The 57,671-nt window shown below is 46.9% G+C and carries 54 protein-coding genes (1 of these 54 running past the window's edge); 9 read left to right on the forward strand and 45 right to left on the reverse strand.

Going from position 1 to position 57,671, the window contains the following annotated elements:
* Window positions 1-394: 394 nt before the first annotated feature.
* Complete coding sequence (htpG, locus tag ACTO17_RS08005) at window positions 395-2,467, forward strand: molecular chaperone HtpG (protein ID WP_482557559.1); 2,073 nt, start codon at window positions 395-397, stop codon at window positions 2,465-2,467.
* Window positions 2,468-2,638: 171 nt separating this feature from the next.
* On the forward strand, window positions 2,639-4,303 hold the full coding sequence (locus ACTO17_RS08010; RefSeq protein ID WP_482557560.1) for a bifunctional diguanylate cyclase/phosphodiesterase: 1,665 nt from the start codon (window positions 2,639-2,641) through the stop codon (window positions 4,301-4,303).
* A gap of 110 nt (window positions 4,304-4,413) precedes the next feature.
* On the opposite strand, the gene ACTO17_RS08015 is transcribed toward ACTO17_RS08010, so the two are convergent.
* The 11 genes from ACTO17_RS08015 to ACTO17_RS08065 all read right to left on the reverse strand — a co-directional run bounded on the left by ACTO17_RS08015 (window position 4,414) and on the right by ACTO17_RS08065 (window position 18,603).
* The gene (locus ACTO17_RS08015; protein WP_172536150.1) at window positions 4,414-5,406 is read right to left on the reverse strand and encodes a peptidylprolyl isomerase; all 993 of its coding nucleotides are present in this window, start codon (window positions 5,404-5,406) and stop codon (window positions 4,414-4,416) included.
* Window positions 5,407-5,421: 15 nt separating this feature from the next.
* Window positions 5,422-6,819 carry an NAD(P)/FAD-dependent oxidoreductase gene (locus ACTO17_RS08020; RefSeq protein ID WP_172536151.1) on the reverse strand — a complete coding sequence of 466 codons (1,398 nt, stop codon included), beginning with the start codon at window positions 6,817-6,819 and terminating at the stop codon, window positions 5,422-5,424.
* Between the two features lie 14 nt (window positions 6,820-6,833).
* Window positions 6,834-7,097 carry a glyoxalase gene (locus ACTO17_RS08025; protein WP_482557561.1) on the reverse strand — a complete coding sequence of 88 codons (264 nt, stop codon included), beginning with the start codon at window positions 7,095-7,097 and terminating at the stop codon, window positions 6,834-6,836.
* A gap of 37 nt (window positions 7,098-7,134) precedes the next feature.
* Entirely contained in the window at window positions 7,135-7,728 is a 594-nt protein-coding gene (locus tag ACTO17_RS08030; RefSeq protein ID WP_172536153.1) for a Maf family protein, read from the reverse strand.
* A gap of 28 nt (window positions 7,729-7,756) precedes the next feature.
* Window positions 7,757-8,407, reverse strand: a complete 651-nt coding sequence (locus ACTO17_RS08035; protein ID WP_172536154.1) for an HAD family hydrolase — start codon at window positions 8,405-8,407, stop codon at window positions 7,757-7,759.
* A gap of 38 nt (window positions 8,408-8,445) precedes the next feature.
* Window positions 8,446-8,991, reverse strand: coding sequence for a GNAT family N-acetyltransferase (locus ACTO17_RS08040; protein ID WP_172536155.1), 546 nt, complete (start codon window positions 8,989-8,991; stop codon window positions 8,446-8,448).
* A complete protein-coding gene (locus tag ACTO17_RS08045; protein WP_482557562.1) occupies window positions 8,975-10,024 on the reverse strand; it encodes a PDDEXK nuclease domain-containing protein in 1,050 nt (349 codons plus the stop codon). The genes ACTO17_RS08040 and ACTO17_RS08045 overlap by 17 nt, the downstream gene beginning before the upstream one ends.
* 25 nt (window positions 10,025-10,049) lie before the next feature.
* Window positions 10,050-13,736, reverse strand: a complete 3,687-nt coding sequence (gene addA, locus ACTO17_RS08050) for a helicase-exonuclease AddAB subunit AddA (protein ID WP_482557563.1) — start codon at window positions 13,734-13,736, stop codon at window positions 10,050-10,052.
* 5 nt (window positions 13,737-13,741) lie between these two features.
* Window positions 13,742-17,206, reverse strand: a complete 3,465-nt coding sequence (locus ACTO17_RS08055; protein WP_482557564.1) for a PD-(D/E)XK nuclease family protein — start codon at window positions 17,204-17,206, stop codon at window positions 13,742-13,744.
* 261 nt (window positions 17,207-17,467) lie between these two features.
* Window positions 17,468-17,764 carry a hypothetical protein gene (locus ACTO17_RS08060; RefSeq protein ID WP_172538647.1) on the reverse strand — a complete coding sequence of 99 codons (297 nt, stop codon included), beginning with the start codon at window positions 17,762-17,764 and terminating at the stop codon, window positions 17,468-17,470.
* Between the two features lie 131 nt (window positions 17,765-17,895).
* Complete coding sequence (locus ACTO17_RS08065; RefSeq protein WP_172538641.1) at window positions 17,896-18,603, reverse strand: ClpP family protease; 708 nt, start codon at window positions 18,601-18,603, stop codon at window positions 17,896-17,898.
* 232 nt (window positions 18,604-18,835) lie between these two features.
* Here ACTO17_RS08065 and ACTO17_RS08070 point away from each other — a divergent pair, with 232 nt between their 5' ends.
* Window positions 18,836-19,249, forward strand: a complete 414-nt coding sequence (locus tag ACTO17_RS08070; protein ID WP_482557565.1) for a GtrA family protein — start codon at window positions 18,836-18,838, stop codon at window positions 19,247-19,249.
* Window positions 19,250-19,596: 347 nt separating this feature from the next.
* Here the strand turns inward: ACTO17_RS08070 and ACTO17_RS08075 are convergent, their stop codons facing one another.
* A complete protein-coding gene (locus ACTO17_RS08075; RefSeq protein WP_482557566.1) occupies window positions 19,597-19,827 on the reverse strand; it encodes a helix-turn-helix domain-containing protein in 231 nt (76 codons plus the stop codon).
* 106 nt (window positions 19,828-19,933) lie between these two features.
* On the opposite strand from ACTO17_RS08075, the gene ACTO17_RS08080 reads away from it, so the two are divergent.
* From ACTO17_RS08080 to ACTO17_RS08090, 3 genes are all read left to right on the forward strand, one after another.
* Entirely contained in the window at window positions 19,934-20,185 is a 252-nt protein-coding gene (locus tag ACTO17_RS08080; protein ID WP_482557567.1) for a hypothetical protein, read from the forward strand.
* The gene (locus ACTO17_RS08085; RefSeq protein ID WP_482557568.1) at window positions 20,167-20,526 is read left to right on the forward strand and encodes a hypothetical protein; all 360 of its coding nucleotides are present in this window, start codon (window positions 20,167-20,169) and stop codon (window positions 20,524-20,526) included. The genes ACTO17_RS08080 and ACTO17_RS08085 overlap by 19 nt, the downstream gene beginning before the upstream one ends.
* 237 nt (window positions 20,527-20,763) lie before the next feature.
* Window positions 20,764-20,940, forward strand: coding sequence for a hypothetical protein (locus ACTO17_RS08090; protein WP_482557569.1), 177 nt, complete (start codon window positions 20,764-20,766; stop codon window positions 20,938-20,940).
* 90 nt (window positions 20,941-21,030) lie between these two features.
* Here the strand turns inward: ACTO17_RS08090 and glgA are convergent, their stop codons facing one another.
* The 28 genes from glgA to ACTO17_RS08230 form a co-directional block, all read right to left on the reverse strand.
* Window positions 21,031-22,485, reverse strand: coding sequence for a glycogen synthase GlgA (gene glgA / locus ACTO17_RS08095; RefSeq protein ID WP_482557570.1), 1,455 nt, complete (start codon window positions 22,483-22,485; stop codon window positions 21,031-21,033).
* A gap of 15 nt (window positions 22,486-22,500) precedes the next feature.
* The gene (locus ACTO17_RS08100) at window positions 22,501-23,790 is read right to left on the reverse strand and encodes an O-acetylhomoserine aminocarboxypropyltransferase/cysteine synthase family protein (protein ID WP_482557571.1); all 1,290 of its coding nucleotides are present in this window, start codon (window positions 23,788-23,790) and stop codon (window positions 22,501-22,503) included.
* A gap of 75 nt (window positions 23,791-23,865) precedes the next feature.
* Window positions 23,866-25,614: a methyl-accepting chemotaxis protein gene (locus ACTO17_RS08105; RefSeq protein WP_482557572.1), complete on the reverse strand. Its 1,749-nt coding sequence runs from the start codon at window positions 25,612-25,614 to the stop codon at window positions 23,866-23,868.
* A 59-nt stretch (window positions 25,615-25,673) separates the two neighbouring features.
* The gene (locus ACTO17_RS08110) at window positions 25,674-26,402 is read right to left on the reverse strand and encodes a YebC/PmpR family DNA-binding transcriptional regulator (protein ID WP_135987816.1); all 729 of its coding nucleotides are present in this window, start codon (window positions 26,400-26,402) and stop codon (window positions 25,674-25,676) included.
* A gap of 80 nt (window positions 26,403-26,482) precedes the next feature.
* Entirely contained in the window at window positions 26,483-27,856 is a 1,374-nt protein-coding gene (locus ACTO17_RS08115; RefSeq protein ID WP_482557573.1) for a hemolysin family protein, read from the reverse strand.
* 72 nt (window positions 27,857-27,928) lie between these two features.
* Window positions 27,929-28,276, reverse strand: coding sequence for a type II toxin-antitoxin system PemK/MazF family toxin (locus ACTO17_RS08120; protein WP_135987814.1), 348 nt, complete (start codon window positions 28,274-28,276; stop codon window positions 27,929-27,931).
* Window positions 28,277-28,343: 67 nt separating this feature from the next.
* A complete protein-coding gene (gene alr / locus ACTO17_RS08125) occupies window positions 28,344-29,513 on the reverse strand; it encodes an alanine racemase (protein ID WP_482557574.1) in 1,170 nt (389 codons plus the stop codon).
* A complete protein-coding gene (locus ACTO17_RS08130) occupies window positions 29,510-31,063 on the reverse strand; it encodes an NAD(P)H-hydrate dehydratase (RefSeq protein ID WP_482557575.1) in 1,554 nt (517 codons plus the stop codon). The genes alr and ACTO17_RS08130 overlap by 4 nt, the downstream gene beginning before the upstream one ends.
* 119 nt (window positions 31,064-31,182) lie before the next feature.
* Window positions 31,183-31,809 carry a hypothetical protein gene (locus ACTO17_RS08135; protein ID WP_172535666.1) on the reverse strand — a complete coding sequence of 209 codons (627 nt, stop codon included), beginning with the start codon at window positions 31,807-31,809 and terminating at the stop codon, window positions 31,183-31,185.
* A 4-nt stretch (window positions 31,810-31,813) separates the two neighbouring features.
* Window positions 31,814-32,458 carry a redox-sensing transcriptional repressor Rex gene (locus ACTO17_RS08140; protein WP_172535667.1) on the reverse strand — a complete coding sequence of 215 codons (645 nt, stop codon included), beginning with the start codon at window positions 32,456-32,458 and terminating at the stop codon, window positions 31,814-31,816.
* Between the two features lie 93 nt (window positions 32,459-32,551).
* Window positions 32,552-34,459 carry a ribosomal protection-like ABC-F family protein gene (gene abc-f / locus ACTO17_RS08145; protein ID WP_172535668.1) on the reverse strand — a complete coding sequence of 636 codons (1,908 nt, stop codon included), beginning with the start codon at window positions 34,457-34,459 and terminating at the stop codon, window positions 32,552-32,554.
* Between the two features lie 12 nt (window positions 34,460-34,471).
* The gene (locus tag ACTO17_RS08150; protein WP_482557576.1) at window positions 34,472-35,692 is read right to left on the reverse strand and encodes an NADP-dependent isocitrate dehydrogenase; all 1,221 of its coding nucleotides are present in this window, start codon (window positions 35,690-35,692) and stop codon (window positions 34,472-34,474) included.
* Window positions 35,679-36,341: a GntR family transcriptional regulator gene (locus ACTO17_RS08155; RefSeq protein ID WP_172535670.1), complete on the reverse strand. Its 663-nt coding sequence runs from the start codon at window positions 36,339-36,341 to the stop codon at window positions 35,679-35,681. Before ACTO17_RS08155 ends, ACTO17_RS08150 begins: the two co-directional genes overlap by 14 nt.
* A 64-nt stretch (window positions 36,342-36,405) precedes the next feature.
* Window positions 36,406-38,022 carry a methyl-accepting chemotaxis protein gene (locus tag ACTO17_RS08160; protein ID WP_482557577.1) on the reverse strand — a complete coding sequence of 539 codons (1,617 nt, stop codon included), beginning with the start codon at window positions 38,020-38,022 and terminating at the stop codon, window positions 36,406-36,408.
* Window positions 38,019-38,456: a hypothetical protein gene (locus ACTO17_RS08165; RefSeq protein ID WP_482557578.1), complete on the reverse strand. Its 438-nt coding sequence runs from the start codon at window positions 38,454-38,456 to the stop codon at window positions 38,019-38,021. The genes ACTO17_RS08160 and ACTO17_RS08165 overlap by 4 nt, the downstream gene beginning before the upstream one ends.
* Before the next feature lie 140 nt (window positions 38,457-38,596).
* Entirely contained in the window at window positions 38,597-41,089 is a 2,493-nt protein-coding gene (locus ACTO17_RS08170; protein WP_482557579.1) for a DUF4129 domain-containing transglutaminase family protein, read from the reverse strand.
* A 48-nt stretch (window positions 41,090-41,137) separates the two neighbouring features.
* A complete protein-coding gene (locus ACTO17_RS08175; RefSeq protein ID WP_482557580.1) occupies window positions 41,138-42,298 on the reverse strand; it encodes a DUF58 domain-containing protein in 1,161 nt (386 codons plus the stop codon).
* Window positions 42,295-43,263: an AAA family ATPase gene (locus ACTO17_RS08180; protein ID WP_482557581.1), complete on the reverse strand. Its 969-nt coding sequence runs from the start codon at window positions 43,261-43,263 to the stop codon at window positions 42,295-42,297. The genes ACTO17_RS08175 and ACTO17_RS08180 overlap by 4 nt, the downstream gene beginning before the upstream one ends.
* Before the next feature lie 6 nt (window positions 43,264-43,269).
* The gene (locus tag ACTO17_RS08185) at window positions 43,270-43,887 is read right to left on the reverse strand and encodes a V-type ATP synthase subunit D (protein WP_172538340.1); all 618 of its coding nucleotides are present in this window, start codon (window positions 43,885-43,887) and stop codon (window positions 43,270-43,272) included.
* A gap of 9 nt (window positions 43,888-43,896) precedes the next feature.
* Entirely contained in the window at window positions 43,897-45,264 is a 1,368-nt protein-coding gene (locus ACTO17_RS08190; RefSeq protein ID WP_482557582.1) for a V-type ATP synthase subunit B, read from the reverse strand.
* 10 nt (window positions 45,265-45,274) lie between these two features.
* The gene (locus ACTO17_RS08195; protein WP_482557583.1) at window positions 45,275-47,041 is read right to left on the reverse strand and encodes a V-type ATP synthase subunit A; all 1,767 of its coding nucleotides are present in this window, start codon (window positions 47,039-47,041) and stop codon (window positions 45,275-45,277) included.
* Window positions 47,038-47,598, reverse strand: a complete 561-nt coding sequence (locus ACTO17_RS08200) for a V-type ATP synthase subunit E (protein WP_172538337.1) — start codon at window positions 47,596-47,598, stop codon at window positions 47,038-47,040. Before ACTO17_RS08200 ends, ACTO17_RS08195 begins: the two co-directional genes overlap by 4 nt.
* Window positions 47,599-47,624: 26 nt before the next feature.
* The gene (locus ACTO17_RS08205; RefSeq protein WP_172538336.1) at window positions 47,625-47,933 is read right to left on the reverse strand and encodes a V-type ATP synthase subunit F; all 309 of its coding nucleotides are present in this window, start codon (window positions 47,931-47,933) and stop codon (window positions 47,625-47,627) included.
* Window positions 47,934-47,945: 12 nt separating this feature from the next.
* Window positions 47,946-48,359 (reverse strand): ATP synthase subunit C, encoded by a 414-nt coding sequence (locus tag ACTO17_RS08210; RefSeq protein ID WP_482557584.1) that lies wholly within the window; start codon window positions 48,357-48,359, stop codon window positions 47,946-47,948.
* Window positions 48,360-48,391: 32 nt separating this feature from the next.
* Window positions 48,392-50,302 (reverse strand): V-type ATP synthase subunit I, encoded by a 1,911-nt coding sequence (locus ACTO17_RS08215; protein ID WP_482557585.1) that lies wholly within the window; start codon window positions 50,300-50,302, stop codon window positions 48,392-48,394.
* A gap of 37 nt (window positions 50,303-50,339) precedes the next feature.
* Window positions 50,340-51,164 (reverse strand): V-type ATPase subunit, encoded by an 825-nt coding sequence (locus ACTO17_RS08220; protein ID WP_482557586.1) that lies wholly within the window; start codon window positions 51,162-51,164, stop codon window positions 50,340-50,342.
* A gap of 3 nt (window positions 51,165-51,167) precedes the next feature.
* On the reverse strand, window positions 51,168-51,479 hold the full coding sequence (locus ACTO17_RS08225) for a hypothetical protein (protein ID WP_482557587.1): 312 nt from the start codon (window positions 51,477-51,479) through the stop codon (window positions 51,168-51,170).
* Window positions 51,472-52,515 (reverse strand): response regulator, encoded by a 1,044-nt coding sequence (locus ACTO17_RS08230; protein WP_482557588.1) that lies wholly within the window; start codon window positions 52,513-52,515, stop codon window positions 51,472-51,474. Before ACTO17_RS08230 ends, ACTO17_RS08225 begins: the two co-directional genes overlap by 8 nt.
* A 179-nt stretch (window positions 52,516-52,694) precedes the next feature.
* Here ACTO17_RS08230 and ACTO17_RS08235 point away from each other — a divergent pair, with 179 nt between their 5' ends.
* Entirely contained in the window at window positions 52,695-52,940 is a 246-nt protein-coding gene (locus tag ACTO17_RS08235) for a chorion class high-cysteine HCB protein 13 (RefSeq protein WP_172538330.1), read from the forward strand.
* Window positions 52,941-53,050: 110 nt separating this feature from the next.
* Here the strand turns inward: ACTO17_RS08235 and ACTO17_RS08240 are convergent, their stop codons facing one another.
* Together ACTO17_RS08240 and ACTO17_RS08245 are read right to left on the reverse strand one after the other, a co-directional pair.
* Window positions 53,051-54,751, reverse strand: coding sequence for a HAMP domain-containing methyl-accepting chemotaxis protein (locus tag ACTO17_RS08240; RefSeq protein WP_482557589.1), 1,701 nt, complete (start codon window positions 54,749-54,751; stop codon window positions 53,051-53,053).
* Window positions 54,752-55,159: 408 nt separating this feature from the next.
* Window positions 55,160-55,336 (reverse strand): hypothetical protein, encoded by a 177-nt coding sequence (locus ACTO17_RS08245; protein WP_482557590.1) that lies wholly within the window; start codon window positions 55,334-55,336, stop codon window positions 55,160-55,162.
* 193 nt (window positions 55,337-55,529) lie between these two features.
* Between ACTO17_RS08245 and ACTO17_RS08250 the strand changes: the two genes are divergently transcribed.
* The gene (locus ACTO17_RS08250) at window positions 55,530-55,844 is read left to right on the forward strand and encodes a hypothetical protein (RefSeq protein WP_172538328.1); all 315 of its coding nucleotides are present in this window, start codon (window positions 55,530-55,532) and stop codon (window positions 55,842-55,844) included.
* 23 nt (window positions 55,845-55,867) lie between these two features.
* Entirely contained in the window at window positions 55,868-56,155 is a 288-nt protein-coding gene (locus ACTO17_RS08255; protein ID WP_482557591.1) for a hypothetical protein, read from the forward strand.
* A gap of 239 nt (window positions 56,156-56,394) precedes the next feature.
* Here ACTO17_RS08255 and ACTO17_RS08260 read toward each other — a convergent pair whose 3' ends face one another.
* The 3 genes from ACTO17_RS08260 to leuS form a co-directional block, all read right to left on the reverse strand.
* Entirely contained in the window at window positions 56,395-56,817 is a 423-nt protein-coding gene (locus tag ACTO17_RS08260; RefSeq protein WP_482557592.1) for a DUF433 domain-containing protein, read from the reverse strand.
* Between the two features lie 70 nt (window positions 56,818-56,887).
* Window positions 56,888-57,418 carry a hypothetical protein gene (locus ACTO17_RS08265; protein WP_172539453.1) on the reverse strand — a complete coding sequence of 177 codons (531 nt, stop codon included), beginning with the start codon at window positions 57,416-57,418 and terminating at the stop codon, window positions 56,888-56,890.
* 156 nt (window positions 57,419-57,574) lie between these two features.
* A protein-coding gene (leuS, locus tag ACTO17_RS08270; RefSeq protein ID WP_172535174.1) for a leucine--tRNA ligase crosses the window boundary here: on the reverse strand, window positions 57,575-57,671 show its end. It continues 2,312 nt past the right edge of the window; 97 of the gene's 2,409 nt are visible here — the last part of the coding sequence; the start codon falls outside the window, past its right edge; the stop codon is at window positions 57,575-57,577.

A 57,671-nucleotide genomic window follows, 5' to 3' on the forward strand; every position in this document is an offset into this window, starting at 1 on the left:
CTTTTGGAAAAATTTCAGGCTGGGAATGCGGAATATATTGCTTTTCCCAGTCTGCCTATGTTAAAATCGGAATAATCAGAAAATCGGAATAATCATTATAGTCTGCATCAACCAGTACATGCTTAATTGTGATATCTTCAATCTCATCTTCCGTCACATTATGTTATATCCCAATTATACAAAAAAGCACCCCCGTTTACAATAAAATTCCCCTTGAATCTATCAGTTTATAAACTTTTAATAATTTCTCAACCCCTTGATTTTCCTGGCTTTTTTGCAATTTGTTAGCACTCATTTAAGAAGAGTGCTAAATTTCTATTGACTTTTAAAAAAATGGGGCTTACAATCTTCTATAGATTGAAACACAGATTCTAAATAAAGGAGTGTAATTATTATGAGCAGTAAACATGGAAACCTTTCCATTAACAGCGACAATATTTTCCCTATTATAAAAAAATGGCTGTATTCCGACCATGATATTTTCTACCGTGAATTAATTTCCAACGGATGCGACGCCATCACCAAGTTAAAAAAACTGGATTTGATGGGAGAATATGAATTGCCCCAGGATTTTGAGCCGAAGATTCAAATTCTGGTGAATCCGGAAGAAAAAACATTGAAATTCATCGACAACGGCCTTGGAATGACCGCTGACGAAGTGGAAGAATATATTAACCAGATTGCATTTTCCGGCGCTACGGATTTCCTGGAAAAATACAAGGACAAGGCCAGTGAAGAACAGATTATCGGCCACTTCGGACTGGGCTTCTATTCTGCTTTTATGGTGGCGGACGAAGTGCATATTGATTCCCTTTCCTATCAGAAGGACGCCGTTCCCGTTCACTGGGAATGCGACGGCGGCACCGAATTCGATATGCAGGACGGCTCCAAAGACACCGTGGGAACAGAGATTACATTATATCTCAATGAGGACTGCCTGGAATTCGCCAATGAATACCGGGCAAGGGAAGTGATTGAAAAATACTGCTCTTTCATGCCCACCCCCATTTTTCTGAAAAAAGAAAATGCGGAAACCGAGTACGAAACGATTCCTGCAGAAGAAGTCACGGAAAAAGACACCGTGGTTGAAACCATCATAGAAGAAGCTAAATTTGAAGAAAAAGAAAATGAGGACGGAACCAAGGAACAGGTAGAGGTATCTCCCAAAACGGAAAAAGCCAAGATTATCAAACGTCCGGTTGCCCTGAACGATACCCATCCCCTCTGGACCAAACACCCCAACGACTGCACCGACGAGGAGTACAAAACCTTTTACCGGAAGGTATTCCAGGATTACAAGGAGCCCCTGTTCTGGATTCATCTGAACATGGACTATCCCTTTAACCTGAAGGGAATCCTGTATTTCCCGAAAATCAACACGGAATACGATTCCATTGAGGGAACCATTAAATTATACAATAACCAGGTATTTATCGCCGACAACATTAAGGAAGTGATTCCGGAATTCCTGATGCTGTTAAAGGGCGTGATTGACTGTCCGGATCTGCCGCTGAACGTATCCAGAAGCGCGCTGCAAAACGACGGATTTGTCCAGAAAATCTCCGATTACATTACCAAAAAGGTAGCGGACAAGTTAAGCGGCATGTGCAAAACAGACAAAGAAGCCTATGAAAAATACTGGGACGACATCAGCCCCTTTATCAAATTCGGCTGCCTGAAAGATGAAAAGTTCTGCGATAAAATGAACGATTACATCCTGTTCAAAAATCTGGAGGACAAGTACCTGACCCTTCCGGAATGCCTGAAAACAGAGGAAGAAACATCCGAAACTAATGATTCCGCCGATGCTTCCGCTGCTGATGCTTCCGAAGATACACCGGAGCATGAGGAAAAAGACACCCGCAAGCCGGTATACTATGTCACCGATGTTCAGCAGCAGGGACAGTATATCAAGATGTTCAAAGAACAGAACATGGACGCAGTGATCTTAGACCACAATATTGATACCTCTTTCATCACTCAGTTAGAACGCAGAAATGAGAAAATCAAATTTGTCCGCATTGACGCCGACTTGACTGAATCGCTGAAGGAAGAGGTTTCAGAGGAAGAATTAAAAGAAGCAACCGACACTTTAACCGAAACTTTCCGCAAGGCTCTGGGCAATGAAAACCTGAAAGTAACTGTGGAGAAGCTGAAAAATGCCGACATCTCTTCTGTCATCACCCTGTCGGAAGAAGGACGGCGGATGCAGGATATGATGAAAATGTACGGTATGGCAGGAATGGACCCCTCCATGTTCGGCGGGGATCAGACCCTTGTGTTAAATGCCAACAATATCCTGGTTCAGTACATTTTAGACCATAAGGATTCTGAACATGTTCCGGTATTCTGTGAACAGCTCTACGATCTGGCCATGCTGAGCAATCATCCATTGCCCACCGACGCCATGAGCAAATTTGTGGCGCGAAGCAACAAAATCATGATGCTCCTTGCAGATATTCAATAGAATCTTAGAACCGCAAAGCTGCAGTCACCAGCGTCGGCAACCGTCAATTTGTATATTTTGACGGTTACCGGTGCTTTTTTACCATAAATAGTGGTTGCATTTCACAAAAATTTCCAATATAATAATTTATATACTCCCATTGATTGCATGATACTGACAGGAGGAACCCAAGTGGAACAAAATTTTCATGAAATAACAGTAGAACAGCTCTGCAAAGTCATTAATTTGCTGCATCCATGTATGGATGATTATCTGTATGTCTACGATTTTATCAACGATTTTTACTATATATCCCCACATGCCAAACAGCGGTTCTGCATTCCAGACAACACCTTCCATGATGTTGTGGCTGCTCATGGACTGTTTGTTTATCCCGCCGATCTGGCCGCGCTGCAGGAGGATTTAAACGCTCTTCTGGAAGGCAGACGCCAGTTCCACAACCTGGAATACCGATGGCTGGATCTGGACAGGCAGCCGGTATGGATCAACTGCAGAGGCTACGTGGTAAGGGATCAGGAAAAAGCTCTGTATATGATAGGCTGCATCAATGAAATTGGCGCTGCGCAAAAAGCAGACAACGTCAGCGGCCTGTTGGGTTCTTCCAGTCTTCAGACTTATATGGATACCGTACCGGTTCCCTTTCCAGACGGCTATCTGCTGCATCTGGGACTGGATGATTTTAAAGAAATCAATGAAAAACTGGGCATCGAATACGGGGATACGGTTCTGCGCCAAACGGCAGAGTGCATTTCCAAATGCATTTCCCCTTCCCAAAAATTATACCGGACTGTGGCAGATGAATTCCTGATTCTGGATTTCCAGGGCGGAAGCTGTAAGGACGCCAAATCGCTTTATCGGGCCATTCAGCGGGAAATTATACACTTCGTGGAAGAATGCCGCTATGAGGCAGTTTTTACGATTTCCGGCGGAATTCTGGAATCTTCCAAGATTAAGGATTATTCTTTTTACGATGTGATGAAGCTTTCTGAATTTTCCCTGAATGAAGCAAAACGACAGGGGAAAAACCGCTGCTACTGCTTCTGTCAGGAGGACTATGAATCATTTCTGAAACGAAAAAAACTGACCCAGTTTCTGCGGCAGGCAGTGTACCAGGACTGCAAAGGATTTGAAGCCTATTTTCAGCCCTTGTTTCATGCCCGCACCAATACGCTGTACGGCGCCGAAACACTGATGCGCTTTCATTCTCCGGAAGGCAGCATGGTTTCCCCGGTTGAATTCATCCCGATTCTGGAAGAAACCGGCCTGATTATTCCGGTAGGCCGCTGGATATTGGAACAGGCTCTGACGGCCTGCAAATGCATTATGGAAACCATTCCCGATTTCCGCATCAGCATCAATGTATCCTATGTACAGGTAATCAAAAGCGATATTATCAACGAAATTGTGTCTGCAGCTGACGCACATCAGGTTCCGCCGGCCAATGTGATTGTGGAGCTGACTGAAAGCGGACTGTTAGAATCCAATCCCCATTTTACCAGGCTTCTGGCCAAACTGAGGGAAAACGGCATCCGGCTTGCCCTGGATGACTTCGGAACCGGATACTCCAATTTCCATTATCTCCATGATTTACGGCCGGATATCATTAAGATTGACCGCTCTTTTACCGCCAAAGCCCTGGCCAATGAATATGAATACAATCTGCTTGATTTGATCAGCAAAATGGTACATACCCTGAATCTGAATGTCTGCGTGGAGGGGATTGAAACAAGCAATGAACGGAACCAGATTCAAAATCTGGCGCCGGATTATATCCAGGGGTTCTATTTCGGAAAACCCTGCCCTTATCAGCAGTTTACAGAAAACTATATAAAATAAAAAACGGCTGTCGGAAAACGAATTCTCACAAAACATGGTTGTATCTCCCAAAGGAGCACAAGATGTATTGCAAAATCTATCCATTTTCCAACAGCCCATTTTTATGGCTGCTACCAGGTACAATATTTTTCGTACACATCAAAAAAGCTGTCTGTTTTCACTTCTTTGTGGATCTCCACCTTCACCTTATCCCAGACCTTTTCATTCAGTTCTGAGGAAAGGGTATCCAGAAATTCCGTATACACATCGTCAAAGGCTTCTTTCCTGCGGTTTTCCAAAATCACGGATTTGTGATCGTCCGTTTTTTCCTGATTATAGTGATTGATGCACTTAAAGAAATAGTATCCCTTATCCGTTTTGATTTTCTTGCTGACCTGATCGTTTTCCAGCGCAAAGGCCACCTCTTCCACTTCCGGCGGCACATCATTTCTGCCGAAGGTGACTTCTATCTCAGGAGCCTCATTATAAATATTTGCAACTGACAAAAAATCTGCATCTTCCCTCAGCTGCTTCTGCACTTCTTTCGCTTTCTCCTTACCGGTCACAAAGATCTGCTGAGCCTCCATAATTCTTGCCTCATCGTCGCTGACCTCGTCATCCACGCCCTGGGTGAGATGGGTATACAGCTTGTTTGCAAGGCCGTACCGTTTGTAGAGGTTTTCAATGTCTCCCTGTTTCACATGCATATATTCCCGTTCTGTATCGTTCAAAGATTCATAATATTCCTTCGCCGCATCCTTAATCTTGGCCTTCTCCTCTTTGGACAATTCAATGTCGTTCTCCTCTGCCAGAAAATCCATGGACATAATCTGAGCCAGTCTGGAAATTGTCAGATCCTTCACATATGTTTCCAGATCATTGTCTCCAAACTCATGCTTCCACAAATCAATGCCGTACATGGTGGCATACATATTCTGATAATTGGTCAGAATCACTCTTGCTTCCGGCAGGGTGCAGACCTGATCCTTGATTTTAAACACATCATTTTCACTGAATCCGGCGTTGACGGTCACCTGCGTTTTTCCCAGTTTACATCCTGCCAAACATAAAAACACCAGACTGCACAGTACGGCTGTCACTGTATATTTCATATGTTTCTTCATTTGTACTCTCACCTGCTAATTCATTTTCTTTAAAATACTGCGGGCTGCGCTTAAGCCGTTGGCCGACGCCTGCTGAAGCCCTCTGGTAACAGACGCTCCGTCGCCGATGGCCCGAAGCCCCGGAATATTTGTCTCAAACTCCTGATTTACCACCACTTTATTCGAGTAAAACTTCACTTCCACGCCATACAGCAGCGTCTCGTCGCTGGCAATGCCCGGCGTCACCTTATCCAGAGCCAGAATCATTTCCTCAATATCCACCATAATGCGGTGAGGAAATACCAGGGATAAATCTCCCGGCACGGCATCTTTCAATGTGGGAATCAAATTATTCCGGCAGAGACGCTCCTCCGTGGTGCGCCTGCCCCGCCTGAAGTCCCCGAAGGTTTGCACCAGAATTTTCCCGTCGCAGAGCATATTGGACAACTGGGCAATCTGCTTGCCGTATTCAATGGGCGTCTTAAAGGGTTTCGTAAAATTCTTCGAAACCAGCAACGCAAAATTGGTATTATTGGTTTTCAAATCACTGGACTTATACGCATGGCCGTTGACTACCGCAAGACCGTTATCGTAATATTCTGTGGCCACCTCTCCGGAAGGATTGGTACAAAATGTCCTTACTTTGTCGTCAAAGGTAGGCGTGTGGTATATCAGTTTGGCTTCATAGAGGTTCTGATTCAGAAAATCCATCACTTCATCCCGAACCTCCACACGGACGCCGATGTCCACAGTCCCTACTTTCGTTTCAATCTGCTGTTCCTTGCACACATGGCTGAACCAGTCTGCCCCTTCTCTTCCAACGGCGCAGACAATCTCTCTGCCGTAAAAGGCTTCTCCCTGGCCGGTAAGCACGCCTTTGGCCCTGCCGTCCTCTACAATAATATTCTCCACCATAGTTTTGAACTTCATTTCCACTCCCTGGGCTAACAAGTGTTCCTGAAGCCGCATATAAATCTTATACCCTTCCTCTGTGCCCAGGTGCCGAATGGGGCACTCCACCAGTTTCAGATTGGCATTGATGGCTTTTCTCCGGATCTCCCGGATTTCCTTCTCCTTGCCCAGTCCGTACACACTGGCGTCCGCACCGAATTTCAGGTAAATTTCATCGGATTCCCCAATCAGCTCCTGAGCTTTCTCATAGCCTAAAATCTCCGGCAGGTTCCCGCCCACATCCGGAGACAGGGATAATTTTCCGTCGGAAAACGCCCCCGCTCCTGCAAATCCTGTTGTGATGGAACAGGGCTTGCACCCCACACAGACCTTTGTTTTCCGTTTGGGGCACTGGCGCTCTTCAATTCTCCGGCCCTTCTCTAACATTAATACCCGAAGCTTTGGCTTTTTATGAATCAGTTCATATGCGCAGAAAATACCGGACGGCCCTGCGCCCACAATAATCACATCATAGTTCGTCATCGATTTCTCCTTCTCTATGCTTCCACCACCAGATATCTTCCGTCCGGCAGAGAAAACACCTCTGAAGCTTCTTCCAGGTCCTCGTCGCTCATCCCGGATATATCCGCTCCTTCTTCCTCAAAATAATCCCGCACCTCCTGGATATTGCCACATATTACCGCCATGCAGTCCTCCAGAAATTCTTCCGCTTCCTCAGGATTCTTCGCCACTTTTTCATCAAAGAGCTGCAATTGATGCTTTACAAAATATTCCAGACAAATTTCATCATACTCATTCATATTATTCCCTCCTGCTGCTTCTATGATAGTATGAATCTCACAAAATTTCAATGCCTGATTTTTCCAAATTTTGATAAATTGCCGCCACCGGGAGCCCTACCACGTTATAATAGTCTCCCACAATTTTCTCAATGTAAACCGCGCACTTTCCCTGAATCCCGTAAGCGCCCGCTTTGTCCAGAGGCTCTCCTGTCTCTGTATAAGCCTGAATCTGCTCCTTTGTCATGGGATACATGAAAACTCTGGTTTCTTCATAAAAAGAAATGATTTGTTCCTTGCCGTCTCCCCGCACAATCATTGTCACCCCTGTAAATACGCTGTGTTCCCGTCCGTTCAGCAGCCCAAGCATTCTTACGGCGTCTTTCTTATCTTTAGGTTTTCCAAGAATTGCTCCATCCAGGGACACAATCGTGTCCGCTCCCAACACCACAATATTTCCGGCATCCCCGCTTAACCTGCCGGCTGTCTCTTCTGCCTTTTGGCAAGACAGCTGCAGTACTGCCTCCTTAGGCTCCGTACTGGTAAGCAGTTCTTCTCCCTTTGCCGGAATCACCTCAAACTCTGCGCCGACCTGGGCCAGTATCTCCCTTCGCCTGGGAGACGCAGAGGCAAGAATCAATCTGTATTTCAACGGTAATCACCTGTTCCTTTCATTTTAACTATATCAATCCCTTCTGGCTGCCCAGCTCGGATACCCGCTCTAAAATCCTGCAATGGGGATAGTTCTGAAACTCTTTTGCATCGGTGGTCCCTGTCAGAACTGCAGCAAAGTCCACGCCTGCGCTCTGGGCCGCTTTTGCATCCACAAGGCTGTCCCCCACGTACAGGATCTCTTCCAAAGAAATGCCAAACTGATCTTTGATTTTACGGATTCCCTCCGGATCGGGCTTGGGCTTTTTCACATCTTCCCCGCCGATCACTGCATCAATCAAATGCTCCATCTGATTGGCGGCAAGAATCTGCTGAATCCGGTAGTGATACTTGGTTGTGACAATGGCTGTTTTTTTCCCTTTCTCATGGAGCCAGGTTAACAGCTCCTTCACTCCGTCGTAAACCCTGGTATTTACAACCATAACCTCATCGGCTTTTTCACGGAAATATGCTTTAAAATTCTCCTTTTCCCTGCTGTCGGTTCTGCCGGTAAGCGCCTGATAGCTCTCTTCCAGAGACAGGCCGATGGTTTTGATTATCCGTTCCTTTGGCGCCGTTTCCAGATTCATTTTTTCCAGTGCAAAATTGATGCTTGCAATGATTCCTTTTGCGGAATCTCCTAATGTATAGTCAAAATCAAAAATAACTGCCTGTTTCATTGTCTCCGCCTTTCTGCCGCAATCACATATATCTTATCTCAGAGCTTCTTCATCATCCAGTAAGCATCCTCATAGGTTCCGTCCTTATACTTCATATTATCCGGAAATGTACCGTATTTCTGAAATCCCAGACTCTCGTACAGCCGGACTGCAGGCTCGTTGCCTGCCGCCACTTCCAGTTCCGCCTGCTCATAGCCCATATCCCGGGCTGCGTTAAGAGCCTCCTCTATCACGGCTCTGCCGATTCCGGCGCCGCAGTATTTCTGATACAGCGCAATGGCCATATCGCATCTGTGGGCATACCTAGAAAAGCCTCCAAGGCTGGATATGGAGCAGTTGCCGATATGTGTTTCATTTTCAAAAACCAACAACATCAGGTCCCGTTCCGATTCCGCCCTCTCCCGGATAAAATTTCTCTCCTGCTCCAGCGTAAGGGTAACTTCCTCCGGCTCCCGGATCAGATAGGGGGTTTCTCCATAGATGATTTTCATATAAGTCAAAAGCGTTTCTGCGTCTTTTTCTTCTGCACTCCGTAAAGAGATGGTTCGCTGGCCGATTTTTATGGGTTTATTTTTGTAAATCATTGTTGTAATTCCTTTCTTTGTGAATTTTAATTTCCTCTGTTTTCACAGATTCCAATGCTTGATATTCCTGATTTAATTCACGCAGCAGTTCTTCCTCACTGGGCAAATATAATTTATATTTCGAAGCAAAAATCTGGGTTTCATTTTCAGGCAGTGTATACTTAACCACAGATTCACTCTTGTCCGCACACAGCACAATGCCAATCGGCGGATTATCTCCTTCATTCATAAGCTCCCGTTCATAATAATGAACATACATCTGCATTTGTCCCAAATCCTGATGGGTTAAATCCCCAACTTTTAAATCTATCAAAACAAAACATTTTAAAATATAATTATAGAATACAAGGTCAATTCTAAAATGCCGGCCGTCAAAAGTAATCCGTTTCTGTCTGGCAACAAAAGAAAAGCCCCGTCCAAGCTCTAAAAGAAATTTTTGCAGATGAGTGATCAGTGCATGCTCCAAATCATTTTCATAAAAATCATCATTTGGACTTAAACCAAGAAATTCCAAAACATATGGATCACGGATAATATCTTCTGGTTTCTTGACAGGCTCTAATGTTTGAATCTCTGCTGCAACTTGTTTTTTATTTTTACTGGATAATAACCTTTCATAGAAAAATGAATTTATCTGCCTCTCAAGCTGTCTGGTACTCCATTGTGATTTCACAGCTTCCTGCATATAAAATTCCCTTGCATTATCATTTTCCACTTTCATTAAAAGCCTGTAATGAGTCCAGCTTAATTCGTCACGCAATGCGTGACCGTTTGGAAACGTCAAATAGAACTGCCTCATGTATTTCAAATTTGTCACCGTAAAACCTTTTCCAAAATCTTGTGTCATTTGTTTTGACAGCTCTTTTAACAAACCTTTCCCGTATTCTGCTTTTTTGTTTCCACCCTGTTCTTCTATAATGGTTTTTCCTATGTTCCAATATGCTTCAACCATCGTAAAATTAGCAGCTTGATAGACCTTATTTCTTGCGGTTATTAATATTTCCTTTATTTCATCATAAAACTTTTGATTCATTAAAATACCTCCAGAAACAAAACCATTATACAGAAACCACTTCCCCCAGACAGAACGAATAAAGAAGCCGTTCTTTCACCTTCTTTCCTGTGGAACGTTCAATCGCCTCCTGATATAATACCAGTTGGGCATGGTAACGTCCGGCCAGTTCCTGGGAGGATTTCACCCGGTCTGTTTTATAGTCCAGCAATACGATTCCGTCTGGTTCTTCGAAAAATACGTCGATAATTCCCTGGATTAATATCATTTCTTCACTGGCGCTGCCCTCTAATATTTCACTGGCAGGTTTTCCCATGACAAAGGGCTTCTCCCGGTATAATTTTTCCCGTTTTGCCGCTTCCTGCAGCCGGACTCCCAGATCTGTTTTCAGAAATTTTTTCAAGGCGGAAACAGAAACTAAATTCAGCAGCTCCCCTTCTATCCGCTGCTGTTCTTCCATTTCCCGAAGCTGCTGCCCCAGGGTTTCAGGCGGCATGGCGAAATCATAGCATTCCAGAACGCGGTGCATGGCGGTTCCCCGCTTTGCGCCCAGATTTTCTTTCTGCACCCCCTCCATAAATGCGGGAATATACCGCTGAAAATCTTCTGTCGGCATTCCGGTTTCCAAATCCCCTTTCAGAGCCTCTGCCTGCATTCCGGTTTCCAAATCCTCTGTCTGCTCCAGATGTTTTGAATCTTCTTTCGGAATCGGTTTCCCCGGACTTGCCGCCGGAAACATCTGCTCCAGCTGCTCCTCTTCTATCAAGCGATCCATGGCGCGGTGTTTGATTTCTGACACCGACAGCTTTGTTTTCATGGCCACCTCATGTTCATAAGGATATACATAAGAAAAACGTTCTTCAATTTTTGTTTCCCACTCAGGCTCTGCCTCCTGAAGTCTGGCCAGCAATTGTATTCTGGTTAACCCTTCCTGCACTGCTTTTTGTACCTCTTGCTCTTCCAGCTCCTTCTGTTTGATTAACCTGACCGGCAGCTTTGTTTCCATACAGCTTACGGCCAACAGCAAAAACTGCAGAAATGTGCTGCTGTTTAATCGGCTTAAAAAGGTCAGAAAACCGTCCTCTGCGGCAATGGCCTGCATGGATTCCAGTTTCTCCTCCGCTTTTTTCATCACGCCTGTCAGCACCAGTTTTTCTTTAGCTCTGGTTAATGCCACATAGAGAATGCGCAGCTCTTCTCCCACATTTTCCATGGTCACTTTTCGGGCTAAAAACTGTCTGGTAAGCCCCGGCGTCCGCAGGCGGCGTTTCAAGTCCACCGTATCCATGCCAATGCCAAGCCCCGGGTGCAGCACCACCCGTTCCCGGATATCCTGGGTGTTGAACATTTTTCCCAGGCCCGACACCAGCACCACCGGAAATTCCAGTCCCTTGCTTTTGTGAATGCTCATAATCCGCACCGCGTCTTCTGCTTCTTCTCCTTCTGCAAGGGGAAAATCCACATCATATTTCTGCAGCTGCTCCATATAGCGGATAAAATGAAACAGGCCCCGGTAACTGGTATTTTCATAGGCAATGGCTTTTTCCATCAGCATTTCCAGATTTGCCCGGCGGATTTCTCCTCCCGGCAGAGCATATACATAGGCCTGGTATCCGGTTTCCTCCAATACCTGGGAAAGCAGTTCATGGATGGGGGTATAGCTGACTTTTTTCCGAAACCGTTCCAGAAAAGCCAGAAACTCCATGAGCTTTTTCTGAAGCTCTGTCTCCTGCCGGCCCGGTTCTGCATAGGTCAGCACAGCCTGATAGAATCTGCCCTCGGGACAGGAAGTCCGTATCGCCGCCAGTTCTTCTCCGCTCAGTCCTACAATGGGCGAAGCCAGTACGGAAGCCATGGGAATGTCCTGTCTGGGATTATCCAGAATCCGCAGCAGATTCAGCGCCGTCTGCACCTCAACGGCGGAAAAATATCCTGTTCCCGCCGCAGCCCTGGCAGGAATGCCCATCTCTCCCAGAACCTTCACAAAAATATCTGCCCATCCGCTCATGGAGCGAAGCAGAAGCACAATATCAGAATAACGCAGCGGCCGCAGCGTTTCCGGCTGTTCTGCCGTGACCTTTTGGGCCTGCATCAGCCTTTGAATTTCAAATCCTGCTGCCTTCGCCTCTAATTCCTGGGTTTTCAGATCTTTATTTTCCTCCTCCGGCTCAATCACAAGAAGCTCTGTCTCAAACATCCCCGCTTCCCCTTCCGGAAACGCCGCTCCCGGATAAAGGGCTGCTTTCGCATCATACGTAATGTTTCCGATATCCGCTTTCATAATCCGGTAAAAAATATCATTGACGCTCCTTAGCACCTCCGGCCTGCTGCGGAAATTCCGGTGCAGGTCAATTCTCTGGCAATTGCTTTCTTCCTGGGTATAAGTGCGGTATTTTTCCATAAAAAGCTCCGGCCTTGCCATACGGAACCGGTAAATGCTCTGTTTCACATCCCCCACCATAAAAATATTATAAATATTTTCTGATTCTTTGGAAACGGATTTTAAAATCGTCTCCTGCACATAGTTGGAATCCTGATATTCATCCACCATGATTTCCGTATAATTCTTCCGCAGCTCCAAAGCTGTCTTTGAAGGTTTTCCAGACGCATCCTCCACCAGAATCTGCAGCGCAAAATGCTCCAGATCGTTAAAATCCATCATATTTTTTTCCCGCTTTTTCTCCGCAAATTTCCGCATGAAAGCCAAGGTAACCTCAATGAGCATATCTGCCACAGGCTGATTCTTTTTCATATCCGCAATCATTTGCTCCGGGCTTTGAAAGAAAAACTGCTCCACCGCTTTTTTCATGGAATTTTTCACTTCATTCCTAAGCTTCTGCACCCGTTCTTTTTTAGCCGGATCTCCTTCAAATTTTCTTGCTGACGGCAGCCGCCCGAAGGAAAATCCCCGGATTTTTTCATAATATTGGGAATACGTTCTGCATGTCTGAATCTCCTCCATGGCCTGGGCTTCCCTGGCCAGAAGCTCTTCATACATAAAAGGCCCGTCTTTCTCCAGGCTGAGATTTCTGCAGATTTTCATCTGCAAAGCCCACTGGCCGGCAATGCTGCTTAAGTAAGACAGCAATTCTTCTGCCAGGGGAAGATGTTCAAATTCCTCCAGGGTTTCAATCTGGAATGGCTTTCTGCAGTCCTCAAACCACTCTTCCACCCATGGATAACTCATGGCAAACTCAAACAATTTCAGAATCGTCTCTTTCAGCGGCAGATCCGTTTTGCCGGTGGCGATGGTCTCCGAAAGAGCAAGAAATTCCGGCTTGGCTTCTTTGTAGTATCCCTCCAGCGTCTGATCCAGCGCATCGCTTTTTAACAGCTTTAACTCCCCTTCCTCTGCCACCCGAAACTCCGGGTCCAGCTCTATCCGGTGGAAATAATTGCGTATCACATAGAGACAGAAGCTATGTATCGTAGTAATCTGCGCATTGTGCAGTAACGTCTGCTGCTTCTGCAGATGGCTGTTTTCCGGCTGCCGCTCTAAGGCCTGTTCGATGGCAAGGCCAATCCGTTCCCGCATTTCCGCAGCCGCCGCATTGGTAAAAGTCACAATCAGAAGCCTGTCAATATCAAAAGGGTGCTGCGGATCTGTGATTTTCCGGATAATCCGCTCTACCAACACCGCTGTTTTTCCGCTTCCTGCCGCTGCAGACACCAAAAGATTTCTGTTCTCAAGTTCAATGACCTGCCGCTGTTCTCTGGTCCATTGCTTTTCCACGTCTCCTACAGCTCCTTTCGCATTTTTTCCAAAATCTCCGCTTCATCTTTAATATTTTCCAACTTCCGGTAATTCCATCCCGGAGAGGAAGGATCAAACCCGCAGACGCCGTGATAGGGACAGTAATCACAGCCGGTACTGTCTCCCAGCTGATACGGCCGGGCGCCGATTTCCCCGTCAAAGATTTTCCGGCCGATATCACGGATTTTGTGGTTGACATAGCGGGAGAGAATCTGGAATTCCTCTGCCCCGGCCTTTTTGGATTTTTTGCTGACGCTTAAATCTTCCCCTTCTCCGGCCACTCCTTTCAGCTTCAGCTCCTCTAATATTTTCTCCTGTATTTCCGCATCCGTACTGGCGGAATTTCCCTCCACCACCGGATCGTCCAGATGGTAATAATACATGCCGCCGGGAATCACTTCTTTCTTGGGATATTTCCGTTTTACAAGCTCCACGGCGGAATTCAGGTAAACCACCAGCTGCAGCTGCAGTCCGTGGTACAAAGACAGCAATTGAAATTCCCGGTTTCCGGATTTATAATCAATGACCTTCACGTAAATCTGATCCCCTTCTTTTCTGGTGTCAATCCGATCAATCCTGCCCTTTAACCGCATCCGCTCCTCTTCGCTTAAAATAAAATTCACTGCATCCAGATTTTCCGCAAAAGAAAAGGAAATCTCATATCCCTCCGGCATGAAATGGCTGGTCTGAAGCTGTTCCGTAATGGTATCAATGGTACGCCTTAAAATCCGTTTCATCCGTTCCAGCAAATAAGCGGTTCTGGCCTCCTGAAACAGCCTGCTTGCAAATCCGGAACCCAGTGTTTCCTCCACTGCCTGCTGAATCAGCCGTTCTTTCACTTCCTTTGGCACGTCAAACCAGTAAAACCCCTCTTCCTCCATATGATTGGAATACCGCTCCAATGCTTCATGAAACATATTTCCCATGTCCACCGGCGCAAACTCTCCCAGGCTCCGTTCCTGCAGTTTCAGCCCATACTGGAGAAAATGCCCGAAGGCGCAGGCGCTGAACTGCTCCAAACGTGTTACGCTGTTTTCCAGTACTTTGCCGTACAGGGCGCGGATCACTTCCGCCCCCACCGGTTTTGCGTGATACTGATAAAATGCTGCTTCCAACAGCTGAGACGCCTTTTCTTTCCAGGGTTCTTTGGACAGATACCACCGATACAGCCCCTTCCACTGGGGGTAGAGGATTCCTTTCTGAGCCGCTTTCAGCCCCTCTGCCAGAAACTTCAGGCTGCTTTCGGGGGTTACAATCTGCTCCATATTTATCGTTTCTTCCGGATTCAAGCTGTCTTTCGGCAAAAGCCCTCCCTGGCGCTTTGTGTGAAAAATTTCCTCCACCCGCACCGGCAGACTCTCAGGAAACATCTTAAACATGGCGCTGAGCAGATAAGATTTCCTGGCTTCCTTGCCGTCCTGGGTCATCCGAAACCAGGTCATATACAGCTTTTCCGAAGGTTTTGTCAGATTCAGATACAAGTAAAACTTCTGGATAAAACTCCGCTCTCTGTCAGTGGGCGCAAGCTCCATGCCCTGGGAAGCAAACCACTCCCGATCCGACTGGGAAATAATGCCCCCGTGCTGAGAAGCCTTCGGGATCAGGCCGTCATTGACTCCCACAAAAAACAGAACCTTAATATCTGAAAGCCTGGTCCGTTCAATATCACCGAATACTACCCGGTCATACCCCGGCGGAATAATTCCCACTGCCGCCGCTTCCAGCCCCGCTTCCAAAATCTCCCGGTACTCCCGGACATTCATCCGCTCCTCTCCCAGAAGCTCCACCATTTTATCCAGTAAATCCATTACAATTTTATAAATCTGGGCATATTCTTTTGCCAGGGCATTTTCCCCTTCCCGGCTGAACTGTTCTTCATACTCCTTTAGTTTTCCCTCCAGATCCAGCTGAAACATCAGAAGATACAATGCCCTGGACTCCTCCAATACCGTATGGCTGCGCCCGTTTTCCCTGCGAAAGCTTTCCCGCAGCGAGGCAAACTGTCTCACAAACTGCTCCCGCAGTTCATTAATCTGCTCCAGTTCCTCCTGGGACTGGACGCTCCCCCGCCGCACCCAGGGCTCCTGCCAGTTCTGAAAGCCCCGGATTCCCTCTGCCAGAATATAATTCTCCAAAAGGTCCACCTGCTCCATGTTCCATCCGCAAAGGCCGCACCGAAGGTAGCCCAGCGCAGCTTCATAAGAAAAATCCTGCTCGATCAAAAGCAGCGACTGTTTGATAAATTCCGTCATGGGGTGAAACACAATATTTTTTCTGGTATCCAAAAACAGGGGAATCTGATATGTATCAAAAATTTCATTGGCATAATTTCCATACAATTCCACATCGCCGCACACAATGGCAATGTCCTTGTAACGGTACTTCTGCTCCCGCACCAGTCTTTTGATTTCCCTGGCGGCAAAATGAAGCTCCTGCCTGGGATTTAACAGGGAAAAGAACCGGATATCTGAATTCCCCTCTGCCGTCTCTTCACCTTTGGCAGCCCTGGAAGCAGCATAGGGCCTTTGCCGGAAGCGGAAAAGATTCTGTTCCAGCCACCCCAGGGCAGGGGAATTTGCAAACCGGCTTTTTTCCGTGTGGCGCACCCAGTAAGGCTCTTTGACCTCCACATGGTTCTGCTCAGCCAGACGCAGCAGCGTTCCCACAGTCTTTTTGCTCATATAAAAAAGCTCCTGAATTCCCTGGCACTGGTAGGGATTCTCCCGTTCGTCCAAAGTCACTGTCACCACAATCTCGTCGGTCAGCCTTAAGAGAGTTTCCAGAAGATAATACTGCACCGGGGTAAATCCGGTAAATCCGTCCAGTACAATAACAGAGCCTTTCAAAATCTCAGACCGTTCCGCAGCCTGCGCCAGAACCTCCAGAAGATCCTCCGCCGTGATATAATGATGTTCCCCGGCTGCGGGCCCTTTTCCTTCCAGATAATCCAGAAATCCCTGATACATGGTCTGAATATCCTGAATCTTATAGCGAAACAGCGGCGACTGCTCCTCATCCTGAATAAAAGCGTCCAGCTGCCCCGGCAGAATCCGGTACTGGGTCAGCTCAGAAATGACAGATTTCACCTCGCTGATATAGCCTGCTTTTTTCATACTGGCCTTCAAAAGCTTTAAATGCTCCTGCTGTTCCTCTGCCACCCGCCGCAGCAGCAGATTCTTGCCCGTCTCTTCCAGAATGCTCAGATTCCCCATGCCCAGTTCGTCAAAAACCCGGTAAGCAAGCCTTGGAAAGCTGACCACATCCACATTCATAATGCTGTGGTTTTCCTGCCGCCTGACCAGCTCCCTCTGGGTCTGCATGGTAAACTGCTCCGGCACCAGTACAAAAAATGTTTTATCCTCCTCTGACTTGGAGCGCTTTAGCAGATTCCGGTATACATAGTCAGATTTTCCGCTGCCGGAGCCTCCAAAAATCAATTGCAGTGACATTATGTACCTCCTATGTCTGAGAAAATTCTTTTTTCAGCATTTCATACACGTAGACAGAACTTTCCATCCATCTCCATTAATTATAAAAACATCCTCAATGGAATTCTCAGAGCCTTCAATCCATATACCTGCAAGCCAAATAATTTGCCGTCAGCTTCTCATAATTTCAGGAAAAACAGCAAACCATTTGGCAAATAAGTATGCTCATGAGTATAAATCCCATCAAGGATGTCTTTCTTTAACATGCAACAGGCCGTCTCCTTATTCTTCCACTGGCTGAAAACGTTTGAAAAATTTATCCTGTCCGCACACATGCCGTTCCATATCCTTCTCTACGATGATATAATCATCTTCCCGGAGAAACGTAAGGCCTCTGCGATTCTGGACAAAGGGACAAACCACTACGCCGTCCTCTCTTGTAATTTGAATCAGATTATCGGGTTTGATCCAGCCTGTAGTCACTACAGAAGTCCACGGCATAAATCCATCTTCCAAACCCTTGCCAAGTTCGTATTTTACCGCTTCTACCTCCAGAGAACATCTCATATATTTCTTCATATGCCTCACCTGTCCTTTACTTGTCACTTATTATCCTCTTACTAATAATATACCTCAAAATGGCTAAAAACTCAACCAGTTTCGGGAATTATTGCTCTGTAAGAATATCCGCATATGAAGAACTGACTGCCCTATTCGTCTTTCCCCCGCTCTTTACTTTCCTCTATCATCTGATGCAGCTTTTTCATGGCTTCATCAATGCCGCCCACCTCATTGATAATGCCCTCGGACACCGCCTGGCTGCCCACCAGAATCGTACCCAGATCCTTTGTCAGCATACTGGTATTCATCATCATTTTTTCCAACTGCTCCTGACTGGCAAAACAATGGTTTGCAACAAATCCGGTAATCCGATCCTGCATCTGCTGAAAGTAATCATAAGTCTGGGGCGCGCCGATCACCAGGCCGTTTAAACGCACCGGATGGATCACCATGGTTCCTGTGGGAACAATATAGGAATAATCTGTGGAAACTGCCAGCGGCACCCCGATGGAATGGCTTCCCCCCAGTACAAGGGAAACCGTGGGCTTGCTGAGTGAAGAAAGCATTTCTGCAATGGCCAGTCCGGATTCCACATCTCCTCCTACCGTATTGATAATCACCATCACCCCGTCTATGCTGTCGTCATCCTCAATGGAAGCCAGTTTTGGCAGCACATGCTCATATTTTGTCGTTTTGGTATTGGGAGAAAGGCTCTCATGTCCTTCAATTTCCCCGATAATGGAAAGCAGATGGATTTTGTGGCGGTCTTTCCCCTGTTCTAAGGTAAGCTGTCCCATTTCCTTTATTTCTTCATTTTCACCCTGGTTCTTTTCCTGCTGTTTTAAATTCTCTTCCATATTTTTCTCCATTCTATAGAATTTTCGGCATAATTTCTTATGTTAGTATCGAAAATTCCATGGAAATTTATACGGAGATGCTATGGAAATTACTGGTTCCCGGAACATGTTGAAAGGATACTGTTTATATGGTATGCTTTTGTAACAGGCTTTCCTGCTGACGCAAGCTTTTTATATTTGGATACGGACAGATACCGGAATCATAATATCTGTTTTACTGAGGAGAACGAACATGAAAAAAATAAAAGAACTGATAACATCCTGCCGGGAAGTCCTGGCCTATCTGTTTTTCGGCGTCTGCACAACACTGGTAAACATCATTGTCTACTATATTTGCCGGAAGCTGGGGACAGGCACCACAGCTGGAACTGTCACTGCATGGATTCTTTCTGTACTCTTTGCCTATGTGACAAACCGGCGCTGGGTATTTGAAAGCCGGGCGGATTCCGCCATTGGCATAGTTCGTGAAGGGCTGTCCTTTTTTTCCTGCCGTCTGGCCACCGGAATCCTGGATCTGACAGTTATGGTATTCTTTGTGGAGCTGCTGCATCAAAATGACATGCTGATTAAAATCTTATCCAATGTACTGGTAATTATACTGAATTACCTGGCAAGTAAGCTGTTTATTTTTCAGAGAGAGGCATAGGTTCGTTTTAGAGCGTGTTTGATATTTGGATACGGACGGAACTACCAGATTGCCCTTTGACACACAAACTGGGCAGCGTTCCGGCGAACTAACTGCTAACTGCGTCTAAGGAGTTCCGAAAGTCGTCACTCCTAAAACTCCGTAAGCAGTGGATTTCGCCTCCACACAATACACCCAGGAACCGTTTGCTTAGCCAAAGGGCAATCCGATAGTTCCTGTGTATCGAAATATAGATTGTTCGCTGTAGTATCAGAGCATGTTTGAAAATGCTTTGGTCCAACTTCCTGTTTCATTTTCCAGAATGGAAAAGGGATATTCCAAATGTATTTTATCGGAATATCCCTTGATTACTGATCCAACTCTGTTTCTTCGTCTGGACGGAATTCTATTATTTCCTTAATATCACAATCTAAAATATGGCACATCGCATTAAGCGTATTTGTAGATACTGATTCATCAGACATTAATCTTTGAATTGTCTTACTGTCTAAATTGTATATTCCGCACTTATTTCTTAGATAATATGTGCTAATTCCCTTTTGGGATAATAATTTTCTTAATGGTTCAAAGGAAATCATATGTTTCTCCCTTTACTTTTCAATCATTATCTCATATAATATTTTCAGATAATATGAGGAATATTCCTCATGTACTTTATTAAGTGTATAGAAAGGAAATATTGATATGAAAAAAAGTGAAGCCAGAAAAATACTATATGATGAATTAAAAAACGACGAAAAGATACTTATACAATGGTCTAAGGAAAATCCTCTATCCACATATATGGAAATTGCTCTGATTACACTGGCAGAACTTCAGATTATCACGATAGAAGAATACAGAAACTATAAAGCGAAAATAGAGGAAAAAACGGGTTTACTAAAATCATATTGGCTATCGCGAGAGGAGGAAATTCCGTGCACAAAGACCATTTGAAAAACTTCCTGTTTGACATAATAAACGAGAATAATACAATATTTATAAATATAGCTCTGGATGATGAAACAGACACCATTTTTCTAGAAACTGTTAACAGGGAACAGTTTATGGTCACTGTGAGCAATGTAACTGCAGATCACGCACTTATAGAGCTGTGGGCGAAGAAGAACCCGAAACTGATGTCTCTCGCTCTCGGGGTGCTGAACATGAGGGATTTAGGAGAATTTACAGAGGAAGAGACAAACCGGTATCTGCCTGCCATTCTTGATAATGCAGATAATTCTGTGATTGTAGATTTGAAGTCAAGGTTAAGGACGGACGAACAAGGCAACAATTAATATGAGGAAAAAGGGAATTGGTTGTATCATTAGTCGCCGATCCTTTTTTATTTGGCCGTGGTTGGTTGGGAATTGCAAGATAATTTGTCGAACATTCTACGCAAACCAAAACTAATTCACAAACTCCAAAACATAAGATATAATTTCATATCTGCAAATAACTTTACACTCTGATTCATATTAGCTATAATAATTACAGGCTCTGTCAGAAGCATTATATAAAAAGGCGGTGAAAGGATGGATAAAGAAATGACATTAGATGAATTAAAACAAGTTACCATTGACTATTATGTAAATTTACAGCGCATAAAAAAAGCTGACACCGGCGATAATCCAGAATTAAATTATCAGCTGAGAATTGTAAAAAACAAACTGGCCTCTCTAGGCATTCCATCAGAAGAATACGAAATGTAACAGAAGCATTTTCAAAGAAAAAGAGGCTCATCCGCAGATGTCCTCTTTTTCTTTTCAATCATCTTTAATGTCTCCCGGTCAATCGGCCTTTTAACACTCGCCCATCAAATACTTATACAGTCCTTCATAACGGAACTTAGAAGCATTCCAGGAATAATCATTGGCCATGGCCCGGTCAACCATCTGGTTCCACTGACGTTTCTTGTCAAAGAAAATCTGCTTGGAATAATTGATGATATTCAGCATTTCTTCTCCGTTATAATTGGTAAAGGAGAAGCCGTCTCCCACATTGTCATATTCATTGTAAGGCTGCACCGTATCCTTCAAACCGCCGGTTTCACGCACAATCGGGATGGTTCCGTAGCGGAAGGAAATCATCTGGGTCAGGCCGCAGGGCTCAAATCTGGAAGGCATCAGGAACGCGTCTGCCGCTGCGTACAGTTTATGAGCCAAATCATCGGAATAACAGATATTAGCGGAAATTTTATCCGGATACTTCCATGCAAAATGACGGAACATATTCTCATACTGAGGATCTCCGGTTCCGATTACCACCAGCTGGGTGTAATCGTCAATAATCCGCTCAATCACATAATTGATCAAATCCAGTCCCTTCTGATCCGTCAGGCGGGAAATCAATCCAATCATGTAGCGTTTCTTATCCACTGCAAGACCCAAATCCTGCTGCAGTCTTTCTTTATTTGACGCTTTCTTCTTTCTGTGGCTTCCCGCGTCATAATTCACATAGATCTTGCTGTCTGTGGCCGGATTGTATTCATTATAGTCAATACCGTTGACAATTCCCTGCATATCCATATGTCTTGCCGCCAGAAGGCCGTTCAGCCCTTCTCCATAGTAATTGGTCTGAATCTCCTGGGCATATGTATCGCTGACAGTTGTAATATAATCTGCATAAACCAATCCGCCTTTCAGCATATTGGCGTCTTTCTTAAACTCCAGCTTATCGGGCACAAACAAATCGGTGGGGAAACCGGTCAGCCCCTTCATGGTCTTTACATCCCAGATCCCCTGGAATTTCAGGTTATGAATGGTAATCACAGACTTCATGCCCCAGAAGAACATATCTCCCTGGAACTCTGTTCTCAGATACACCGGGATAAAACCAGTCTCCCAGTCATGACAATGAATAATCTGCGGCTGAAAATTAATCAGAGGAAGCATGGACAATACTGCTTTGTCAAAGAATATAAATTTCTCCACATCAAAACGGATATCTCCATAAGGCAGAAAACAGTCAAAATACTCCTGGTTATCAATAAAGTAATACGTAATTCCATCCAGCTTATACTGCAGAACACCCACATACTTATTTTGTATGTAGCTTCCGCAGCTCATATAGAAATGAGTAACATATTCAAACTGGTTCCGCCATTTTTCCGGAATACAGGTGTAATTAGGGAGCACCACCCTGATATCCCAGTCGTTTTTATCAAATTCTTTGGGCAGGGCGCCGCATACATCGGCCAGTCCGCCTGTCTTAATAAATGGTACACACTCTGATGCTGCAAACAGAATTTTTCTCATATCTACTCCTCCAAATTAATCATTGTCTACGGCTTTTAAAGCCTGTTCCAGATCTGCGAGAATATCCTGGACATTCTCAATTCCAACGGACAAACGAATCAAATCCGGCGCTACGCCTGCTTCCACCAGCTGTTCATCCGTCATCTGCCTGTGGGTGTGGCTGGCAGGATGCAGAACACAGGTACGGGCGTCTGCAACATGCGTTACAATTGCAATCATTTTCAGCTTATCCATAAAGTCCACGGAAACTTCTCTTCCGCCCTCTAATCCAAAAGATATGACGCCGCAGGTTCCGCCCGGCATATATTTCTTAGCCAGATCATAGTATTTATTCTCTTTCAGACCCGGGAAATTTACCCAGGCCACTTTCTCATGGCCATTTAAAAACTCCGCTACTTTCTGAGCGTTTTCGCAATGCCTAGGCACCCGCAGATGCAGCGTTTCCAATCCTACATTCAGTAAAAAGGCATTCTGGGGAGACTGAATGGAGCCCAAATCCCTCATCAGCTGCGAAGTTGCCTTGGTAATGTACGCTCCCTTGCCGAATTTCTCTGTGTACACAATTCCATGATAGGTGGGATCAGGCCGAGTCAGACCCGGATATTTCTCCGCATACTGATTCCAGTCAAAATTGCCGCTGTCCACAATGCAGCCGCCCACACACATTGCATGCCCATCCATATATTTGGTGGTGGAATGAGTGACAATATCAGCGCCCCATTCAAAGGGACGGCAATTGATGGGAGTGGGAAATGTATTATCCACAATAAGCGGAACCCCGTGATCATGGGCCGCTTTGGCAAATTTCTCAATGTCCAGAACCACCAGGGCCGGATTTGCAATGGATTCTGCAAACACCGCCTTTGTATTGGGCAGAAATGCCTGGGACAGTTCTTCCGAAGAAATGTCCGGTTCCACAAACGTACAGTCAATCCCCTGCTTTTTCAAGGTTGCCCCAAACAGATTAAAGGTACCGCCGTATACGGTGGAAGAACATATCAAATGATCCCCCGCCTCGCAAATATTGAATACTGCGTAATAATTTGCAGCCTGTCCGGACGATGTAAGCATCGCAGCCACTCCGCCTTCCAGTTCACAGATCTTCTCTGCCACTGCATCGTTGGTGGGATTCTGCAGTCTGGTATAAAAATACCCGCTGTCCTCCAGATCAAACAGCCTGCCCATCTGTTCACTGGTGTCATATTTAAATGTAGTACTCTGGTAAATGGGGAGAACTCTCGGTTCTCCCTTTCCAGGATGCCAGCCGGACTGAATACATTTTGTCTCTATCTGATAATTGCTCATGTGCCTTCTCCTCCTGCCGCACAGCCTTCCTGTTCAGAAAAACAGCGATTGCCTGATTGATTCTTATCTTCGTTCTTAATCCAGATTTATGTAATCGCCGGAGTGTCCGCCCTGATCATATCCCTGATCTGGAGTAGAAGCCAGGGCATATTCTGCACGGAGAATAAACTTGGCAACAAGCCGTTTGAGCATATCTGCCTGTTCGGAAAGCTCCTGACTGGCTGCTGCGCTCTCTTCGGAGGTGGCAGAGTTGGTCTGTACCACACTGGAAATCTGGTTGATACCCAGAGTAACCTGTTCAATTGCGCCTGCCTGCTCTTCTGCCGCATCTGCAATCTTATCCACCTTGCCGGAAGCAGAACGAACTTCGTCCACTACTTTCACCAGAGACTGAGCCGTAGAATCTGCAATCTTGGTGCCTCTGGTCACTGCCTTAATGGAGCTTTCAATTAATTCTGCTGTGTTCTGGGATGCAGCAGAACTCTTGCTTGCAAGGTTACGCACCTCGTCTGCAACCACGGCAAATCCTTTTCCTGCCGTACCTGCTCTGGAAGCCTCCACTGCCGCGTTCAATGCCAGAATATTTGTCTGGAACGCAATATCTTCAATGGTCTTAATAATCTTTCCAATTTCATCGGAAGTACGTGTAATCTCTTCCATTGCAGACATCATATCATGCATCTGTCTGTTGCATTCTTCCGCTTCGTCTCCCGCTGTGGTAGACTGTTCTTTTGCCTTCAGCGCATCTTCCGCCGTATCCTTCACCTGAGTGGAAATACCTGCAATGGTAGTAGCCAGCTCTTCCACTGCTGCAGCCTGTTCGGTGGAACCCTGGGAAAGAGCCTGGGCGCCGATGGATACCTGATCGGAGCCTGCAGCAACCTGATCTGCGCTTCGGTTAATCTGTCCCAATGTTATACTCAGGTCGCGGTTCAGCCTGCGTATGGAAGATAACAAGCCCTGGAATTCTCCCACATATTCATCTTCCGCATGGGTGCGCACGTCAAAGTTGCCGTCCGCCATCTCGCTCAGAAGTCTGGAAGCGTCTGTAATAATATCCTCCAATGTGTCTGTCATCTTCTTAAACGCCTTTGCCAGCCTGCCCAACTCATCTTTGGATTCATAAGTTACTTTAATATCAAAATTACCGGATACAATCTTCTCTGCAGAATCTTCCAGTTCCTTCAAAGGCTTGGTAATTGCCCTTGTCAGATAAAGAGAAAGAATCAATGTAATCAGCAGAGCTCCGCCTGCCATGCCGTACTGAAGAAGCTTCAAGTTTTTCTGCATATTAACCGTAAGCTTATAATCTGACTCTGCATTTTTCTCTGCCACATCACTGATATCAATCAGGGAATTTACAGCTTTTTCAACCATGGGCTGATATTCTTCCAGCAGCATTTTCTGAGCCCCCATCCGATCCGTCTCAGCCAGCTTCATCACGGTTTTCTGCATGTCCACCGCCTCTGTAATATAAGCGGAAAATTCTTCCAGCAGCTTATTATCTCCTGTAAAATTCTGGAACAGCCAGTCGCCGTTTTCTGACAGAAGATCCAGCTCCTTATCTAAATCTGCTTTGTAAACCTCAATCTGCTCTGCATCCTCTTCCATCGTCACAAAGGAAATATCTTTCACAATAATCTGCAGCCCGCGGCGCATGTTCATAACCTTATTGGTAATCTGATATCCCACATTGTAAAATTCTGAATACTTTTCGGCGCTTTCATCTAATCCGTTAATTGCAGTTACCACTGTCGCACAGAATAAAATGATGATAAGCATAAATGTTATTAATAATTTTGTACCTATTTTTAAGTTTTTCATTTTGGTCCCCCTGTACTTTTTTTTAATTCGGTTTTGTAACTTCACATAAACTCAATACTTTATTCGTCCCAGTTGTGATACACAGCCTGTACATCATCATCTTCTTCTAAAAGATCTAACGTTTTCTGAAGATTTTTAATTGCAGTTTCATCCGTTAATTCCACCCAGTTCTGAGGAATCATGGTTACCTCCGCCGAAGCCATGGGTATTCCTTCATCTTCCAACTTCTGCCGGACTTCGCTGAAAGAGTCCGGATCTGTAATAACTTCATAGCTGTCTTCTTCCTCGGAAAAATCCTCTGCTCCTGCGTCTAACGCAGTCATCATCAGATCATCCGGTTCCAGTTGGCATTCCTCCTTGTCAATGATAATCTGTCCTTTCTTGTCAAACATATAAGATACGCACCCGGGCGTCCCTACATTCCCATTTCCTTTGGTAAATGCGCTTCTTACATTTGCCGCTGTCCGGTTCTTATTGTCTGTCAAAGCATCCACAATAATCGCCGTCCCGTTGGGCCCATAGCCCTCGTATGATACAAATTCATAATTGACAGCATTGGCGTCTCCCGCCGCTTTCTTAATTCCTCTGTCAATGGTATCATTGGGCATATTATTGGCCTTTGCCTTTGCGATTACATCTCTCAGACGGCTGTTATTCGCCGGGTCTGCGCCGCCTTCTTTCACCGCAACTGCAATTTCACGTCCAATAATCGTAAAAATTTTCCCTTTTGCCGCATCATTCTTTTCTTTCTTGTGTTTGATGTTGGCAAATTTAGAATGTCCTGACATATGTTTTCCTCTTTTCTGCTTCTCTTTCTCTCTATTCTGTATTCTATCATGTTCTGGCAAATATGACAAGATTTAGTATGCTATTTGATTTCAGCTTCTACATTCTGTTGTAGTTCCTCCTCCGATTCCCGGAAAATCCTCTCGTGTTTTGTCACTTTTACCGTATGGATCATCTTGTCCCTGACGGAAAGCACATGAAAACGCCACCCCTCACAGTCCAGTTCAAACTGTTCTTGTTCCCCCGGTATCCTTCCAATCAGGGAAATCAGAAATCCGTTTAAAGTCTCATACTCCGCTTCCTCTAAAGCAAGCTCCAGGATTCCGCAGACTTCCTGAAAAGGCGCCAGTCCGCTCATCATAAAGCTTCCGTCCGGCTGGCTTATGATGGTAGTTTCCTCTTCATCGTATTCATCAAAAATATTTCCGACAATTTCTTCCAGAATATCTTCCATGGCCACAATGCCCGCTGTCTGCCCGTACTCGTCCACCACAATTACCATATGGTTTTTTTTCGACTGCATGCCCTTGAACAAGTCATTGATATTTCTTGTCTCCGGAATAAAAAACGCTTCCCGGACCAGTCCCGGGATATCCTGTACGGCCCAGTCCAGACGCTCCCCTCTCCGGCTCTCAATCATAACGTCCTTCATATGTATGATTCCGATAATATTGTCAATATCATCCTTGTATACCGGAAACCTGGAATTATTTGCCTCCAGAATAAATTCCAGAGCATCCTTCAGCTGCGTCCTGCCCTCAATGGCCGCCACATGCTTGCGGTGGGTCATAATATCTTTGGCCTCCTTGTCATCAAAGGCAAAAATATTGTGAATCATTTCCGCTTCACTGGCCTGCAGAACTCCCTGCTCATGCCCTTCCTTTACCATGGAAATAATTTCCTCTTCCGTCACATCGTCAAAACTTGCATTTGGGTCCACCCCCGCAAGCCTGACTACCAGATTGGAAATCTTCTCCGCCGGGTAAGTGTAAAATCTCAGTACAGACACCATGCCGTGAAGAAGCCCCGCCAGCGCAAAGAGCCATTGCTCCGGCTTCCTTGCTGCAATCTTCTGAGGCGCAATAATTCCGACTACCGCAAAAAAGAAAATTCCCGCCACCGTTGCCAGAATAAAACATAAGCTTCGGATTCCCGGGTCTGCCCCCTCCTGCGATAAACTGCGAACCAGAAAATTTCCCAACAGGCGTATCTGGTAGATTCCGAAGATACCGCTGACAAAAGTTACCATAATCTGAATTGCGTGCCTGGTTTTGTAAGGATCGTCCATCACCGAAAGAAGCCAGGCCGCATGCCTGCTGCCTTCCTCCGCCCGTTTCTGCACCTGGCTCTCCGTCACTTCCTCCAAAGCCGTAAGAAACCCGTACAGACCTCCGTTGACCGCTACCAAAACCAAAAATACCATAAGCCCTATGACCGGACTCCCGCCATCCTCCATTTTTCATGCTCCTTTTGCATTTGTATTCTAAAACACTTGAAATATACCATTTTCATGCATATTAGTCAAGATTTATGTATACAATTCCAGGCTGATCTCAAGCGCTCTGTCTACTTTTTTCAATATTTCGCTGTCCAGACGGCATACTTTATCCTTCAGCCGCTGCTTATCAATGGTGCGCAGCTGCTCCAGCAGCACCACCGAATCCTTCATCAAATCATACCTTGACGCCTCCAGTTCCACATGGGTGGGAAGCTTCGCCTTGTTCATTTTCGATGTAATAGCCGCACAGATCACTGTGGGGCTGTGCCGGTTTCCCACATCATTCTGAATAATCAGCACCGGCCTCACTCCTCCCTGTTCGGAACCTACCACCGGCCGTAAATCTGCATAATAAATATCTCCTCGATGAATAATCACTTTTCTCACACTCCAAAACTTTATAGGTTATTTCCTATTCTTCCCAATTTTTTCGTGTGTATACAGTTTATTCTCCAAAATAATCTCTGGTTTCCGTTATCTTACCCTCTTTCCGGTAAACCCTGGGGATACGTTTTCCCAGATCACAGGCAAATTCATAGTTAAACCTGCCGGACAAATCTCCGATTTCCTCCATGGAAATCTCTCTGGCGCCATCCTTTCCCACCAGTGTCACCTCATCCCCCTCTTCTGCCTCCGGAATATCCGTCACATCCGCCATAAACTGATCCATGCAGATACGGCCGCAGACAGGGGCGGGCTTCCCATGGATCAGCACATACCCCCGGTTGGAAAGGCTTCTGGGATACCCGTCTGCATACCCCACGGGAATTGTGGCAATCCTCTGACGCTTTTTCGTTTCATAAGTGGCCCCGTAGCTGATGGTTCTCCCCGGCTCCAGTTCTTTCAGAAATACAATGCGGCTCTTTAAGGACAGCGCCGGCTGCAAATCCAGATTTTCTTTCCTGACTTCCCCGGAGGGCCACATGCCGTAAAGGCTGATTCCGGCCCGCACCAGGCTCATGCCTGATTCCGGCAGGTCAATCATTGCCGCGCTGTTGGCGCAATGGCTGATGGGGATGGAAATTCCACGCCGGGACATCATCTCCTTCATCTTCTGAAACTGCCGCAGCTGCTCTTTTGCCATGGTTTTGTCCCGGGCGTCTGCCATTGCAAAATGTGTAAATATCCCTTCCACTATGATATGCGGCATCCCGGCAATCTGTGCCAGTTCTTCTGCCGCCTCCTCCGTCACCTGAAATCCCAGCCGGCTTAAGCCTGTGTCTATTTTCAGATGAACCTTTAACACACAGCCCCATTTTTCTGCAAAACGCTCCAGTTCCCCGGCCTGTTTCATGGAATATACCGTAGGACGGATTTCGTTCTTAGCCAGAATTCCATACTTTTCTGGAAATACAGCGCCCAAAATCAATATAGGCTTCTTCAGTCCGTTTCTGCGCAGAATTTCCCCTTCCTCCGCTGTCGCAACGGCATAACCCCAGAGCGATTCCATCCTCTCCAGTTCTTTTCCGATGGGAACGGCGCCGTGACCGTATCCGTCTGCCTTGATCACGCCCATAATCTTTGTATCTTTTCCGATTCTCTGTTCTATCTGGGCGATATTATGGCTGACTGCATCCAGATTTATTTCCGCATACACCCTGCTGTATGATTTCATCTCGGTATCCTTTCTATTTCTTTCAGAACTATCCCGATCCCATCCAGAATGTCCCGGGCCATCATGCCGTAAGTTCCGGTGTGTTCCGCCTGCAGATCCCCCGCAGCCCCGTGCAGGTACACCCCTGCCGCAGCCGCCTGAGCCGGCTCCATTCCCTGGGCAATGAGCCCTGCCAGAATTCCGGTCAGTATGTCGCCGGAGCCTGCCGTAGCCATCCCGTGATTTCCGCTGGTATTGATACAGGCCCGGCCGTCCGGCCATGCGGTGATGGTTCTTGCATCTTTCAAAATACATATTACATTATATTCCCTGGCAAATTCCTGTGCAACCTGCAATAAATGCTTTTGTATCTCCCCAATGCTTTTCCCGGTGAGCCTTGCCATCTCTCCCAGATGAGGCGTTATAATTACAGGAGCCGACGCCTCTTTCAGCCATTTTAAATGCTCTGACAGGACATTCAGCCCGTCCGCATCCAGAATCACCGGAACCTTCGCCTGTTTTAAAATAAATTTTATAATTTTCCCTGCGTTTTTTCCTGTGCCAAGCCCCGGCCCCGCTGCAATGACAGTTCCCCAGGAAAGGGCCTGCGACAGAAGCTCTTCCGGAAATTTTATTCCCTCCCAGGCAGTCAGAATGGCTTCCGGCAGCAGCTCCTGCAAAATGATCCGGTTCTGTTCTTCTGTAAAAATCCGTACAAGCCCCGCGCCCGTAAGATAGGCGGCTTTTCCGCTGAAAAAAGCAGCTCCCGCCATATTTTTCTGCCCTGCCACCGTCAGAACTTTCCCGTAGCTGCCCTTGTTGGAACGGTTTTTCCGGGAAGGAATCCCATTCAGATCCTGCGCCTCCGCAGCAAACAAAAAAGGCTGCTCTTTTAAAAAGCTGCGGCTGTCAATTCCAATATCTTTTACCAGAACCGTTCCGGCATATTCCGCCCCCGGATAGAGCAAAAGCCCCGGCTTTGCAAAGGCAAAGGTCACTGTAAGATCTGCCAAAAAACCAACGCCCATCACTTCTCCTGTGTCCCCATGGACGCCGGAGGGAATGTCCACCGCCACTTTCAGCCCAGATTTCTGATTCATTTCCGTCAAATATTCCCGGTACACCCCTTCCAGGTTCCTGGTAAGGCCGATGCCAAACAGCGCGTCTATCACAACATCAAACTCTCCCTTTGGCATATCGTGCATCAGCTCTATTCCGTAATGGCCCAAAATCTCTTTCTGGGTTCTTGTTTCCTCAGAAATTCTTCCTGACTCCGGCGGCATTACGATTGTTGCCTCATAGCCCCGCTGAAACAGTATGCGGCCGATGGCAAGGCCGTCTCCGCCGTTATTTCCAAATCCGCAGACTATAAGAGCCGTCCGTTTCTTTCCGGACGTTTCCCTGTCGGCCGCGGCCTGCCCCTTTTTGCCGCCCTCCCGGAAATATCTGTCAATTTCATCTGCCGTACTTAAAGCCGCCCGCTCCATCAGAACCAGAGACGGCACTCCGAAATGCTCTATCGTATTCTTGTCGCACTGCTTCATCTGCCTGCTGTCTAAAAGAATCCTCATTCCAACCTCCTAAGCCGGTTCCGGCAAAAACCGCTCCGGATACAGACTGCGGTTTTTGGGAAAAGGCACAATAAACTCCGAAAAAAGACACCCCTGACAAGTTCTGCCAAGACTGCCTTTTATTTCTTTGTTCTTTTATATTCCTCTCCATATTTCAAATCAAAAGCTCCGATGACCTGGGCCCCGAAAATATCATGGAGGTACGCATAAATTGCGCGGCTCTGATCCTCAATGGCGTCCTTGCGGATAATCTTTACCTTCAGCTCTGTCCGGGTCTTCGCAATCCACTGAGCCAGTTCCTCCTGTTCTTTCTCATTGCTGTTCATGATTCCATAACAGTATTCCAACGTCTCCGCCATCAGCTGTTCATTGTCCTGTCTCATGGTATCCTGCAGTTTGTCCAGCTCCCCGCGGCAGGAATCCATCCGCTGATTGATCTCTGTAATCAGCCTTCGGTTCTCCTGAAGCCTGCCGGTCTCCTGTCCCTGTTCTCCAATTTCATCCATATTGGCCACAATATTTTTCATCAGCTTGTTTTTCAGAGATTTCAGCTCTTTGAGCTCCTGGGTCAGATGTCCCTGTCTGGAAAGGTGCCCGCTGACCTTCTGCTCCAGCTTCGCCACCTTTGCCGGCTTGCTGCCGTCCAGAAATAACTGATGCCATTTCTGATCCAACACCAACGGCGGAAGCTCCCTTGTCTGGGCAATTTTTTCAAATCCGGGGCTTGTGTTTTTTCTTTTACTCATATGCTCACTTCTTATCTTTGGATTTTTCTGTTTTCTCAATATTATAAGATAACTGCATCAAGCTGTCTGAAAGATGTACATTTTCCACCACCACATGTTCCGGCAGCTCCAGATCCAGATGGGCAAAATTCCAGATTGCGCGAATTCCAAGATTCACCAGTCCGTTTGCCACCTCATCCGCCTTCTCTTTGGGCAGGGTAAGGGCGGCAATATCCACTTTGTTCTTCTTCAGGAACTCTTCCAGTTCATCCATCATGCGCACCTTAATTCCCCGGACGGAAATCCCTTTTAATGCCGAATTCACATCAAACAGCCCGATAATTACAAATCCCCATTTCTCAAACTTAATGTAATTGGCCAACGCCTGCCCCAGATTGCCGGCCCCTACCACAATAATATTGTGCTGCTGATTCATTCCCAGAATCTTGCCGATTTCATCATAGAGATACTTCACATTATAGCCATATCCCTGCTGTCCAAACCCACCGAAATTATTCAAATCCTGCCGTATCTGGGAGGCGGTCACACGCATTCTCGCGCTCAGTTCATTGGATGAAATCCGCTCCACCCCATCATCCAGAAGTTCCCCCAGATATCTGTAATACCTTGGCATTCTTCGGATTACTGCCTGTGATATTCCTTTTTCCATTCTCTCTTCTCCTGTTTCACGGGCATCCGCTCGCCGTTTTTTCATTTTTTTATTATAAACAATCTGATTCCGGATGTCAATGTGGGAAACATGTCACAGCAGTGTTTCCCAATGCTCATACAGTTCTTCCAGCTCCTTCTTGAGCCCTTCATATTCCTGGTGCAGCTCCTGCAGTCTGGCAGAATTGGTTGCGATTTCACTGTCTGAAAACGCTTCTTCCAATTCACTGATCCGCTGCTCTGCGGCTTCGATGCTGTCCTCGGTGCGCTTCCTGTCATTTTCCAGCTTCCGCTGTCTGGCCTGCTCTTCTTTCTTCTGTTTCCAGTCCGCCTTGTTGCTGCTGACAGTTTCCGTTTTCGGAGCCGTTTCTCTGCCCGATACATAAATATCGGTCAGTTCCCTGGATTTTTCCAGATAATAATCGTAATTTCCGATATAATTTACCAGTCTGCCGCCGGTCAGCTCCATAATTCTTGTTGCCGTCTTATTGATAAAATACCGGTCATGGCTCACAAACAGCACCGTTCCCGTATAGCGGTTTAACGCCTGCTCCAAAATCTCTTTGGAGGTAATGTCCAAATGGTTGGTAGGCTCGTCCAGAATCAGAAAATTTGCTTCCGAAAGCATCAGCTTTGCCAGTGACACGCGGCCCCGTTCTCCGCCGCTTAATTCTGAAATCCGCTTAAACACGTCGTCTCCGGTAAAAAGGAAGGCCGCCAGTACATTCCGGATCTCCGTATTGGTCAGATAAGGATATTCGTCGGAAATCTCTTCCACCAGCGTTTTTCCCGAATGAAGCACCTGATGCTCCTGATCATAGTATCCGATATGCACGTTGGTTCCCAGTTTGACCGCGCCCTGATCTGCGTTCACCATATCGTTGATAATTTTCAGAATCGTTGTTTTGCCCGTTCCGTTATCTCCGATCAGCGCAACCCGCTCGCCCCGTTTGATTTCAAAGGACAGCTCCTGAAACAGCGGCTGCCCCGGATAGGCTTTCGCCAGACGCTCCACCGAAATCACATCGTTTCCGCTGACAATGCCCGGGTTAAGCTGCAGATGAATGTCTGTATTCTCCTCTGTGGGCTTCTCCAGCCGTTCTATTTTGTTCAGCATTTTTTCCCGGCTTTCCGCCCGTTTGATGGATTTTTCCCGGTTAAAGGATTTCAGTTTGGCAATCACTTCCTCCTGATGCCTGATCTCCTGCTGCTGATTGTAATACTGTTTTAACAAAGCCTCCCGCACCTGGGCTCTTTTCACGGCATAAGCGCTGTAATTGCCGGAAAATACCGATACTCTGCAGCGGTCCAATTCCACTACTTTGCCAACCACCCGATCCAGAAAATAACGGTCATGGCTGACAATTACCACCGCTCCTTTATAATTCAGCAGAAATGTCTCCAGCCAGGTAATGGAGCCGATATCCAGGTGGTTGGTGGGCTCGTCCAGAAGAATCACATCCGGCTTTGTCACCAGAAGTTTGCCCAGACACACCCTGGTACGCTGCCCGCCGGACAATTCCTGCATATGCTTGGCAAATTCTTCCTCGGTAAATCCCAGGCCTTTCAGCACCCCTGTGATTTCACTTTTGTAAGACTGGCCGCCTTTTTGTTCAAATTCCAGGTTCCGGCGGTTATAGCTTTCCATCAGCCGCTCCAGGGCTTCCCCTGTGACGCGGCTCATTTCCTGCTCCATGGCAATCAGTTCTTCCTGCATGTCAACCATTTCCTGCCTGGCAGAAAGCACTTCTTCATAAATCGTCCGGTTTCCCGCGATATCCGGATTCTGGGGCAGATATCCGATGGTTCTGTTTTTCGCCAGAACCACAGTTCCTTCGTCTGCCTCCAGTTCTCCCATAATAATCCGGAGCAGGGTGGTCTTTCCCGCTCCGTTGATTCCTACAATCGCCGCCTTTTCATTTTCTTCAATATGAAAGGAAGCATGTTGTATGATTTCATCGGTGCCAAAGGCTTTGCTGATGTTTTGGCAGGCTAAAATCATGGTTCTCTCTCCTTAACAGTTATGTTCGCATAATGTTTCCAGTTTTTCCCGGATTGCTTTGATAAAGCCTTCGCTGTTTAAAACAGTCACATCCTTCAGTGTGGTAATCAGCGCAAGGTCTTTGGTCATCTTGCCGGATTCGATGGTGGACAGGCATGCCTCCTCCAGTTTGTCCGCAAATGCGGAAAGCTCCGGCAGCCTGTCCAGCTCCCCTCTCTTGCGGAGGGCGCCGGTCCAGGCGAAAATTGTCGCCACCGAATTGGTGGAGGTTTCCTCTCCCTTCAGATGTTTATAGTAATGACGCTGCACGGTTCCGTGAGCCGCTTCATATTCGTAGTAGCCTTCGGGAGATACCAGTACGGAAGTCATCATGGCAAGGGAGCCGAAGGCGGAGCTTACCATATCGCTCATCACATCTCCGTCATAATTCTTGCACGCCCAGATAAATCCGCCCTCCGCTTTCATAATACGGGCTACCGCATCGTCAATCAGCGTGTAGAAATATTCAATTCCGGCTGCTTTATATTTTTCATCGTATTCTTTTTCATAGATTTCCTGGAAAATATCTTTAAAGGTATGGTCATATTTCTTGGAAATGGTATCCTTGGTTGCAAACCACAAATCCTGTTTGGTGTCCAGTGCGTAATTAAAACAGCTTCTTGCAAAACTTTCAATAGAACCATTCAGGTTGTGCTGTCCCTGTATCACTCCTGCCCCGGTGAAATCGTGAATCAGCTCTCTGGTTTCCGTGCCGTCCTCTGCCGTATAGACAAGCTCGCATTTTCCCGCTCCCGGAATCTTCATCTCGCTTGCCTTGTACACATCCCCGTAAGCATGTCTTGCAATGGTAATGGGCTTCTTCCAGTTCTTCACACAGGGTTCAATCCCCTTCACTGTAATGGGGGTGCGGAATACAGTTCCGTCTAAAATTGCGCGGATGGTTCCGTTGGGGCTTTTCCACATCTGCTTCAGATCATATTCCTCCATACGGGCCGCATTGGGAGTGATGGTGGCGCATTTTACCGCAACGCCGTATTTTTTGGTGGCATTGGCGGAATCAAACGTTACCTGATCGTCTGTCTCATTCCGGTATTCCAGCCCTAAGTCATAATATTCTGTCTTTAAGTCCACAAAGGGGCACAATAATTCGTCCTTAATCATTTTCCAGAGAATCCGGGTCATCTCGTCCCCGTCCATCTCTACCAACGGTGTTGTCATTTTAATCTTGTCCATGCTCTCTTCCTCCTGATATTTCCATATTCTGAATTGCGCATTTGATATGCATCCTGGCTGCTTCTTCTGCTTTTTCGGCATTCTGTTCCCGGACGGCCTCCAAAATTCTCCAGTGCTCCCGGTTAGACTGCTGCGCCCGTTCCCGGTTGGATAAGCTGGTCTTTCTCGCCCGGCACAGATACTGATGATAGTCCTTCAGGGCGTGTTCCAGTACTTTGCTCCCGCCCGCTTCATACAGAAGCCCGTGAAACTTGTCGTCCAGTCCCGCCATCAGCTCCATATGGCCTTTGCTGTAATGAAAGTCCGCCAGATAGAGAATTTCCTCCATCCGCTCAATCTGAACCCTGTCGGCAGACAATGCCGCCCTTTTTACACACAATCCCTCCAGGGCCAGGCGCATCTCATAAATATCCCGGATATCCTGCCCTGAAAAACCTACCACAAAAGCCCCTTTATTGGGAATAATGGTAATTAACCCTTCCAATTCCAACTGCCGCAGCGCCTCGCGCACCGGCGTACGGCTCACGCCCAGTTCTTCTCCTATGGCTGTCTCTTTCAGTTCTTTTCCCTTAGCATATGTTCCGTCTAAAATCTCTTCTCTGATTTTCTGAAAGACCTGCTGCCCCAGTGAATGACTTATTCCATCCAAACCAGACCCTCCTTGCCGGAAAATAATTTCCATGAATTATTGTATACATTTATGCATTTTTTTGTCAAGGGGAAATTATTTCTGAAAAACCGGCCAGCTTCACACCTTCTTTTATTCTTTTAAACGGAATCTGGAAACCAGTTCTTTCAGCGGCCGCTGCCTGGCCGGACAATTCTTCACTGGCTGCAGCGCCGGATTCCGCTGTGTCCACATTACTCTGCACCACAATGGAAATCTGCTCAATTCCGTGACTGATATCCTCTGCTATGTCAGCCTGCTGTTTTGTGTAATCTGCAATGCCGCAGATTAATTGATCCATTTCCTCCGCCATCTCTGCCGCGGCAAGCATGGACTGGGCCGTATCGTCGGCTGCAATAACTCCCTGTTCCATGGATTTAATGGTCTCTCCCAAAAGCTCCGTGGTTTCCTGGGCTGCAGTGGCAGATTTGCCTGCCAAGGTCCGCACTTCCTCCGCCACCACTGCAAAGCCTTTTCCGGACTCTCCTGCCCGGGCCGCCTCCACGGCTGCGTTCAGCGCAAGAATATTGGTCTGAAACGCAATATCATCAATGGTTTTCACAATCTTGTGGATGGCGTTGGACTTCTCGCTGATTCGCTGAATCACTTCCCGCATATTCTGCATCTTGGTATTGCTTTCTAGCAATCCGTCTTTGGTTTCTTTCGATATACCGCTGGCCTTCTGGGCCCCCTGCGCCACCTTTTTCACGCTGTCAGCCGCTTTTTCAATATTTCCGGACAAAGCTTCCACCTCTGCGGCCTGCTCCGCCGAACCCTGGGACAAGTTTACCGCGCTGCCGGAAATCTGCGCCGCCCCGGCTGCCACATCCCTGGACGACACTCTCATCTGCCCCATAATCATATTGAGCTCCACAGCGATCTCTTCTAAAGATTCCCGGACTCTGGCAAATTCGCCGGTATATTCATTTTTCAGCTCAAAGGCCAGGTTTCCCCGGGCAATTTCCCGCAGAGTGTCTGAGATTTCATTGATATATTTTATGTAGTCTTTCAGCCTTACGGTAACCTGGTTGAAATCATCCACCAGGATGCCCAGTTCATCTCTGGATTTGTAGCGGATGGTCTGATCCAGTTCTCCCTCCGCAATCCGGGTAGCCGCCCGGCTCAGCTCCTTCACCGGCCTGCCGATAATCCTCCGAACCTGAATTACCACTAAAAGAGTCATGACAAGTACGGCTGCCGCCGACATAACTGCCATAATATAGGTCAGATCATAAAGCTCCGACAATATTTCTTCTTTGGACACATAAGCCACTGCCGCCCAACTGCTTCCTTCAACCTCTGCAATCTCAACATACGTGTCTTTGTAAAGGCCAAGCCCTGTGTTCCCGGACTGAAGCTGTTTCTCTGCATAAGCATACATACCGCCGCTTTCGCCCAGCTTCGTTCCAACCACCGCCGAATCCTTGTGACCGATAATGGTGCCTGTCAGGGTATCCACCAGAAAAATTCCGCCGTTATCCTCAATCTGGCTTTCACTGACAATTTCAGAAATAGAGTCCAGATTCACATCTGCCGCCGCAACGCCCCGCACTGCGCCGTCCGGGCCTCTCAGCATACCGGACGCTCCCACCACATAAGACTGGCTGGCCTCGTCCAGATATACATCGCTTAAAACAATTTCTTCCGATTCCAGTCCAATCAAATACCATCCTTTTTCCAGAGGACTGTAATCCGGTCCCGGCACATATGACGCATGATACAGCGCCCGTCTGTCAATGCCACATACAATCCCGCCGGATACGCTTCATTCTGTCCGGCCGTATGCTTCACATACTCTGCAATGGCAGTCACGTCCATATTCTCATACTCAATGGTATCTCTTTGCATTTTCATCATGGCCAGCGTCCCGTTCATCCATGCCTTCGTCTCCTGAAGGGTTTTCTCAGTGGTGGTGTGCAGCATTTCCTCACTTTTCTGCAACAATGTCTGGGACATTCGCTGGTACACCACTGCCAGCAGCGCTGACACTGCAATCATAACGCTTATAATAACGGCTGCTGTCAGTTTTACTGTCAGGCCCAGTCCCCGCCGTTTTGCACTGGCTGTTTTTGTCTTTTTCTTTTCTTTCTCACTCATTTCAGTTCCCCGCTTTCGTTTCTGTAGTATTGCATGTTCCGGCTGTTTCGCCTTCTGGTTGAAAATATAAACTTCTTATTAATAATTGTAGCACAGGCAGATAAAAAATAAAATACTTTTCCCATTCTTTTCCAGACTGCCTATTTTTTCAGTTTTTTGACCATTTCCCGATAAAATTCTTCTGCAGCCGCAAATTCTTTTTCTGTAATGCCCTGTCTGGAAAAAGCCGCTTTCTGCCAGATCCCGACGGCTTTCTCCCAATCCGCCTCCGGCAGCTCCCGGGCCAGAAATGCTCCGTACTCCTGATCGCTCATGCCCCGTTTACGCTCCAGGCCTTTTGATTGTAATAATTTTTCCAGGGCTTTTCCCATGGCCAGCGCGCCTTTACTGCGATCTGCCTGATAGAATTCCGCCTCACGCCTCCTTCTCAGATATCTCTTCCCCCGCCAAAGCAGCCCCAGCATAAGAACTGCTCCTGCCAGACAGATACCTGCAGCTTTCACAGGTTTTGGTATGACGTCCTTTCTGCTTTCCTTCTCTGTTCCGCCGTTTTGGGCTTTCCCAGCTGCCGCTTCTTCTTTCTGCAAATCCTTTTCCTGGGTCAGATTCCTGGCATTTTCTTCTTTCTCCTGCTGTTTTGGCTCAGACGATTCGTTTTGTATCTTCTTCTCCCCTGCACCCTGTTTCGCTTCCAAAAGCCTGTCCGCATCTTCTCCCGGCTTTAACTCCTGCAGGATATCCAGATAAAGGGGCGGCGTCACTTCCAGAGGATAAAATCCCGTTTCAGACTGAAACACTTCGGTCCAGGCATGGCCCCGCAGATCTTTTACCACGGCTGTGTAGGTTCCGTCCTGGTTCCGTTTAAAATCCTCCGGAAATACCACATATCCACTGACATACCGGGCTGGAATTCCAAACATCCTCAGAATCAGCGTCCCTGCCGTGGCATAGTGGACGCAGAATCCTTTCTTCTGCTCCAGTAAAAAATATTCCGTGTAATCCCTTCCCTCCGGCACCGGTTCTAAATTCTGGCTGTACTCTGTCTCAGACCAGAGAAGCATTTTTGTCTGCATGATTCTGTATTCCGGAATTCTCAGCGCCTGTCCCTGCTGAATCTCCTGACTTGTCTCTTCTTCTTTCTCAGAACCTTCTTCCTGCTTTCCCCACAAATTTAATTGTGCATAAGGCGCGGTCAGTTCCTTCACCCGCTCCAGCCCCTGAGCGGGCAGACGGGTATAGACCTGCTGCGCATACGCGCAGTAATTCTCCCAGATACTCTCTCCTTCTGCCTGGACTGACAGTTCACCGACGGATACTTCCTGCTTCCAGGTATCCATAGAATGAAAACCCTCCCGCTGCCAGTCTTTTAGAAACAGAAAGCTGTTCCACAGAAATTTTTTCTGCTCCAGAGGCGTCAGCATCCCGTCCCCTTCTGCGGACTGCTCCTCAGAAATTTCCGTATAATACGGAGTCAGGGTATAGCCCGAAAAAGGATGCTCCAGGTCTATGGTTACCTTCCGGGATGCGTATTCCCGGTCTGTTTTTTCATACTCTTTTAAAATCTGGTAAGGATAATTCTGCACCGCATCTCTGCATTTTTGATTGGACAGCCCCTGGCTCTGGGCCCAGTGGGAAAATTCCTGCTTTGACACTGCTTTCCAGCTTCCGTCCTCATAATCCCCTCCGATAAATCCCCGGAGATACAAGGTCTGCTCCGGCCGGCTGTCCACGGTAATCCGAAACAGTTCCTTCCCTGTCTGCTGAGGCTTGTCATTGCCAAGAGGATATTCGCTTTGTGCTTCGTTTTTGGAAAATAACCGGATTCCAGTGATTTTATCCGTTAATTCCATCAGTTGATCCTCCAGTGACAGCTGTCTCTGATACCAGGGTTCATGCCAGCGCTCCATCAGCTGCCGGGCCAGACTGCTTTCTGAAAAAGCGGCTGACAGCGCAAGAATCGCTGCAAGCCCCACCCCCGGAATCCATGCCCTTTTCTCTTCAGGCTCCAGATTCACTGCCAGAAACCCTGTCAGTATCAGCAGCATCCCTGTCCTGGGAGGGGAAATTCCCACATAACATCCCAGGACAAGGAGCACGGCAGGAATGCCCAGAAATGCAGCGCGCTCTTTCCATTTCTTAAAAGCAGATTTATTTGCTACGAAAGCCCCACTGCTGACAGATACAAACAGCAGAATCTCCAGAAATCCCGCCAATGCGCACAAAAGGACAAAACACCAGATTTTTTCTTCCCCTTTGGGTCTCACAAACCAGGTCAGATATTCCGTCCGGTAATATCTGTTAACCAGATTCAGGATACGGTTGGTAATCTCTTTTGCGCCCTCTGTAAAAATCTGCTGATTCTGGCGCACTGCCGCTCCCAGAACCGCTGCATACAACAGACTGACAGCCAGTCTCTGCCTGCTTCCCAGATACATAATTTCTGCCAGAATCAAAAGCAGCCCTGCCAGTAAAAACATTGTTTTCGGCTCTGTCTGGGACAGCAGTATATGCTCCATGCACAGAAACATACCGCACAGAGTCAGAAACAGACAGATTCCGGCTTTCAGCCGGAAAGAAACGGGAATGCACCGGTATTCAGTTGACGGTTTTTTTAAACGAAAGTTTACAGCCATTTTCATTCGATTCCTTTACTGTTACAGCCTGTGATTCATCTTCTGAACTCACACCAGCAGCTCCAACTCCTGCATCTGTTCTTTGAGCCGCTCCGGCTCCCCTTTCATCAGAAATTTTCCGTTACAGTGCAGTTCCAATTCCTGGTTCCACAGAATCCCGGTCACATAGCTTTCTCCCCGAAACGCCTGTCCATATTCCTTAAAAAAACTGCACCGCCCCATCCGGTATCTTAAAATCCCGCACCAAAAATCCGTCAAATCCTGAAATTCCCGGACCGCCCGGCGCTGCAGTCTTTGTTCCTTCTCATCATACCACACCAGATAATGAAAACACTCCTGCGCAAGAAGCCCCTGAGAAACCGTGTTCACTGCCTCCCAGTAAGCCCGGCGGGCTTCCTGGGTCATATCGTCTGTGCAGGCGTCTAAAAACAGCGCCACATTGCAGCCAACCGGCATACTCATTTCAGCCACAATTAATTCCTCCGTTCTGGCTGACAGTTTCCAGTGAATCCGGTTCAGCCGATCCCCCTTCTGGTATCCCCGCAAAGTTAAAATCTCCGCCGGGTCATCTCCCTTCGTCTGGGGATGGTAGATCTCCCCGTCCGAAAGAAACAGTCTGGTGCGGATGCCCGCCTGAATATTCGTCTCATAACATGCCGGAAAAATCATCACCTGCTTTGTCTGGTTCACTTTCTTTTTCCACCCAAAAAGCCCCAGGCAGTCATAACAGGTCAGAAAACGGCATTCTGCCTGCCACATCCCAAAATCCAGATTTTCCGCTGTTCCAACCAGCTTCACATTCTCCCCGGCGCCGGCTCTCCCTGAAAGCTTCACTTGAAACACTTTCCTTCTGTACCCCGGGAATCTCCCGCCAAAGCAGGCTTTCCCGGTTCCCAGAACCGCCCTTTTACGGCTGTCTGCGCTTTCTTTCACAGGTTTCATCACTATTTTTGCGCGGATCTCCGCCAGATAAAAGGGGCTGTTATTATTTACCAAAAGACTGATTTGATACCTGCCGTCCTTCTCCGGATAGGGAGAAAATAAAAGTCCGCATTCCATATGTGTTCCGACATACCACAAGATACATAGCAAAAAAGGCGGCAGTAGCACTGCAGCCCCAAACAATGTCAGAAACCCTTTACTGTTATAAATAATTGCCACATAACCTGCGCCTGCTGCCGCAAGCAGATAGAAAAATTTATTTTTCATTCTCTTCCCCTGACCGCCTTCGGTACCGGCACAGTTCTTAAAATCTCCTCCAACACCTGCGCTGCATCCATGCGAGCCACCCTTGCCTTGGCATTTAATACCATCCGGTGGCCGCAGACAGACAAAAACACATCTTTTACATCCTCCGGAACCGCATAATCTCTCTGCCGCAGGAACGCCAGGGCCTTTGCCATCTGCAGAATATTCAAAGAACCTCTGGGACTGATCCCAAGCTCTGCCATTGGATCAGTCCTGGTACTGTGTACCAGTGCACCGATATACTGATAAATCTCTTCCTGTACAAACACCTGGGACGCCAGCTGCTGCATTTCAAGCAATTCTTCCCGGGTGATCACCGGCTCTATCGCTTCCCTTCCCTGCTTTCCCTTCAGAATATTGATTTCATCCTCCATACTGGGATACCCCAGCTGCAGACAGACCATAAAGCGGTCAAGCTGAGCCTCCGGCAGCATCCAGGTTCCGGCGCTTCCCACAGGATTCTGGGTGGCAATCACAATAAACGGAGAGGGAACCTTCCGGCTGACGCCGTCCACCGTTACCTTCTGCTCCTCCATGACCTCCAGCAGAGCCGACTGGGTCTTAGGAGAAGTCCGGTTAATCTCATCCGCCAGCAGCAGATTGCACATTACGCTTCCCGGCTGATAGACAAAGGAACCGGATTCCTTCTGATAAATAGAAAATCCTGTCAGATCCGAGGGCAGCACATCCGGGGTAAACTGTACCCGGTTCTGCTGCAGGGACATGGATTTGGACAATGCCGTTGCCAGGGTGGTTTTGCCCACACCCGGAATGTCGTTTAAAAGTATATGGCCTCCTGCCAGAATGGCAGCCACGGCTTTCACAATACAGTCGTCTTTGCCGATAACGGCCTTTTTCACTTCATGGATCACTGCAAATGCAGGCATCTGCTGCCTGTATGCTTCCATTTCTTTTGATCTTTTCATCCTATATCACCGGTTCTTCATCCGCTTAATCACTTTCAGCCGGGTAAACTCTTCTCTCTCTTTTTCCTCTAATGCGCTCTGTATGCTCTTAGTCAATGACTCATACCTGGGAATGGTGATATTCTGCAGGGCATTGGCGCGCTTCTGGGTTTTCTTGATATTATAAGCCAGGCGGTAAGCGGAGGTTTCCACCTGGGCCAGACGTATGGTCAATTCCTTCACCTTCTGAAATTTCTCGCAGGCTTCATCCAGGGACATTTTTGTCCCGTAAAACGGATACGAGGGCTTTAACTCACCGGCGTCATATTCCACTTTGGGAATCTCCGTTCCCATAACGCTTCTGCGCTTAATGGAAATGGAATTTTCCACCGGCACGCTGAGGCTTAACGCCTCCACTTCATGAATGCCCATCTGAATATTGGCCTTCTGCAATGACTGGTAAGCGCTGGTAAAGGTCACGTCAATTTCTTTTTGAATATCCGTCGCCTGTTCAATCAGCTCCATCAGTTCCCGAATCAGGATATTCCGCTTCTTATCCATCAGTTCATATCCCTGCCTGGACAACGCCAGGGAATTTTTCGCAAGCATTAAATTGCCTTTGGTTGGAAATGTATTAGGGTCCATCTAGCCACCTCACCAGTGTTTCTCTAAGATCTTGGTATCAATCCGGTCTAATTCCTCTTTGGGCAGGATGTGCAGAAGCCTCCATCCAATATCCAGCGTTTCTTCTATGGCGCGGTTTTCGATCACTCCCTGGGCCACAAATTCCTGCTCGAATCTGACGCCAAATTCCAGATATTTCTTGTCTGTATCAGACAATTCATCTTCTCCGATAACGCTGGCCAGATCCCTGGCTTCTCCCACCCGGGCATAGGAAGAAAAAAGCTGATTTGCCACATCCTGATGATCCTCCCTGGTGTATTCCGCTCCAATGCCGTCCTTCATCAGACGGGACAGGGAAGGCAGCACATTAATGGGCGGATAGATATTTTTCTGATGCAGAGAACGCTCCAGCACAATCTGTCCCTCGGTAATATATCCGGTCAGGTCAGGGATGGGATGGGTAATGTCGTCGTTGGGCATGGTTAAAATCGGAATCTGGGTTACGCTTCCGCTTCTTCCCCGGACAATTCCGGCCCTCTCATACAAGGTAGCCAGTTCACTGTACAGATATCCCGGATATCCCTTCCGGCTTGGGATTTCCCCTTTGGAAGCCGATACCTCCCGCATGGCCTCTGCAAAAGAAGTCATGTCCGTCAGGATCACCAGAATATGCATATTTTTCTCAAATGCCAGATATTCCGCCGCAGTCAGAGCCACCTTGGGGGTGATCAGACGTTCCGCCACCGGATCGTTGGACAGATTCAGAAACATGGTAACGTGGGAGCTTACCCCGCTCTCCTCAAATCTCCGGCGGAAAAATTCCGCCACATCGTATTTAACCCCCATAGCGGCAAATACAATGCCGAACTCCTCCCTGGAGCCTTCCCCCAGAGACGCCTGCTCCACAATCTGGGCTGCAAGCTGATCATGGGGAAGTCCGTTTCCGGAAAAAATCGGAAGCTTCTGTCCCCGAATCAGCGTGGTCAGCGCATCAATGGCAGAGATTCCCGTCTGGATATAGTTTCTGGGATATTCTCTGACACAGGGATTTAGGGGCAGTCCGTTGACATCCAGGGTAACCTCCGGATTGATTTTTCCCAGACCGTCCACAGGCTCTCCCAGGCCGTTAAAGGTTCTTCCCAGAATTTCCGGCGACAGGCCCAGCTCCATGGGATGGCCGCTTAATCTGGTATGGGTGTTTTTCAGGGACATTTCATCCGTGGCGTCAAAGACCTGGATGACTGCCTTATCTTCGCTCAGGGCCACAATTTTCCCTTTTTTGCGCTTGCCGCCTTCCACCACGAATTCCACCATTTCTTCAAAAAAAGCGTCTTTTACCCCCTCCAATGCAATCAGGGGGCCGTTGATTTCACTTAATCCTAAATATTCAATTGACATATCCGCCCTCCTATGCATTGGTTTCCAGCAGACCCCGGTAAAATTCATCGATCATCTGCCGGTATTCGTCAAATTTATACAAATCTTTATTTGCCACGTCATATTTGATGGCAATTACTTTCTCAAAAATACGGTTTTCCCGCAGCAATGCCATCGGCATCCCCATCTCAATCAGCTCTCTGCATTTTTCATAAAGATAGAGAATAACCTTCATCATCCGCAGCTGTTTTTCCAGGGGAACAAACGTATCCTCCTCATGAAACGCATTCTGCTGCAGAAATCCTAAGCGAATCACCCTTGCGATTTCCAGAATCAGCTTCTGGTCGTCCGGCAGCACGTCGCTTCCGATCAGCTTTACAATCTCATTCAGACGGCTCTCTGTGGTAAGAATATTTAAAAGCTCATTCCGGCAGGGAATAAAATCTGCTCCTGCATTGGCCCCATACCATCCTTCCAGGTCATTTAAGTATTCCGTATAACTGGTCAGCCAGTTGATGGCCGGATAATGCCTTGCATAAGCCAGAGATTTGTCCAATGCCAGAAAACAGCGGACAAAACGCTTGGTATTCTGGGTCACCGGCTCAGAAAAATCACCGCCCTGGGGAGAAACTGCCCCGATAATCGTAACGCTTCCGTCTGTGCCGTTTAAATTCTCCACATACCCGGCCCGCTCGTAAAACGCAGACAGGCGGCTGGCCAGATAAGCCGGAAAGCCCTCTTCTGCCGGCATTTCCTCCAGACGTCCGGACAATTCCCGCAGCGCTTCCGCCCAACGGGACGTGGAATCTGCCATAATCGCCACATGGTAGCCCATATCTCTGTAATATTCAGCCAGGGTAAGCCCGGTATAAATGCTTGCCTCCCGGGCCGCCACCGGCATATTGGAAGTATTTGCAATCAATGTGGTCCGATCCATCAAAAGATTTCCAGTTTTAGGGTCTACCAGCTGAGAAAATTCCTCCAGCACATTGGTCATTTCATTTCCCCGCTCGCCGCATCCGATGTAAATGATAATATCCGCATCCGACCACTTGGCAAGCTGATGCTGCGTCATGGTCTTTCCGGTTCCGAAGCCTCCCGGAATGGCTGCCGTCCCGCCTTTTGCAATGGGAAAAAGGGTATCCAGTATCCGCTGTCCGGTTACCAGCAGGCGATCCGCCGGATACCTTCTCTGGATGGGTCTTGGAATACGGATGGGCCACCGCTGCGTCATAGTCAGCTTCTGCTCCTCCCCGGTTCGGGTGCGGATCACAGCCAGAGTCTCCTCTATGGTGTACTGCCCGTCTTTCACTGCGCGAATCACAGTGCCCTCCACTTCCGGCGGCGCCATAACCTTATGGACAATGGCAGGCGTTTCCGGCACTTCCGCAATGACCATTCCCGGCGTCAGGATATCCCCTTCCTTCACCGTAATCTTTGTGTCCCATTTCTTTTCCCGATCCAATAAATCCACATTGACGCCCCGGGGAATGTAGGCGCCTGACTGCTGCCCAATCAGCTGCAGGGGACGCTCGATTCCATCAAAAATATTCGTAATAATGCCCGGCGCCAGAGTGACGCAAAGAGCGCGTCCGGCGCCCTCCACCAGTTCTCCGGGCTTTAAGCCTGTGGTTTCCTCAAACACCTGGATGGTTGTCTGCTCTTTGGTCAGACCAATCACTTCCCCCACCAGCCGGTGCTCTCCCACATAGACCATTTCAGACATTTTAAATCCCAGATTACCCAAAATGGTGATAATCGGCCCGTTAATTCCGTATATTTTTCCTGTTACATTCATAAAAACGTCTCCTCCTGCTCTAATTTCGTCATAAAGGATTCATCAATTAAAATATTTCTGGAACGGATCACTGCCCGGATTCCTCCGCCGAATTCCATATTGCTGACCGTTAATTCCACCCCTGTGTCCCGCTCCAGCCTTTCTTTTTTATCTGCGTCCGCAGGATCGATATAAACTGTAATTTCCTCTTCTTCGGCCACTTCCTTCGCCATCCTGATTTTGGCAGCCAGGTACTTCTGGTAATCTTCTGTCTGCTGATACTGCTTCAGCCTCTCCTTCACCTTTTCTGACAGCTTCTCTTCCCACTCCCGCTTACAGCTGTCCAACAGCCGCTTCTGACGCACTACCTCCTCAGATACTTTCCGGTTCAGTTCCCGGCGGATTGCGGTTTCTTCCATCTGAAATTTATGCTCCATCTCCATCTGCCTGTTCTTCTGGAATTCTTCATTCTCTCTTTGACAGGCCTCTTCATATTCACGAATTAACGTATCACTTTCACTGTTTGCCACATTGATGGTAAACTTCTGAAATACTTCCAGCTTTTCCTTTATCTGCATTCCTTTTCCTCCCGTCCGGACAGCTTCTAAAGTTTCAGTCCGATTGCCTCACTGACGTAATCTGTGATAAAATTCTCCTTCCGGCCGGTTCCGTGGCGATCCGGAATCTCAATCAGCAGGGGCAGGCGCCGGTTTAACTTTACTTCATCAATCAAATCCGGAAATTCCCTGCCGAACTTCTCTGTCAGCAGTACAATTCCAATCTCCTTATCCTGAACTGCCATATCCAGAGCTTCCTTTAATTCCTGACGCTCATGCACCACAACGCCTTCCACGCCGGCCAGCCGCATTCCCGTCCAGGTATCCCTGTTATCACTGATTAAATACATCTTCATAGCCGATCTCCTCTATCCCAGAATTGAGAAAGAAATCAGCAGACCATACAAAGCAATGGACTCTGCCAGAGCCACGAAAATCAATGCCTTACCCATAATACTGGAATCCTCGCTCAAAGCGCCCAAAGCTGCGCTTGCCGCACTTGCCACGGCAATTCCCGCGCCGATACAGGAAAGTCCCGTAGACAAAGCCGCTGCAAGATAACGCCATCCTTCCACACTGGCTTCTGCCGCTTCTCCGGCTGCCTGTACATTGCCGCTGAACAGTAAAATATCCGCCACCAGCACCGTTCCGAAAAAGAAAAACAAATTGCTGGCCAACGCCGCCTTAAATCCGCCCTCTTTCCGCTTGCTCAGTAAGAATCCGCCCACCGGAATTATCATGCTGCAAAGTAAAATCACCACTAATATAATTTTCGTTACCATTTTCCTATCCTCCTGTTAAACAATCAATTCTGTTATCTCTCTTCCTGTTTTCTGAATGGAACAAAAGGTTTTCCATCCCCTGTATAAAAACGGCTGAACATCTCATAGTACTCCAGACGAAGCACCTGAATTCCCACAACCAGCCCCTCCAGGCCGGCCACAAGGGCATTCCCCAGTATAATAATCACCCAGTTGGGATTTCCTTTCTCCAGGCCGGCAAGGGTCATTACCACGCCCATCATGCCCGCATGGCTTAAGGCAAAGGCCCCCACACGCACAAAAGAAATGGTGTTGGTGGCGTAACTGAGAACCACGTCAAAGCCTTCCACCAAAGCCTCCACGAAAAACATCACCTTACTGCCCTCCGGAAACAGGCTGCCTTTCTTCTCAATAAAATGGCTTAAAGGCTCTTTCAGCAATATTGCAATCAGCGGAACGCCCACTGCCGTTCCAATCAGGAGCGTTGCCGGCAGGCCGTGCCCGGCAGCAAAGAGCAGAACGCAGAAAAACACAAATCCATAGCAGATTAATCCTGCCAGTCCGCTCTGGTGAAACAGAAGCCTTCCGTATTGTCTGGCGCGGACGGCATTGATCATATTCAATACCATCGCCACCAGTATCAGCACTCCGCCAAATCCAATGGCAAGCATCAGCGTATTCATAATATTGTCCATGGGCTTCATCCACAGCGCCGGAATCATTTCTTCAAATCCAAAGAAGCTTCCGTACAGGAACCCGAAAATTACAGACCAGACGCCGGCCACGCCCACAATTCCTGCCAGCCGTATGTGTTTAATCCTGTAAAGCAGGATTCCTCCCGCTAACAAACATGCCCCCTGTCCCACATCTCCGAACATTACGCCGAACATAAAGGTATAGGTCAGCGCAATAAACAGGGTGGGGTCCATCTCGTTGTAGCCGGGCAGCCCGTACATTTCCACAAACATTTCAAAAGGCTTTAATATCTTCGGATTCTTCAGCCTGGTGGGAGGCTTGCTGTCTAAGTCATCCCCCGGCTCCTCCTCCACACAGTTGATATGTTCATCCATGGCAATTTCCCGCTGAAGCTGTTCTGCATCCTTCCTGGCCATCCATCCATACAGGATATAGTGCTCAATGCCGTCCTCCCTGGCTCTGGTGCAGGCTGCATATTTGCGGATTTCAAAATTGTCACAATAGCTTTTCAGACATTCGCAGGCTGCCAGAATCTCCTGCTCTTTGTCCTTCACCAGCTCTACCGCCTGCAGCTTTAAGCTTTCCAATTTCTGCTGATAGTTCTGCAGAAGCTCCCTGGCCTGTTCAAATGCCTGTCTGGGGGTGTCCTCCAGATTATCCGGCACCTGAATCGCTTCAAAATGAAACGAAGCATAGACGGCTTCAATCTCCACCAGATGGGTATGGGGTACAAAGTAAACACCCCAGACATATTCGCTGTCGTTGTTGCACTCATAAAACAGCGTGTAGGGGTTATGAAACACATACTGCTCCACTTTATGGTAATTCTCCACTTTGATTTTGCCAAACTGATAATCAATAAAATGGAAATCCCGCAGCTTGCAGAGTTCAAAATCCAGGCCGATAAAGGGGGCGATCTCCGCCATCCATTCTTTCAGTTCCCGCTGCTTTTCCTGCACCTCTTCCTGCTGTTTTAACACATCCGCCAACTGTTCGTGGGCTGCAAAAATAATTTCCCGGGCCTGCTCTGCCGTCACCTCCAGATCCGTTTTCCTTGAGACTTCCAGATATTGCTTTAATTCTTCCCCCTTCTGGGCGGCTTCCCTGTACAGATTTGTTTCCACAAAAGGCCGTACATTTTTTAAATTGTTCAGGCTTGTCATTGCATTTTCAAAATGAATGTCATATTTATTCAAATACAGCTTCACCACCCGGTCAATATCATTTTTGGGACCGGTAATATGCAACAACTTCATTTTCTCAATCAATGCTTCCTCCTCCAATCCTCCTGTATTCTTATTTCATTCATATTATAATGAGTTTCCGAAGCTCCCTGGCCGGAACCTGATACCGTATCCCCTCCAGAGCGGTGGTAAGACGTTCGATTTCCTGTTCCTTTTCATAAAAATAATAAAACACCGGAGCCATGGAAGCCGGATATTTCCGGCAGATTCTCTGATACATTTTCTTCATCACCTGATGATAGGAAATCTCATCCTGCATCTTCACCAGTGCATCCCTGCCTTTAAAATACATCGTATTTCCCAGAATCCGACAGAACTCTTCCGTCTGTTCCGTCTCTAAAAGCCTCTGTTTCTCAGTTCTTTTTAATTTGTAGTTCAGCGGAATCAGCATCTTGGCCGTTTCCTCCGGTTTCTGGCGGAAAAATTCCTTTCCCCGGTACATCCACATAATATTCAGCCAGTCCGCCTGGGTGCCGAACACCTCCCAAAGCACCTGCTTCATCTGGCTTTCGGAAAATTTAACAATCTGCTTCCACACTTCTGTAAAATAGGAGTTCTCTATCTTAGGAACTCCGTCGCCAAACTGAAGCTGGGGTAAATACAGCGCCAGGGCCTTCCTTTGCTGCTCGTTCCCAAACCGGTACAGCTTCTGGTAATCCTCCAGAATGGAAGTATGAATCAGCTCCTCTACCTGTCCCCGATGCCGGATATCCTCCCGTCCCCCGTAAATCTTCCCGTAGCTTTCCTGCTCCCGGAGAAAATCAATGGTTTCAGGAACTGTCTGGAATTCCGTAATCCGTTCAAAATCTTCTTTCTTCAGCAGCCGGCTGCGCATGGCTCTCGTCTTGGTGATCAGCCCGCTGTACTGCAGTAATTCTCCGGCCATAAGCTACACCTCTGTGATCTTTTCTACCATCTGTTCCGCAATCTGATCCAGGTTCTTTTCACACCTCTCATTCAGCTGCGTGATCCGCTCCTGATTCTTCTTCACAACCGCTTCCAGTTCCTCCTCTGTCTGAGTCTCCAGCTGAGAGCGCAGAATGGTAAGCCTGCCTTCTAATTCTCTTTCCAGTTCTGTTACGCAGTCCTCCTTCTGCTTCCTGCTCCTCTCTGTCAATTCCTGTTTCTTTCTGGCGGCATTCTCCATAATCTGCCCCGCCTGCTCTTCTATTTCATAAAGCCCCATTATAATTTCATTCATTGTACCCATCTTCCTTCCTAAAATACAGCCGCACTGCAAACTGCTGCTCCTTCACGCCGCTTGCCATACGAAATGACAGGGATTTTGCAAGCTCTTTCATGAAGCTTATCAGTAAATTCCGGACTTTCACATTCCGGATCTTATAGCTTTTCTCTCCCGGAGGATGCTGACAGAACATCCGCATGACATATACCGGCCCCTCTTTTTCAACCAGTATCACGGTGAGGTAAGTATGAAACATCTGCTGACACAGATAGCCCCCTAAAAACATTCCGTAAGCCATCCGGGGCAGAATCTCCCGGGGCACTTCTTCTCCGGTTTTATTCTTAATCTGCAGCACGCATCCTTCCTCCGGATAACTGAACCGGATCTGCAGATACTTTCTGTGAAATTGCCAGTCATGCTCCTCAAACATATAATAACGCATAAATTCCTGCAGAAGCTCCTCGCAGGCGGAGGCGGCAAAATCAGCCTCCGAGCCGTTTATTTCATTCATCTCCGAATTCAGGTTTCCCCGGATTATGCCTGAAGCCGCATGGTAAATGCCTCTGTATTTTCTCTTTTTCTCCTCCAGTTTCTCAGAAAACCGCTGACACACTTCCTCCAAACGCGACAGTTCCTGGCCCATTTTCCTGAGCCGCAGTTCTTCTCTTTCCAATTCTCTGTGGTATTCCAATGCCTGCTGAATGGGATTTACAAGATCCTCCGGCAAAAAAAACGGTTTCAAAATTAATTTATAAATTCTGACACGGTTAAAAATCTCCAGAGTCTCGGCAACACTGTCCATCTGTGTCATGGCGATTCTCACCGTGGAAGGCGAAATCATTTCCGCCATATCAAAGACTTCTTTACCTGACATTATCGGCATTTCCAGTTCACTGATCAGCACTGCTGCCGAATGGTTCTTCAAATAATCCAGGGCTTTCTCCGGATACTGGAAAAACTCGCAGTCTATCTGCGACCTGGAAGCCTCCAGCATCCGCCGGTATCCTTCAATGTTTTTACTTTCATGATCCAGAATCACTACTGTATTCACAACCTGCCTCCCTTCGGGGAACCAAACAGTCCCCTATTCTGCTCCGTCGTCCTTTTCTCGCTGCCTATCATTATATCAGAATATATTAAATTTTTCAAAATTTTTTTCGAAACATTGCGAAACACATACAAGCAGCCCACATATGATACATTGTAATCAAAATATTGGAGGATTTGAACATGAGTGATTTAGCTGCTACAAACTGTGGATGCGGATGCGAAGGAAATAACAACGGAGGATGCTCTTCCATTATCTGGTTAATTATCCTGCTTTGCTGCTGCGGCGGCGGATGCGGAAACGGCGGTTTCTTCGGCGGAAACGACGGATGCGGATGCGGCGGCGGAAACAGCTGCCTGTGGATTATCCTGCTTCTCTTCTGCTGCGGCGGAAACAGCAATGGATTCGGCGGCGGCTTCTGCTGCTAATCCCCACTGGAATTTTTCTTTCCTTCCACCAAAAAGACGGAACCGGCGCAATGCGCCGGCTCCGTCTTTTTCTCTATCCCTTGGCTTGCACCGCCCAATTTCCATTTCTCCTACTTTTCCAGTATAAACTGTCCCACAAGTTCATCCAGAATCTGAGCCTGCGCCGACAATTCCTCACTGGTGGCGGAAGCTTCCTCAGCAGTGGCCGCATTGCTCTGCACCACTTCTGAAATCTGGTTAATGCCCAGTTCCGCCTGATGCATTGCCTCACTCTGATCTTCTACCATTCCCTTTAAATTTTTGGAAAAATCTGCAATCTGCTTAATGCCGTCCACCACAGAAGCAATGGCGTTGGAAGCCCGCTCTGCCGCCCGGTTTCCTTCTGTCACTTCCCGGATGGAGCCTTCAATCAGTTCTCTTGTATCTACCGCCGCCTGTGCGCTCTGATCTGCCAGTTGCCGAATCTGGTCTGCCACTACTGCAAAGCCCCGGCCGGACTCTCCGGCTCTGGCAGCCTCAATGGAAGCGTTTAAAGACAGCAGATTTGTCTGGGCCGCAATGGATTCAATTTCAGAAATAATATCCCCAATCCGCGTAGAAGCGTCGTTGATCCGCTGCATTGCCGCCATCATGGTATCCATTTCTTCCCGGCTGTTATCTGCCTCATTGGCATAATGCTGGGCTTTCATGTAAGATTCCCCTGCACTCTCCGCACTCTTTTCCATGGTAACTGCAATGTCAGAAATGGTCGCATGAAGCTCCTGCACTGCCTGAGCCTGCTCCGTTGCCCCTTCTGCAAGGCTCTGGGACGCTGTAGCCAAATCCCCGGAACCAATGGATACATGCTCTGAAGCCTCTCCGATGGATATAAGCGTCTGGGTCATCTGTTCCCGCAAGCTGTACATGGATTCATATAATTTACCAAAATCTCCGGTATATCTGTCAGAAGCGTTGGACTGAACTGCATAGTTTCCTCCTGCCATCTGTCCCAGAACTTCATCAATGTCGTGAATAATCACATTCAGATTATCGGCCATCTCTGTGGCGTCCTTCTCCATATGCTCCACCTCGTCCCCGGTTTCAACCAGCGGAAACGGAGAAGAAAGGTCGCCGGTTGCAAAGGTTTTCAGACGGCTTCCCAGTTTTCCAAGAGGTTCTGAAATCCTGACAGCAATGCTCTTTCCAATCTTTGTGGAAAAGACAATTGCAACAACTGCTGCCGCTACCATCGCAGCCGCCAGAACCCAGCCTGTAGTATTCAAAATTACAGACAGACGGTTTCCTTCCTTTACCTTCACGTTCAAAAGCTCTTCCAGCTTTATGTAGATACTGTTATAAACGTCTGCCAGTTCACCCAGCGCAATATCCTGAGCCTGTTTGCAAAGCTCCCGATCCGTGGTTGCGCCGATATCCATGATCTCCTGATCCAGCTTCCAATATGTTTCCAGTTCAGCCTTAATCTCATCATAAGTCTTTCTGCCTTCAGCTGAAACAATTGTATTTTCAATCAAGGCAAAATTTTCTTCAAATGCCACCTTGCTTTGTTCATGCTGCTCCACCACTGCGGCAATGGCATCCGGATCACCATATCCAATGGCTGCCCGAAGAGACGACCTCAAATCTGCAAATTCGAACATCGTCTTGCCGATATCCCCCTGAGCAAAACCATAATTGTGCAATGCATAAGAATACCTGTTCGATACCACCAGCACCGCAATCAATCCTAATAATGCTACTGCCACTGTAATTGCTGACACCTTCGCAAAAGATTTGGTAAGCCTCTTTTCAATGCCTGCCTGTTGTACATTCATTCCTCAATCCTTCCTTTCTCCCTGCTCTTCAAATGCTTTCGCCGACAATCCGGCTAACTGGGGCTGCCTGTCATCAGCGATAGTCCATCAAATAATATTATAACTCATTTATCAAAAGTCACAATACCTAAAAATACTTAAATTTTCCAATTTTCGATATATTTTTGCACAAAATTATGTTATTTTTGCACAATTTGCATAAAATGCTCGTTTTGGAACATACTTTGGTACTACAGCGGACAATCTATATTTCGATACGCAGGAACTGCCGGATTGGCCATGTCCAAATATAAAACGTTGGCTGTAGCACAAAATCCGTGTATTACTCCGGCGGTTAAATATCGCAGCAGATGGAGGTTGGGGAAAGTAAGACACTGTGATATTTAACCGCCGGAGTAATATTATTTTTTACAGAACGGTTCCGTCAGCTCCCCGGCCCCAGCCGGTTCTCCCGGGCCGCCGGTATGGATACTGCTCCCGGCCCTCCTGCCGGTTCTTAGGATTTCTTTCCGGATGCTCCTTTCTTCGGATGCACTCTTCATCTATCTCATAAACACTGTTTCCATCTATCACTAACCTTCCCACGGAATTCATCTCCTGAAATGTACTCCCTACTATTATACTCAGATGCACACTTATTTGCCAAATGATTTTCTGAAAATCACCTGAGGGCAAATCATGGAGACGGCGGGAATCTCCTGCCAAAAAGATGCGAAACGCCCCTTTTGTCATATCATCTGGCATTCTTACATAGATTAAAATAAAAAAGGTGAATGCAATGGAAGCGATTGATACACTGATTCAGGATAGGCACCTTGAAATGATAAAAGCTGCCATTCCCTATTTAGATAATTCCCGGCAGAGAAATATGGCAATGCTGGTCAAATTTATGGAATTGCAGCGAACCATGGCGCTGTTTCAGAATTCCGGAAATGATTTGCAGATGTGTTCGGAGGAAGAACGCAAAGACCCGGTGCAGATGCTGACTGCCATACGGGAATACTGCACAGACAGGGAAAAAGAAATGCTAGACAGCATCATCGGCTTTGCCCAGATGTTTTCCACCTATGAAACTCTGTTTACCGCAACTTAAACGCAGCCACAGAAAGGAAAATTATGAACCCACAGGACATATTAAACAACCCGCAGCTTCAGAAAAATATTTCTCCCGATAAACTTAAGCTGCTGATGGAGCTTGCCGCCAGTAATTCTGCTAATACCTCCTCTCCCCAGGCTATGGCGGAATCTTTGAAAAACGCCTCGGAAAGCGTAAAAAACCAGGGCATGGACTTCTCCTCCGCAGAGCGGGATATGATCATTGAGGTGCTGAAGCAGGGCATGCCGCCCCAGGAACAGCAGAAAGTGAATCTGCTGATGCAGATGATGAAAAATATGCGGAAATAAGCAAACAAGAAAAGCCCCTGCTGCAGCGCTTTCAATGCCGCAGCAGGGCAATATTTCTTACAGGCTCATAAACGATACATGAAAACCTGCTACCTTCCTTGTCCCACATATGTTCACGACTGGTTCAATGCCATTGAACTCTTAGGAAAACGCTGAACCAGCTCATAAGTATTTCCCTTTTTCTTCATGGCATAGTACCTGTTCTCATTTCTGAGTGATGTTTTCATCCAAAAGTATCTTCATTCGAACCCTTCCTGATATGGAACATCCAAAATTTCAATTACATATTCCATAGCTTCCCCCACTTCACGCTCTGTCAAATTATACTCCTCACAAATTTCAGAAATTGTCATTTCATCTTTGAAACAAGCCACAATCAGGCTGACCGGTATTCTTGTATTTTCAATTACAGGCATACCGCTTAATTTTTTCTCATCCATTTGAATTGACTGAAATTTCCTGGCGATTCTTTTAAAGTATTGTTCCATCTCTTGATAATTTGCGCTCGCGCTTTTTAAAAATATAATGCCATTTCCCATATTTTTATTATATGTTTCCTGTATCATATTTAAACATGGTTCGCATTCATTTTTGGCATTATAAGTATATTGAACCCTTTCTGGAAAAACCATTTCATAATCTTTCACAAACAATTCTGCCATATGTTTCTCCACTCCCTTCCAGCCACAAATAAAATATGAAAACACTTTCATACTTCAACGTACAAATTTTTCACTCTTCTCTCTCTTGTTCTATACTATCCATCATTTCTTTCAGCCCTGCCAACTTTTCTATCAATTCTCCCAGATCTCTTTTGGAAATTTCAAAGATACTGGAAATATCCTCATCATCTTTTTCTGCTATCATTTTTAGAATCGCTGAATTTGCTGCAATCTCTTTCGGGTTTTCTTCATTTCTATAACTTATAATCTGTGTTTCTAATAATTTAAAACAATTGATTTTGCTGTTTTTCTTAATATAGAGATGATTTTTTAAATCACTTTCTTTCGCATAAATTTCTTTTGCAATTTTCAAATCATCTTCTGGAATGCCTGTTCCTTCCTTGTCTTCTGCCAATTGTGCAATTATTTTTACAATGGAAAATACATATTCAACAAATTCTTTTTCTTTTAACTCCGGAAGCAAATCTTTCTTTTGAGGATCAACGCCAAGTGAAAATCCTGAAGTGTTCCAAACTATTTTAAGCAAACCGTCACTATAAGCATTCACTAACGCTTTTGCATATTCATTTTTCTTACTCATAAACCCGACACCTCTTCTCTAACGCACGTTTTTCCTGATTATACCATAATTATTTTTATCCCGCAATTCTTGCTTCCACATATAATTCATTTACGAAGCAGCGCAGAGATTACCAAAAATCCCTGCGCTGCTTCGCATAACCTATAAAAATTTTTATTATTTCATCACAATATTAATAATCCGTCCAGGAACATAAATCTCCTTCACCACAGTTTTGGTCAATTTATCTCCCAGCGCTTCTTTTCCGGCTGCA

This window comes from Petralouisia sp. (genome assembly GCF_056822245.1).

What these genes read in the sequence shown, in the direction of transcription:
- ACTO17_RS08255 (WP_482557591.1), top strand. Translation starts at nt 55,868, where the DNA reads ATGAACCCACAGGACATATTAAACAACCCGCAGCTTCAGAAAAATATT.
- ACTO17_RS08060 (WP_172538647.1), bottom strand. Translation starts at nt 17,764, where the DNA reads ATGAAGAAATATATGAGATGTTCTCTGGAGGTAGAAGCGGTAAAATAC.
- ACTO17_RS08140 (WP_172535667.1), bottom strand. Translation starts at nt 32,458, where the DNA reads ATGGAAAAAGGAATATCACAGGCAGTAATCCGAAGAATGCCAAGGTAT.
- ACTO17_RS08135 (WP_172535666.1), bottom strand. Translation starts at nt 31,809, where the DNA reads ATGAGTAAAAGAAAAAACACAAGCCCCGGATTTGAAAAAATTGCCCAG.
- ACTO17_RS08015 (WP_172536150.1), bottom strand. Translation starts at nt 5,406, where the DNA reads ATGAAGAAACATATGAAATATACAGTGACAGCCGTACTGTGCAGTCTG.
- ACTO17_RS08080 (WP_482557567.1), top strand. Translation starts at nt 19,934, where the DNA reads ATGAAAAAAAGTGAAGCCAGAAAAATACTATATGATGAATTAAAAAAC.
- ACTO17_RS08040 (WP_172536155.1), bottom strand. Translation starts at nt 8,991, where the DNA reads ATGATTTACAAAAATAAACCCATAAAAATCGGCCAGCGAACCATCTCT.
- ACTO17_RS08170 (WP_482557579.1), bottom strand. Translation starts at nt 41,089, where the DNA reads ATGGCTGTAAACTTTCGTTTAAAAAAACCGTCAACTGAATACCGGTGC.
- ACTO17_RS08045 (WP_482557562.1), bottom strand. Translation starts at nt 10,024, where the DNA reads ATGAATCAAAAGTTTTATGATGAAATAAAGGAAATATTAATAACCGCA.
- ACTO17_RS08070 (WP_482557565.1), top strand. Translation starts at nt 18,836, where the DNA reads ATGAAAAAAATAAAAGAACTGATAACATCCTGCCGGGAAGTCCTGGCC.
- ACTO17_RS08100 (WP_482557571.1), bottom strand. Translation starts at nt 23,790, where the DNA reads ATGAGCAATTATCAGATAGAGACAAAATGTATTCAGTCCGGCTGGCAT.
- ACTO17_RS08265 (WP_172539453.1), bottom strand. Translation starts at nt 57,418, where the DNA reads ATGAGTAAGAAAAATGAATATGCAAAAGCGTTAGTGAATGCTTATAGT.
- htpG (WP_482557559.1), top strand. Translation starts at nt 395, where the DNA reads ATGAGCAGTAAACATGGAAACCTTTCCATTAACAGCGACAATATTTTC.
- ACTO17_RS08210 (WP_482557584.1), bottom strand. Translation starts at nt 48,359, where the DNA reads ATGGTAACGAAAATTATATTAGTGGTGATTTTACTTTGCAGCATGATA.
- ACTO17_RS08205 (WP_172538336.1), bottom strand. Translation starts at nt 47,933, where the DNA reads ATGAAGATGTATTTAATCAGTGATAACAGGGATACCTGGACGGGAATG.
- ACTO17_RS08235 (WP_172538330.1), top strand. Translation starts at nt 52,695, where the DNA reads ATGAGTGATTTAGCTGCTACAAACTGTGGATGCGGATGCGAAGGAAAT.
- ACTO17_RS08025 (WP_482557561.1), bottom strand. Translation starts at nt 7,097, where the DNA reads ATGAATGAGTATGATGAAATTTGTCTGGAATATTTTGTAAAGCATCAA.
- ACTO17_RS08225 (WP_482557587.1), bottom strand. Translation starts at nt 51,479, where the DNA reads ATGAATGAAATTATAATGGGGCTTTATGAAATAGAAGAGCAGGCGGGG.
- ACTO17_RS08220 (WP_482557586.1), bottom strand. Translation starts at nt 51,164, where the DNA reads ATGGCCGGAGAATTACTGCAGTACAGCGGGCTGATCACCAAGACGAGA.
- ACTO17_RS08260 (WP_482557592.1), bottom strand. Translation starts at nt 56,817, where the DNA reads ATGGCAGAATTGTTTGTGAAAGATTATGAAATGGTTTTTCCAGAAAGG.
- ACTO17_RS08175 (WP_482557580.1), bottom strand. Translation starts at nt 42,298, where the DNA reads ATGAAAAATAAATTTTTCTATCTGCTTGCGGCAGCAGGCGCAGGTTAT.
- ACTO17_RS08195 (WP_482557583.1), bottom strand. Translation starts at nt 47,041, where the DNA reads ATGAATGTAACAGGAAAAATATACGGAATTAACGGGCCGATTATCACC.
- ACTO17_RS08035 (WP_172536154.1), bottom strand. Translation starts at nt 8,407, where the DNA reads ATGAAACAGGCAGTTATTTTTGATTTTGACTATACATTAGGAGATTCC.
- ACTO17_RS08055 (WP_482557564.1), bottom strand. Translation starts at nt 17,206, where the DNA reads ATGTCACTGCAATTGATTTTTGGAGGCTCCGGCAGCGGAAAATCTGAC.
- ACTO17_RS08075 (WP_482557566.1), bottom strand. Translation starts at nt 19,827, where the DNA reads ATGATTTCCTTTGAACCATTAAGAAAATTATTATCCCAAAAGGGAATT.
- ACTO17_RS08020 (WP_172536151.1), bottom strand. Translation starts at nt 6,819, where the DNA reads ATGACGAACTATGATGTGATTATTGTGGGCGCAGGGCCGTCCGGTATT.
- ACTO17_RS08180 (WP_482557581.1), bottom strand. Translation starts at nt 43,263, where the DNA reads ATGAAAAGATCAAAAGAAATGGAAGCATACAGGCAGCAGATGCCTGCA.
- ACTO17_RS08110 (WP_135987816.1), bottom strand. Translation starts at nt 26,402, where the DNA reads ATGTCAGGACATTCTAAATTTGCCAACATCAAACACAAGAAAGAAAAG.
- ACTO17_RS08150 (WP_482557576.1), bottom strand. Translation starts at nt 35,692, where the DNA reads ATGGACAAGATTAAAATGACAACACCGTTGGTAGAGATGGACGGGGAC.
- ACTO17_RS08200 (WP_172538337.1), bottom strand. Translation starts at nt 47,598, where the DNA reads ATGCAGATAAAGGAAAAGCTGGAAGTATTTCAGAAGTTTACCATCAAT.
- alr (WP_482557574.1), bottom strand. Translation starts at nt 29,513, where the DNA reads ATGAAATCATACAGCAGGGTGTATGCGGAAATAAATCTGGATGCAGTC.
- abc-f (WP_172535668.1), bottom strand. Translation starts at nt 34,459, where the DNA reads ATGATTTTAGCCTGCCAAAACATCAGCAAAGCCTTTGGCACCGATGAA.
- ACTO17_RS08185 (WP_172538340.1), bottom strand. Translation starts at nt 43,887, where the DNA reads ATGGACCCTAATACATTTCCAACCAAAGGCAATTTAATGCTTGCGAAA.
- ACTO17_RS08240 (WP_482557589.1), bottom strand. Translation starts at nt 54,751, where the DNA reads ATGAATGTACAACAGGCAGGCATTGAAAAGAGGCTTACCAAATCTTTT.
- ACTO17_RS08105 (WP_482557572.1), bottom strand. Translation starts at nt 25,614, where the DNA reads ATGAAAAACTTAAAAATAGGTACAAAATTATTAATAACATTTATGCTT.
- ACTO17_RS08130 (WP_482557575.1), bottom strand. Translation starts at nt 31,063, where the DNA reads ATGAGGATTCTTTTAGACAGCAGGCAGATGAAGCAGTGCGACAAGAAT.
- ACTO17_RS08065 (WP_172538641.1), bottom strand. Translation starts at nt 18,603, where the DNA reads ATGGAAGAGAATTTAAAACAGCAGGAAAAGAACCAGGGTGAAAATGAA.
- glgA (WP_482557570.1), bottom strand. Translation starts at nt 22,485, where the DNA reads ATGAGAAAAATTCTGTTTGCAGCATCAGAGTGTGTACCATTTATTAAG.
- ACTO17_RS08165 (WP_482557578.1), bottom strand. Translation starts at nt 38,456, where the DNA reads ATGAGTGAGAAAGAAAAGAAAAAGACAAAAACAGCCAGTGCAAAACGG.
- ACTO17_RS08190 (WP_482557582.1), bottom strand. Translation starts at nt 45,264, where the DNA reads ATGTCAATTGAATATTTAGGATTAAGTGAAATCAACGGCCCCCTGATT.
- ACTO17_RS08090 (WP_482557569.1), top strand. Translation starts at nt 20,764, where the DNA reads ATGGATAAAGAAATGACATTAGATGAATTAAAACAAGTTACCATTGAC.
- ACTO17_RS08115 (WP_482557573.1), bottom strand. Translation starts at nt 27,856, where the DNA reads ATGGAGGATGGCGGGAGTCCGGTCATAGGGCTTATGGTATTTTTGGTT.
- ACTO17_RS08250 (WP_172538328.1), top strand. Translation starts at nt 55,530, where the DNA reads ATGGAAGCGATTGATACACTGATTCAGGATAGGCACCTTGAAATGATA.